A 41,502-nucleotide genomic window follows, 5' to 3' on the forward strand; every position below is an offset into this window, starting at 1 on the left:
GGCTCGTCCCGCGCTGCTGACAACCCCGGAGACGAAGGCGGGTACCCGCGCGGGCGCTGTGGACAGGTCGTCTGTCAGTTCGGGGAACATGAAGAACCGTCGCCCGGTGCCCCGGGTTTCCCAGCCCTTGGGGACGGGGATACGGTCGATCTTCCTTCGCCCGAAGGCACGCTCGAGCTCGCCGCCGTCTCCGAGGGTCGCACTCATGTATACGCGGCGGACAGGGCTGTTGAAGGCCTCGTGCTGCGCCGTGGGCGCGATGAGGGGGCGGATGAGGATCTGTCCGTACGAGACGTAGATCAGGCATCGGTCGAGGCGTCCCTGGAGGAACTTCCAGGCATGGAAGGCGTTCGTACTCAGCTTCGAGCCGTGGGCTGCTGCCGCGACGGCTTCTTCGAGGGGGAGGGACTGCTCGGCAACACCGATGGGGGAGGCGAGGTACACGTACGCCGAGGAGTCTTCTGTCTTCGGAGCGCGCAGCCGGGTGTCGACGAGTGGATCCAGCGCGGGCTTCAGCACGGAGAGAACGTCGAGGTACGCACTCTCCTCGGTCTTGCGGGAGATGGCGAGACTCCACGGACCGGCCACGTACCCCTCGGCCGCGTGAGCGTCGTCCAGGACGAGCATGCCAGCGTTGTCGAGAGCCGGATTCGAGTTGAAGACATGGCTGTAGACGCTGACGGCGACGGCTTCCCCTGCCTCGTACTGCGCCTGGTGGGCTGGATTCCATGTATTCACGCGATTGACGAGCAGTACGTTCGGAATTCCATACTCGTCGAACTTCGCTGCCGTCTGCCGCGCCAATTGCCGCGTGGGACAGAGGTAGGCGACACGTTCGCCGTGTTTGCGGCGCCGGTACTCGCTGATCAGTCCTCCGACAAGAGTTTTACCCGCCCCGGTCGGCAGCTCAATTGCTACGTCTGACGCGTCCGACTTCGTTTCGTGCCAGTCTCGAAGGACATCCTGTTGGTGTCCCCACACGAATTCGGGCCCACGGTTCGTCAGGGCAAGAATCCGATACAGGTCGACCGGGTCTTCTGGCATGGCCGCCTCGGCGGACTTGAGCTTGAAGGCCACTGCACTCCGTTCCCCCCGCTGAGCTGACAAGAGCTCAGCATCCATCCCCGTTGCTCGGCTGCTCAAAGTACTGCAGCATGCCGGGCCGCTGGCAACAACTGGATGCCGAGGTGGTGATGCATGTCCACGCGTCCGAAGGAGAGACCACGACTCGGACCTGTCCGTGGAGGCAGACGAACGATCTCGCCACGGGCTGTCGCATGCACGCTCCCGGGGCGGTGTCCGCCGTTACACGGTCAGGAGCTGGTAGCTATGCGGCAGGCGGGGCATACCTTGGGGCTTCGGGCCCCATAGCGGTGGATCGGGGCAGCACACAGCGTGCAGGGCCTATCTAAAACGCAAGCTCGCCGCCCGGCTCGCGCACCAGGGCATCGAGGCCCTCCGTGATCTGGCCGACGAGATCGCCCGAACTGGCGGGCACGGCTGCGAGTAGGAGACCCTCTACGACGAAGTCCTGCCCACGCTCCCTGGCCTGCTGAAAGCCGGCCACCTGAGCGGCAGTTGCTGACCTCGCGCCAGGCGGACAGGGCGGGGAGGCAGGGCTGTCTTCCACACCTGGTCCTCCCGCCATGGGTGCCAGCCGCGAATGGAGAATCTCGGCTGTGCCGTGTCTGGGAGAGGCGGGTGCGCGCCTGCGGGCAGGCGACGGTTCGCGACCGGCGCCGCAGGCAGCACGACGACGCACGTGGAGCGCGCCGGGTCGGTATCGCCCCGGCGCGCCACAAAAAGCCAGCGACCGAGGGGCGAGGGCCATTACGCTCCCTGAATGTCTGACAAGCGGCCTCCGGGCACGTTGGGTGTTGACCTGCGCAAGCCGGGACTTCGTCCCTGCGGGCTGTGCGGTGAGGTGCGCGGGATGACGAAGGCGCATGTGCCGCCGAAGGTAGCCGGCAACCGAGGCAAGGTGACCAGCGCAACCGTTCGGGTCCACAACAACGTACGCAGCGTGGGTCGACTCGACGCGGGCGGCATGTGGATGCGCGGACTCTGCGGCGACTGCAACAGTCTCGCGGGACTGAACTACGACAGCGCTTATGGCGACTTCGCCAAGGCTTTGGACACCTACCAGCGGGCGCGCTCGCTCCTGCTTCTTCCGCGGGCTGCCCCAGCGCCGCCCGTACGCGTCGCACCAGGCCGGGTCGCCCGGTCGATACTGATCGGGATGTTCGCCACCACTCCACAGCTGCGGGTGATGTTCCCGGGACTCGCCGTCGACCTTCGCGAGCGGCGCTCTCACATTACGCTGCCCGAGGGAGCCTCGCTGCGCGTGGCCCTGTATCCCCTGAGGTGGACACGCCTGGCCAGCATGTTCAGCAACTACCGGGTGCTGGGGCGCAGGCTCTACTACAACGTGTTCTCCGAGGTCTACTTCCGCCCGCTGGCGTGGGCCCTGATACCCAGCGACCGCGGGTACGACGAGCACATGGGCGAGTCCGTCTTCGACAACCTCGGATGGGCAACCGTGGACGACTGGCTCCAGTACGGCGATGACGTCACAGGGGTCGATCTGCGCGACCTCTGCCGCCGCGGCATCCCCCACGTGCGGCACCCGCTGTCCGGGCACGAACAGGACAACTGGGTCCAGCTCTTCAACGACAAGATCACGGCCATCATCGAAGGCGAAATTCCAAGCTGACGTGCTGGGCCACGGGCGGGAACGGGCAGCCCACGGTTGGATAATGGCCCTCACGCTCGATCCACCCGCGTCCCGTCGGCCGCCGGGCGGGGATACCCCAGAGGGCTCCAGCACCCTCGATGGCCGGCAGCCCACACCGCGCATGCCAGGAGAACACGTTGATACAGCAGCAGTTCCCATGGCAGCGGCGCGTGTTCGTGCTGGACGAGCCCCCTGCTCACGGCCGTTACGGATGGCCGCCCAGCCACGCACAGGCTGGTGTGCTACTAGCCCAGGAGCGGGCCACCGCGATCATCGTGTTGCGTGGCGAACGCGGCATGGGCAAGACGTACGCCCTGCGCCAGGAACACGATGCCCTCCTGTCCGCCGGTCTGCATCCCGCCTGGCTCGACCTGAAACGGTGCACCACGACCCGCAGGGCGCAGAGTCACCTGCAAGAAGCACTTACACCCCCCACCGAACCAGGGGAGTGGCACATCCTCCTCGACGGCCTGGACGAGGGCCTCAATGACCTCCCCCAGTTGGACCAGCTCCTGCTGGAGGCGCTCGAGGATGTGGCCGAAGCAGACCGCGAAAGGCTTCGCCTGCGGATCACCTGCCGCAGCGCCCGCTGGCCGGCCCGGTTCGAAGAAGCCCTGCGCGCAGACTGGCAACCCGACCAGATAAAGAGCATGGGCCTGACCCCACTCGGCCCCGACGACGTAGCCGTCGCAGCTGGGATGGTCGGCGTGCCGGACACTACTGCCCTGCTCGAGTCGATCCAGCAGCAGGGACTGGTGGCGCTGGCCACCCACCCGGTCACGCTGCTGCAGCTCCTGGACAGCTACACCCTTCACGACCGCCTGCCGGCAACGGTGCACGACGCCTACCTCCAGGCATGCCTGCGCCTGTGCACCGAGCACCGCCGCCCCACCAACCCGACCCAGCTCCAGGCGCAGGCATCACCCGAACACCTGCTGGCCGTCGCGGCCCGGCTGGCGGCCACGATGCAATTTGGTTCATACACCGCGGTGACCGAGGACGAATCCGGTACGCCGACAGACCTGCGCCTGTCGCGGCTCGACGGCCTTGATGAACCCGGACACCTTGGCGGCAACGTCCCGTGCACCCTGTGGAATCTGCGGCAGGTCACCGAATCAAGCCTGCTGGTCCCGACCGGTGACCTGCGCTGGACCTTCGCCCACGACAGCTATCGCGAATTCCTCGCCGCGCATTTCCTACGCATGCACCATTTGCAGCCGCAGCCCCAGCGCCAACTGCTGTGGATCGGAGACGGCGAAGCCCGCCACATCATCCCCGCCCAGCAGGAAGTCGCCGCCTGGCGCACCACCAGTGACGCCACCCTTTTTGCCGACCTCCTGCACGACGACCCCCTCGTCTTGCTTTTGGCCGACCTGCCCAGCCTGCCCGACACCGACCGAGAGCGCGTAGTTGACGCCCTGTTCACCCTGCTGGAACGGGATGACACGGTAAGTCTCGACCACAGCCTGCTGCACCGCCTTAACCACTGCCGACTGGCCGGCCAGCTGCGTACTCGCCTGCAGGAGCCCGGCGAGCCCCGGTTGACGTATGCGGTAGTCAGCATCGCCCGGGCTTGCCCCCACCCCGAACTCGCCGACGACTTGCTGGACGTGGCCGAAGACGCGCGCTACGACACAGGCGTGCGCACCGCTGCCCTAGCCGGCGTCACCGAGCCCACGCCTGACACCCTCACCCGGATCATGGACCTGACCCAAGATCCTTCGCCCGAGGTGATCGCTGCGGCCCTACGCCACCTCTATCCCGGCCATCTAACGGCGACCGGCTACCTCGACCGCATCCGCGACCCGGACCCGGCGTTCGTGGGCACCGCCTTCATCCTGCGCAATGAGGCACCGGCACAGCTCGACGGCAGCACCATCGCCGAAGCAGCCCAATGGGCCGGACGTGCCCTTCGCGCGGGAGATGCCCAGTCCACCAGCCCCAGCCTGGCCCTGGCCGTGTTGGGCCGTGCGGTTATTCTCAACGAGGAGACCCCCGCCCTCGACCTCGTGCCCTTCATTGGCGAGGGACTGCTCGGCCTTGCCGACGACGAGGACCGCCTGCACAGCTCGCTCCTGCAGACCTCTCTGGAGGACCTGGCTCAATCTCTGGACAGCTGTCCCCAGACCCGGCGCCTACTCGCCCGCCATATCCTTCAGCACTCCGAGGACGATCCCTTCTACACCGTGCTGGCCGGCATCCCCGGCGGTTCCTTCCTGCCCGGTGCCGACCTGCTGTACTGGATGGAACACTGGGACCAACTCATCGCCATCAATCCGGCCCGCGCCCAGCAGGCTGTCCGCTTCGCGCCCCCCGAAGAGCCTCAAACAAAGGCACGTGCGGATGCCGCGCGCCGCGCCCATCCCACGCTCGCCGAGGCCACGGCATTCTGGGAGACTTATCAACGCGATCAGCGAGAACGCTCTGCCCGAGCCGAAGCGCAACGGCGACAACAGCGCTTTGATCCGGCCGCCCTGAGCACGGCCATCGACGAGGTTCGCGCCGCCCGCGGCCCAGACGTCCTGACCGCGTGGAACGCCCTCCTGAACTACCTGCGGCGCACGCCGGACGGATCACCAGCGCGACACACCGGTGGCGTGTCCATGCTGGCCGCCCGGGCACCCTCACGTCCCGCCACCGGCACCGACCCCGCCCGGCGCCTCAGCCAGGCAGCCACTCACCTCCTGAGCGAACTCCCCCCGCTGACCACAGCCAACTTCCGCCCAGCTTCCACCGCCCGCCCGCCGTCCGCAGAACTCACCGCCTTCGCCCTCGTCGACAACCCGGTAGCGCTACACGCCAGCCCCGAGCACTGGGCCGGCTGGGCCGTCGCCCTCGCCCAAAACCCCGCCTACAATGCCGAGGAACGCCAGCTACAGCGCACCTGGATGCCACTGTGCGTTGCGCGTGCCGAAGACCAGCTGCCCCCGCTGCTGCTGGATACCCTCGACCACGTCACCGACCAGACCTTGCGCGACCTGGTAAAAGCCTTGGAAGGGGATCCCTCATACAAGCTCCAAACGCTCCTGTCTGCCTGGGCACGGCACAGCGACCGCAGCCCCGAGCAGTGGTGTGCCGTTCTTGAGGAACTCGCCGCCGCCGAAGACCGCAACGCCCTCGGCCACCTGGTGGACGCCCTCGACACCGATCCGCGCGGACACGAGCCCGGCTCGCCGCCACGGCAACGCTGGCTTTTCGCCGCCCGCGCCCTGCTGCGTCACGACATCCTGCCTGACCACTGGCCCGCTCTGCGCCGCGGCTTGGCCGACGCCACAGTCTTGGCGGAATACGGCAACCTGCTCACCGGCCTGTCGACCGGCCCCGATGGAGGGGCCTTTGACCACCTCGACGACGACGTACTGGTCGATCTCTACACTCTCCTTCTGAAGGACACCGGCATCGCACGCCTGCAACGGCCTCTGCGTGGTGGCTTCATCCAGCAGGAAGACCGCCTCGTCGACCTGCTGCGCCACCTGCCACGCATCCTCGCCTCCCGTGAAACCCACCACGCGGCAGCCGCTCTGTACCGGCTCGCCCAGGCCTACCCGCTCGTATGGCAACTGCGCGTGCTCGCCCGAGCCACCGCCCGCACGGCGGCGGACCGTAGCATCCTGCCTCTCGAGCCCGAACAGATGATCCGGCTTGTCACCGACCACCAGGCACGCCTCGTCCGCGACGCCCGCCAACTCCTCGACCTGGTCCGTGAATCCCTGGCCGCCCTGGAGGAAGACCTTCAGGGCTACAACGGAACGGCCGTCAGCCTCTGGAACCGTAACCAGCACCGCTTCAACTCCAGTACCCAGTGCTGGCCCTGCTGGGAAGACGACCTCAGCGACGCCGTCGCTTCCTTCCTGCGCCGTGACATCGGCGGCCACCGCGTCGTCGTCAACCGGGAAGTCCAGGTACGACGCGACGGCCTGCCCGGCCTGCGCACCGACGTCCAGATCGAAGCCCCCGCTTCTCCCGACACCGGTCAGCACACCCTCAGAGTCATCATCGAGGCCAAGGGATGCTGGAACCCAGAGCTGCCCACCACCGCCCGAACCCAGCTGCGCGCCTACCTCAGCGAACCCGACACCGCGGGACTGCTCCTGGTCGGCTACTTCGACTGCACGCGCTGGAACACCAAGAAGCGCAGCTGCCCCGCGACCAACCACGGCATCGACGACGTCCGCCGCGAGCAACGCGAGCAGGTTCGTCATCTGACCCACGAGGGCACACTGCTGGCCGCAGCGCACGTACTGGACTGCCGGCTGCCGAGTGAGGACAGCGACTGGCGCAAGACGACTGACGAGATGTCGTAGACGCCCGGCCTGCCGCGGCAGTCCTCAACTCGGGCCGCGCGTTCAGCCGTCCGCACGCGGCGAGAATGCCAGGACCGCACCGTTGGGGCGTTGCTGGCCCAGCCATTGCCCGAGAGGGCAGCCGGCTTGCCGGGTGTATTTGTCCGGGGTGAGGTGGCCGTTCTGGGAGACGTAGGCGCGTGCGTGGCCCGGGCCGGGGCTGACGCTGCAGGAGCGTGTGGCCGAGGCGGGCCGTTCGCTCGTGTCGGCGTGGGGTGTGATGCCGAGGGCGGTCAGGAGATCCTGCTGGGCGGGGTGGAGATGCTCCCAGCACTCGCGCTGGACACGGGTCCAGCGGCAAAGGCCTCGGGAGAGGCTCGTGGCCGGGACGCCGTCGGCACCCGTAGCTGCTGTGCGGATGCGGTGGTAGGTCTGCTGCCACTGCAGGGGGCCAGGGCGGATTCCACCACGGATCGATCATGGTCAAAGCCTTCCCCGGATCGGGGAAAGACGCCCCTCGTTGGCGCGTCGTCGTTGCCAGGCCAGCCACTTCCCCAGCGCGGTCCACGTGGACGCGACAGCCGTACGCTTCGACACCCCGATACCCGGCGACCTGCTGCCAGCCTTCACCTGGCACAACGCTCGAGGCAAGACCCGCAACCTGAAGTACATCGTGGACGGCCGCCTGGAGCGCTCCGTCAGCCTCCAGGGCTTCTGCCGACTCACCTCCGAGTCCCCCGATACGCTGGACGGGCTGGTCGACAGCGTCCAGTGAGACCGGCAAGCCGCGCACCCCGATGCCCACCGGCCGAGGAGCGGTATCCCTATCGCGCTACACGCTGCCCGCCCAGACCCCGTCAATGCCGGCGGCGCCCCATCCGGCGACCTCGGGCGGGTTGAGCGTGGCTGTGGCCTGCACGTAGTCGACGTCAGAGCAGCCGCGGACGGCGTGTTGCCGGGTGGACGTGAGCGTCCACGTTCGGCCGGTGCCGTCGGAGATGGTGTCGCCGTCCTTGACCGGCCACCCCTTGGGGTCGAGCCGTACGGTCCATGTGCCGTCGGGCTGTTCGAGGACGGAGCTGGGCCAGGTGGCGCGTGGTGCGGGCCGTCGGCCCGGGGGCGGGGTACGGGTACGCCGTTGGCGTCGCGCGCCCAGGGGGGCGAGGACGTACGCGGTGAGCATGGCGTTCGGGAGCACGACGGCCACGGCGAGCGAATCCCTTCTCAGCGGGCGCGGCGGCTGGAGGAGTAGAGCCGCGGTTGGCGGGCGGGCCGGTTGAGAGCCTGGAAGAGGCGGCGCTTCCAGCGGGAGAAGCTGCTGAGTTCCGGCAGAGCGCCGGCCTGGCCGGTGACGGGTGATGAGTCGCAGGAGATCGACTGCCCCTCCGCGTTGACGGAGGACACCCGGCCCTGGGAGCCGACCCCGCCGGGCCGGTTGTGTTCGGTATCGGCGGCATGGGTGGTGACGTAGCGGACGATCGGGTCGACGGCGGCCCCGTCGAGCCCGACGAGGAAGTCGACATCCTACGTGCCGTCCCCGCGGGGGCGGTAGGCGGCGACCTCGACCAGGTCGTCGATGTCGATCGGCCAGGAGTCGACGTCCTCGAGCTGGTCGCTCCTGCGCAGTGTGAGACCGATCTTCGTGACGAGCTTGGGAACGACGAGCTGCCCCCCCGACAACGTCGGCCTGTGCGCTCCGGATGGCAGGCCGCGGTCAGCGGGAGCGGTACTTCGAGTCCACCGGACGACGGCCTCGGGTGAGGTGAGGAGCCCCAGCCTGAGCAGCAGGTCGAGCCGTATGGACTCGTGGACGGGTTGGGCTCCCTCGCTCGGGGTGAACGTGACGGTGGCCCGGGGGCACGTCCGGCAGCGTGAACCGGCGGGCGGGCTAAAGCGGCGGGGCAAACACAATCTGGCGATGCGGAGCGCCTCGCCTTCTGCAGCTCCCGTACGTCCCGCGGATACCGAACGGCAACCTACCCATGCTTTCGGATACCTGGGCGAATCCATTTGCCGAGAATCGCAGGTTTGGGCATTTACAGGGCAGGAGTGGCACGATCCCTTATTTGGTTTCTTTGAACACTCGCTCGATTACAGCGTCAGGGCAGCCAAGAATTCGCAGTGAGTGCGCTCGGACGATCAACTCAAGAATCCTGACTACTTCGTCGAGTTTGTGTTCTTCGTATCCTCGGTTGCCATGCGCGAGATTATTTCGTACCACGCGCAGGGCACTCGCGGCTGTCGTTGGTGCCGGAGGTTGCGATATGACGTCCGCGACGAGTGCGGTTTTCGCGAGGTGATGCATGGAATTCACAGGCAGGTCGCTAACTGTAGCATTCAATGCTGATTCGAGGCTCGTCGGCGGGTTCTTTAGAAGCGATTTTTTGAGGAACCTCATTGTGTCGCTGTCAACCTTATCCTTCAGGTCGACGATGACACTCTCGCGCTTAGATAGGTGCTCCATTTTGCGCCGATTGTATTTGTCCTTCATTTCGTGACCATGCAGACCTTCCAGCGCTTGGATTAGAAGCAGGAACCGTGACCGTGGGTGCTGGTCGCGCGCATGGAGCATCGATCCGTAGGTTTCCACTAGTGGGTGGTGCGTGGCAGCGTACTGTCGCCATTTGAGGATAAGATCCAGAAGTGAAAGGTCATCATTTTTGGCCCGGACAGCGCTGCTGTTGGATCGGATTTCATTTGACGAGCTCGCGAACGGTTTCTGGTCAATGCCCGTACCGAAAACTTGCAGCACGCCAGAGGAGGCCATCAGCTCGACCGAAACATACGTCAGGTCCTGAACTTTTCCGGTCGCGATACAAATGATCCGGCGCAGCGGCTCTACGAACTCATCCATAACGACGCGAAGCGATGCACCTTCCCTTACCTTGAGCTCCGCCACTGGGCTAAATGCCAACCGGAATTCATAGCCATCCATTGTTCGCATCCGACCCTCGTAGCCAACAGTGAGCGAAAGATCCTCGACTTCCCACTTACCCTTCGCTTCCAGGTCGAGGTTCGCGCTCCATAGATCTTTAGGGTTCTCCGGATGTATTCCAGGGGTTTGCACGCTCTTGATAGGAGAGATGCCAATGACTGCATCGAGAGCCGTCACTTGGAATTTCACGGATGAAATTAGCGGCACATCGCTTGCGTGATCGAATGCTGTTCGCGGACTGTGTCGACCGAAAAATTCACGTCCCTTGCCGAGGAGTGCCGCGCTTCCCGAAATGTGCCCTTGTCCCATCGACCAGTAAGTGATGGAGGCGTCTAGCAGAACTACTGATCCGCCGTTGGCTAGAGTTCCAGCAAGCGCACAGAATTCAACTACCTGCGGAAAGGAATACACGCCGGGGGATTCGCTATTCAGTGGCACCGAACCATATATTGAACCCGTGGGCGGGCGATTGGGAAGCACCTTTAGGTTACCGGGGAGTTCGGCAATGCCGCCCCTTCCGTCGGGGACAGTCCAGGTGCAAAGGTAGTTGTCCGGCTCGTACGGCAGTCTGAGCGGAACAATGCTTTCAGGCAAGGTAAGTACCCATCGACGGAGACTTCAGCCCCAGAGGCCGCGGTCAGTGCTGATGTTGCCACGAGCTCGGATGTCGATGCTGTCGCTTTAATAGCGTCCCTGAGGAGCTCGCGGCCGGTGCTGTGTGGGCAGCGAGCGAACTTTGGGCCTGGAGCGGCGAGCCGCTGACGCAGTTGCCAGTTCTCCATTTGTGCCTGGTGCAGGGCACCAACCAGGGCTTCGACGTCGGACCGTAGTCCCGCGAGTCCTTGGCGTCCGCAGCCCGCAGTTTCATGAGCTCAGTCACCAGGTGGCGCAGTCGCTTCTCGCTGTCCGGCATGGCGCCCCGGGCGCGAACCTTGTCGTAGAGCTCGTTCTTCAGGTCCAGGTGGCGCTGGGTAAGTGCGGTGCGGGAAACTTGGGCTTCCTGGGCAAGGGCCACGATGGTCAAGGCGCCGTTGGAGTACTCAATAGCATCGGCCAGGATCCGTTCCATGGGGGCCCGGATGCGGTCGCGTTCATCAGGCACGGGGCTCATGACAGGTCCTCCTGGACGATGACGCGGTCGCGGTAGTGCTCATTGGCGAGAGCGCGAAGGCGGCTGGCGCGGCGGCGGAACCGGTCAGCCAGCGGGAAAGCGACCAGTTCGGCACCGTGCCTTCGGCGTGGGGCTATTGTCCTGCGCTGTCTCGTGCGGGCTGCTGGGCGCTGTCGTGCTCTGTCTGCGCCGCGCTCCCGCCCTTCGTCCAGAAGCGGTAGCTGAACTGCTGATCGGCATAGCCGTACCTGATGTACGGGCTGGCGTCGTACGGGTCGCCTTGCCGGAATGCGGCGTTGCCCTCGCCCATGAGGTCCGGGGCGGTCTGACGGTCGAGTTGCACAGTCTTGGCTCCCTACTGGCTAGCGAACATGGAGTTTTGGACCCCGCGGTCTCCCGGCGTCTGTGTGGCTTCGCCGGCGGGCTCGGTCGACCCCTCGGGGCCGTGCGTTCTGTCATCTGCGCCCCGTCGACGTCGGTTGCCCACGCCTCGGGGTCGGTGCAGCGCCACACCTGGTCGGTGGCGTCACGGACCCACCCGATCAGTGTGCCGTCGGGTACCCGGTCGAGCCAAACCTGTTCTTCGTCGGCGCCCGTGTAGGCGGAGAACGCGGCGTTCGGATCGGTCTCGTCGCCCTTGTCGTACTGGTCTCCGGCCCAAGGTCGGGAGCCGTCGTGAGGGACCTGTGGGGCGGCTGCCGGGTCCTGGCCGGAGGCGGCGTCGGGGGTCTAGGCGGGTGCGGTGTTCGGTTCTTCGGAGAGTTCGTCTTCGAAGTCGTCGTCGTTGGGCTGCGGGCCGGAGGCAGTGGGGTCGGCCCTGTCGAGGGAGGCCTGTTCGGAGGCTTCCACGGTCTCGTCGTTCTCGTCGTCCTGCTCTCCGAAGGGCTTGCCGCCCTGGGGGAGCGCCTCGATGGCGAATCCGTATCTGGTCACATGTGAAGGATGAGCCCGCATGATGGCGAGCGTTCTCACGGACGCCGGGGGAACCTCGAGCCGAAGCAGCGCGTCCCTGACCGTAGGACTCAGCCTGCAAACTGCGAGGTCGCGTTGCCCGGTTCCCGCTCTCCACGGTTACGCATACGTCAGCTAAGACCACGCCCTCCCGCCCGTCCTCCAGTCGCAGCATCTCCGGGCCCGGCAACGCCGACGCTGCCCACCGCCTCGCGTTCCCGGCCTTTCGTCGACGCGGCACGCAGGTGGTACGGCCGCATGGACTGGGCGAAACACACGGCTGTCTTGGTAGCGCTGATCGCAGCGGCTGGTCTGATGGTTACGGCTTGGGGCACCTTGAAGACTGCCCAAGTCGCTGACGAGCAGCTTGCTCAGGCCAGGGAGCAGCGGGAGAGCAGCAGTCGTGAGCAGACCGAGCGGATCACGTTCTGGTGGCACGCTGACCGATGGGAGACCATTATCGCCAACAGAACTCTCGACGCGGCGCCCATCTGGATCGAAGTTGGAGTGCGCGGCCTAAACACAGTCGAAGATCGTGAGTGGGTGCAACTCGGAATCCTTCCCCCCTGCCAGCGTCTTGAAATTCCGACCGCGAGACTGATGAAGGGGGCCATCCGCCTGCACGTCAGCAAACTGCTGATCCTAGACAGGGACGGCAAGTTCTGGGAACGCACAGCCGATGGAGTCCTGCACGAGAGCTCCATCGTTGAAGCCCAGATTCCTGACATATCGACCCCTTCACCTGACCTGGCTCCCATGAAGCCAGGTGAGGACGAGTGGTTGCGGTACGTCAACATCGAGCAGTGCGGCTCCAAGTAGCCATCCAAGATCGTTCTTGCCCAATTGTGCAAGCGCCGCCCCGAGGCTGAATCACGGGTTGGTGCCCGCGGGCCGGGCCTTCACCTCCTCGATGATGTGGGTGAACTGCCGCAGCACTGAGAGTACGGACGCTCGTTGCCGCAGTCCACGGTGACGGCGGGGCCGGTGGGTGCCAGGGCGAGGGCCTCTCCCTGGCCTCTCCTCGGTGGAGCTCGACGAGGGCCGCGGCACGGTACGACCCGATCATCGGGCGGCCGGCCCGCCTGGTGATCTGCACGGTGTTAGGTCGCACGGTCGCCAAACGTGCCGGTGACGGTGAGCATTGGTGCCACCTATCGCGTGGCCATCAGGCCCAGGAGGAACGCCCGCAGGTCGTCGTCCAGCGCCCTCGGAGCCCATGCCGCGGATGTCGGCCAGGGACGCGGCTACGGTGTTCGGCACGGCAAGTTCGGTCTCGGCGTCCTCGCCGTCCGGGATCGTCCCGCCGGTGCGCGCGGCCAGGCGATCCACCACGCGCGGCTCCCGGCTGGCGACGTGCTTGTCGGCGTTCTGGAGAGCGCTGTGCGGGTCGTCGCCGAAGTCGTCGCCGAGGGCGGAAGGTCACGCGCCGCTGCGACTGCCCGAACCGGCCAAGCTCCGGCAGGATTTCGGCCCAGTGGAAGACCCGGCTGGCCAGGGAGCCCCCTCTGCGTCGGGCAGGTCCACGGCGCGCCGGAGACGCGCCAGGGGGCGGGTCTCCGGTCACACCCGGACACGGCGGGCGGTGCGGCCCAAGAAGGCGCGCAGGCGCCGCAGCCGCTCACGGGCGCTGCTGTACTTCTCTGCGATCTTCCGGGCGGCGGCCTGCACGAGCCCGGCCAGGCGCTCGGCCATGCGGATGAGGAGAGAGACGATCCGGGCGAGGAGACCCGGCTGCCGGCCGGCAGCCGGGTTCGCCGCGGTGACCAGGGCCGCGATCCGGCGGGTGGAGCCTGCCGCGATCCGGCCATCTGCTGGGTGAAGATGCGGCCGATCCGTTCGGCGTCGCCGGAGGACACACGTTTCCGCTCTCACGAACAGCTCGTAGCTGCCGAGCAGCCGCTGTTCCCGTTCTGAGGAGGTCGAGTAGGTCGCCGGAGCCTCCCCATCTACCACAGACCGTTCTCCTTCGTCCGTTCCTGGTAGGCGCCACCTGCGCGCACCGAGACAGCGGCCTCGGCCGCAAGCCACACAGACCTGAACGAGTGCCGCCAGACCTGCATCGGACCGGTGCCGCTCGGGTCCCGAGGCGCCGGCTTGCGTCGCCTCGGCAGTGCGTTGCCGGAGGTCCCAGCTAATCTGCACCACCTTTTGTGGCAGGTGGGGCGGGTGACGTCCTTTGAGGGTCCGTTTCGGTCCCTTCGCTCCTGTCTGATCCCAACACGCCCCCGGTCACGCCTGTTTGCGCCCTGTGGCGTGACGGCGGGCATCGCTACTACAGAAACATGCCTCGTCGACAGCGCCCGTATCCAAGTGACCTGTCCGATGCCCGCTGGGAGCTGGTGGAACCGACTCTGACAGCCTGGCGGGCCAACCGGAGAGGGAAGGGCCTGGACATCGGCCGGCCGCCCGAGCACGACCTGCGTCGGATCATGGACGCCATCCTCTACGTCGACCGCACCGGAATCCCGTGGAGGTATCTGCCGCACGACTTCGCCCCGTGGGAGACCGTCTACGGATACTTCGCCGCATGGCAGAAGGACGGAGTCTTCGAGCAGCTCAACAGTCTCCTCCGCCGGCTCGTGAGGGAAGCTGAGGGCCGGGACGCCGAGCCGAGCGCCTGCGTCCTCGACGCCCAGAGCATCAAGACCTCCGCGAACGTCCCCGTGTCAGGCCAGGGCATCGACGCGGGCAAGAAGATCGCAGGCCGCAAGCGCCACATCGGCGTCGACACACTCGGCCTTCTCCTGACCGTGCTGGTCACCGCCGCCAGCGTCTCCGACAACGTCGGCGGAATCCGCCTGCTCTCGAACATCGCCGCCGATCACCCCCGCATCACCAAGGCATGGGCCGACACCGGCTACCGCACAAAGGTCATCGATCACGGTGTACGCCTCGGCATCGACGTCGAAGTCACCCGCCGCGATCCTGCCCAGAAGGGCTGCAAGGTGATTCCGCGGCGGTGGGTTGTCGAGCGGACCTTCGGCTGGCTCATGCATCACCGCCGCCTCGCCCGCGACTACGAGACCCACCCCCACCGCTCCGAAGCCATGATCAAGGTGGCGATGGTCGACCTCATGAGCCGCAGGATCACCCGAGAGTCGACTCCGAACTGGAAGGACTCATAGCCGCCGGGCCACGCTGACCCGCGCGTCGGCGCCTCTCATCGCCGGCGGCCAGCGGTCGTCGATGACACTCGCCGCTTCCCGACAGGCGCCACAGGCGTCCTCCCGTTCCGGCAGCCACCAGTGGTCGGACGGCGACATGCCAGCTTCCTGAATACCGCACAGCGTCCTGTCGAAGATGCCGAAAGCGTGAGAGGCGCCAGCGGGACGGCCGTTCGCGACGGCCCTCTCCCAGCGCATCTCTATGGGCAGGTATGGCGGTCGCGAGATCTCGAACCACTCGCCGCCTACATGGGTGGCGGCATGGCACCAGGAACAGGACCAGATCTCCTCTTCCCACGCTGTCGGCGGCACCGGCCACCGCCACTTTGCCGCACCACACACATCGCACTCCACAGGCGGATCCTCACACGTCGGTACGGTCCGCCCCAAGCAGCGACAACGCGCTAGATACCAAACGCCCCCGCCAGGATGAAACGCTCTTTCAGAGAATCCTCCCCTCCACCGTAGCGGGGGCGCCTCGCATGGGGACGCCCTGCCGACGGTGACGGAACGGAGCACCCCACGTCGGCGGGGTACCCCGTGCCGTAACGACGTCACCGCCATGTGCGCCGAGTCTCCCCGCCGTCAAGCGGGTGCCCCGCCCGCCGTGACCGCCCTGCGCCGCACCCTCGTGTTCACCCCGCCCACGTGAGGGTGCTCCGACCGGTGAGCCCGGCGCCCGCAGGCACGGGAGTCCTCCCCGCCGATGCGGGGGTGCTCCGCCATGGGAGCAGCAGTCCGAGCACTCCAAGGCGTCCTTCCCGCCGACGCGGGGGTGCTTCGCGTGCCCACGACGGCTCCACGCTCGCCGCGCACGTCCTTCCTGCCGCCGCGGGGGTGCTCTGCTGGCGGCCTTCTCGGCGGCGCCGCCAGCTCGTCCTCCCCGCCGACGTGGGGGTGCTCCGCTGGCCAAGGAGGAGGGCGACTCCGCTGCTCAGCGCTCCTCGCCATCGTGGGAACTGCACTGGTAGATCCCCCGTTGCTCGGCTGCTGGGCGCAGCACCGTGTGGCAAAGGGATAAGTCGAGGTTCGGCCCGGTTCGCTCGTATGACGGTTCAGTGGTGCGGCCCGGCGATACCGTGGTGACATACGCCAGACGATGAGCGAGCAGCCGGCCCTCGTGCCCGACCGCCAGCCCCTTGACGAGCAGGCCGCCGCGTCGGCCCGTGCGTACGGGGCCGACCAGCGCGCGAAGGCCGACGTTCTGGCCTCGGTGCTGGAGGACATCGCCGCCCACGGCTATCCGTTCCCGGAAACGGGCGTGCTGTGGGAAGACGCCCGCGACGCCCACCTGGAGTGCCTGGCCGGCGAGCTGCCCCGTGTCGCCTGATCACGTACCGCGCCGGTCCCAGGTCGTCATGGTGGAACCCGCGCTGAGCCAACTTGCCGAGCGCGGACCTCGATGGGCCCAGAAAATGCAAGCCGCTGACAAGCGCTCCCCAGATCTGCTGAGCGTTGTCCCGTAACTGCTGCTCAGGTGTCGCGACGGATGCCGGTGCTGGCTGCCGTGCGGGGACTCCATAGCCATTGCCTACGGGCCGGCCGCGTTGTCAGTGGCTCGGGATACGGTGCGGTGTGATGGGCCGGACGGAGATCGTGGGGGACTCGCGGCCATGGGGGGTGGGTCGGACAGGCCCCGGCAGCCAGCTCGGGACTGGAGGTATTTTGCCGTGTCCCCACCCCTCAACTCCGCGCGCTGGCTCAGGCCCTGTCGCGAGAAGCACGGTTGACCGGCCCATACATCGGAAGCGGATGCCGCGGGTGCCATGATCTTGCGTGGCTGGTGTGATCACGGCATCGGGATGCCCGCCCCGTCGACGGGAGCTGACCAGCGCTCGCCCAACGTCGATGGATTTGGCTGGGGCATGTCGGTTTCGGTGCCGGTCAGATCAGGCGGCGGAGGCGTTCGCCTGTTGAGTGGACGCTGCTGACCGGCACCCTGTCCACCTCACCCGCATCCGTTGTCCGTGTCTGCCCGGCCTCGCCGAGCAGGTGGACGAGGGTGAGTGTGTGCTGGCCGAGGACCTCTGCGGCTCTGCCGCGTTTGTCGTGGTCCGTGATCGCGGCCATCCGGTCGGCGACCAGCGACGGCAGTCCGGAGACCGCCACTGCCTCCACCCCGTCGACGTCCACGAGCCGGCGCACACGTCACGGCATGAAGCCGCCCTCCCTGCGCCGTATACGGGCGAGGTAAGTCCAGACCACCCGTGATGCGAAGCCGGACGGGTTGGAGGGGCCGCGCGGGCCGATGATGTCTTTGCGGAGGACGGGGCCCGCTTAGCACAGAGCAGTGGCCCTGCGACGATGTGCGGGCCCGACGGTTGGCACGCGGGCAAGCGCGATCGAAGCCGGCCGACGGGCTGACGAGCGAAGCGGGTGTGGCATTTGCAAACGCTGGTGGAGGGGGCTGTCGCGCAGGCACTGCGTGACAGCGGCGGCGCGGTGGTCCGTCTGTACGTCGCGGGCTGCGCGGAACGCATGGCGCCGCTGTTCATCGGCCTGCGGGCGGGGGTGCCTGGGCGCGAAGCCGACCTGGACTTGTGCGTGCGGTCCGTACGCGACCTCTGGCATACCGTCCAGCCGCTGGCCGACGCTGCTGAGCGTGTAAGCGTGCTGGAGCGGTTCCCCGAACTGCAACGGGGCGAAGAGGGGACCACCGACGTCGCTGATACCTACGCCTTCTTCGGCGCCCTCGTCCTGCGGCACGCCCTGCTGGCCAACAGCACCGGGGATGCCCGTGACGCGGTGGCCTGTGGCCACGCGGCACTCACCGCGGTGGGGATGCTGGACCGGAACCTCGCGGGTGCCGGCTTCAGTGCCGAGGAGCAGCGGCTTCAGTCCCGCTCGGCGACCAGCGACGCCGCAGGCCTTTGGGAGGCCAGCGTGACAGCGGGACGGGAGCGGTTCCGTGCAGTGCTGGGGCGTACCTGACGCGGCGGAGGCTCAGCGCCGGAGTTGGCCGCGCGGGCAAAGTAGGCCGCTCAGTCACGCGTCACACATTCCGGCAGACTGTGAGCGGGTGTCGCTGCTCCTCACACCCAGCTTCAGCAGGCCGTCTGGTGACTCGTGCTCGACGGCTGTCGGCGACTGCTGCCCCGTCCGCTGAAGAGCAGCCGGCTCAGGGGCACAGGCTCTCTTCTTGCGGATCGAAGCAGACGAGACCAGGGCCTGACGCGAAGCCTGGGCGCGCCGGGCTTCGATCGACACCCAGCGAGGTTCCGGCAGCGCAAATCCCGTGACCGGCGAGGACGGGTCATGGCACAGTCGCCCGCATGTCCGACGACATCGCCTATCCCGTCCTGCGCACTTCCGACGCCGGCCTGGCTCTCAGCACCGCGCGCCGTCTGGTGGAGTTCGGCCGCCGTGAGGACTCTCGAGTCGCTGCCTATGCCGAGCTCTGCTCTGTTGCCGAGGTGCAGCGGGTGGCACGGGAGCTGCCTCAAGGGCAGTACACGGGGGACTTTGACCACCGAGAGATTGACGCAGTGCCACGGGAGCAGTGGCCCCCGCTGGTGGCCGGTCTTGCAGGACCGGATCTGCCGACCGATCCGGCGGCTTACGAACGTCGTCTGCCGGTGAGGTGCGAGCTCGACGACCTGCCGATCGGAAGCATGGAGGACATCTTCGCAGCGGTGATCGGCCCGAGCAGGGGCTGGATCAACTGGGAGTGGCTGTGCTGGCCGGATGCGCCTGAGCTGGATTTCCTTGGCGAGCGTAAGCATGCCGAGGTGTCGCTCCTGTTCAACACACGTACCCGCGATCTCGACGAGCCCGCCGACGATCACACCGTCCTGCTCCATGTCCGTAGCTGCCGCATTGACGGCCGCCAAGTGAGGGAGCCATACGCCCACTGGCTTGCCGAGCAGGCCGGACTCACGGTCGTAGGCCCCGGAGAGCTGTGGTGAGCCGGAAGCGCTGTGACGGAACGGACCCAGCCAGCCGTAGCGGTCGGTCACGGCTCCCGGACGAACGCGCCGCGCTCGCCGGATCTCGGGCGCTACGTGCCCGGCACGGTGTGATAGCCCGCGTGCAGCGTCCATTCGAACAGGGTGCCCGGGCGCTCCCGCAGCGTGGCAAGAGTGAGGTCTGCGGGCTCGGAAACGCAGGTACGGAAGACGGCCTTGTGTCCGGGACACTGCTCAGCCAGGCGTGTCCTGGGGTTGGCGCCCGGCGCATCCCAGGAGAGGCCCTCGCCGCCAGGGAAGCTTCCGATGGACGGCGGGTACGGATACGGCCCCTCGTAGGCCCGGGAATCGAGATACTGCTGCGCGCTGCGCAGCGATCCCTCACTCCACGCGGTCGGGACCTTCATTGCCCGAAGGTCGTTGAGCACCTCGGGCACAGGACGGTCCACGACGAAGTACAGATGCAGCCGCATAATGCAGAAGAGGACCGGCTGCTTCGGCGCGTTGCGATCGAGGTAGTTCTTGCCCCCACCTTGTGCACACGAGTCCGCAACAGTGATACGTGCGGCCGGACCCCACGGCCCGGACTTCACGATCGTTGCAGCGCGTCGACGTAGTTCCCGCTCGGCACGCTCCCGCTTCTGCTGTACCTCGTCCGAAGTCGCGACCTTCTTGAGCTCTCGCTGGCCGGGGCTCGTACAGGCGCTTGCGCCCGCAAGAAGGAAAAGCACCAGCAGAGATGCGACCTCGCTCGACCGCCGACGTAAGGGACTCACGCTCGATCCCTCTGCGAGAGTGCCACAGCCGAGACCACCATGATCATTCCCTGCGACCTCATCACGCCCGCCTCCCTTGAGTACCTGCCAGGAGACCAGCCTGAGCTGCCGACAGGGTTGCGCGCATGAGTAGACGTACTCATGCGCGCAACCCGCCGGGCAGGCCCTGCCAAAGCCCAGGGACCACTCGCACCCGGTCGACGCCGAGTGCGGCGAGCCGGCGGCGCTGTTCTGCGCTAAGCCCAGCGCATCTGCTGCGGGTGTTGGATACCTGCACGCGACGAGTACGCCCTGTCGGCCGGGACGACGTCCGAGGGTGGTCCTGGGCCGGCCGATCAGTCGCGGCAAGCGCGTCCCGTGGCCGCCAGGGGTCGCTGTGGTGGCCATTGCAGAGGGCTTCCACCGGCCGAACTCGCGCCATCGCCAGGTGGGTTGGGGGCCAGCGGCCTACGATCGTGTCATGACGATCGCCCGCAGGGCCCCTGTCAGGCTGCGGTTCTTGTCGCTGGAGATCACCGGCCGGTGCCAGCTGACCTGTCCCTCGCTGTGCTACGCCGCCTCGGGGCCGACGCGGGGTCACGGCACGATGAGCGACGATGACTGGCTGCGGATTATCGATGAGGCCGTTGCGCTCGGCGCCGAGGAGGTTCAGCTGATCGGGGGTGAGCCGACGCTCCACCCCGGGTTCGTCCCGATCGCCCGGCACGCGGTCGACTCCGGCCTGCGCGTGCGCGTCTACAGCAACCTTCTGCGGATCAGCGAGGAGCACTGGCGGCTGCTGGAGCACCCGGCTGTGCGGCTGGCGACGACCTACCACAGCAGCGTCGCGGCCGAGCACGACGAGGTCACCGGCCGCCCCGGCTCGCACACGGCGACGCGCGCCAACATCGGCGGGGCGATACGGCGCGGCATCCCGTTGAAGGTTGCCGTCCTCGACGCAGGGGACCCCGGACGCGCGGAACGGGCCCGGGGGGAGCTGGAGGCCCTGGGCGTGCGCGACGTGCACGTCGGCAGGGTGCGGTCCGTCGGCAACGCCGCGGGCCTCGCGCTGCCGTCCACGGCCGAGCTGTGCGGGCGGTGCGGGGACCAGCGGGCGGTGGTCCTGCCGGGCGGCGACGTGGCGGTTTGCGAGATCGGGCGCTTCCTGACCGCAGGCAACGTCCAGGGGGCCGGCCTGGAATCCGTTCTGTCCAGCCCGCGGTGGGCCCAGGCGAGCGCGAGCATCCCCCAGCGGACAGAAGCGACGGCCTGCCACCCGGACTGCCAGCCCTCCGACTCCGACTCCTGCGACCCCGGCAAGAACGACCCCTGCGACCCCATGGGCTACGCCCCCCTGGCGCCCGGCTCGCCCGCGGCCGCCGTGTCCGCACTCGTCTGAAAGGCGGGGCCTGTTCATGCAAGGGACATCCGCGGGCTGGGAGGCCCACGCGGTCCGTATGGCCGAAGCGACGGTGCGGCCCGAGTCCCGCTGGCACCGGCCCCTGGCCACAACGCCCCGGCACCTGTTCGTGCCCCGCTGGTGGACGCCGGCCGAGCAGGACGGCACATGGGTCTACAACCTCCGCCACGGCGCCGACGACCTTGCCGCGTGGATGAGCAGCGCCTACGACCACACCCTCAGCGTGATCACCCGCGTCGGCCCCCACCACGCCGACCACGCCACGCCCGCAGCCGTTGTCCCGGAAGCCCGGCCCACCTCCTCGGCCACCCTGCCCGCGCTGGTGGTGAAGCTGTACCAGCACGCCTTCCTCACGGACGACTCCCGCCTCCTGGTCACCTGCGGAAGCGGCTACGGAACAGCCCTGGCCTGCCGACGACTGGGCGATGGCCGGGTCACGAGCGTGGACATCGACCCGTACCTGGTCCACGCGGCACGCGACCGCCTGGCCACAGCCGGGCACCGTCCGCACCTGGAAGTCTGCGATGTGACCGGCGCGCTGCCCGGCGTCTACGACCGCATCGTCTCCACCGTCTCAGTACCCGCCGTCCCCGCCTCCTGGCTCACTGCACTCGCCCCCGGCGGCCGGCTCGTGACGGCCCTGTCCGGCACGGGGCTGCTCATCGTCGCGGACAAGACCGCCGACGGCGGCGCCTCCGGCAAGGTCGCCTCCGAGCCCGCCGAGTTCATGAGCACCCGCCACGACGACGACTACCCGCCCGCTGTCGACAAGGCCGATCTGTGGGCGACCGCACGCAATGCCGACGGCGAGAGCGTCACCACCGGCCGCTACCCGGTGACGCGGGTCAGCCGGACCTGGGACGTGCGCTCCACCCTGGAGCTCACCGTCCCCGGCATCGAACACCGCATGGAGACCGCCGCGGACGGCACCCGCACCGCCTACATGCTGCACCCGGACGGCTCCTGGGCACGCGCCACGGCGCCCGGGGCCCGCCAGGCCCCCACCGTCCACCAGGGCGGCCCGCGCCGGTTGTGGGACGAACTGGACCGCATCCGCACCTGGCTCGTCATCGACGGCGACCTCCCCATCTCCAGGGCAGCGGTACGCATCGACCCGGACGGCACCTGCCACTTCAGCCGCAGCGGCTGGTCGGCCACCCTCGGCGCACCGTAGGCGAGGCGCGGGGGCCCACGGCGCGGTCTGGACCCGCTTCGGCGACCTGCACTCTCTCACCGATGCCTTGGCCCACTTCAGTAACCCTGCCTGTCTGGCCGTGCCCGTCCTGCGGCGGAGCGACCCACCCCCGGCATGCAGCCCGGCCTGGACGACTACCAGCTGGTGCTCCCGCGGCGAGGAAGCCCACCGGGACCTCGCCCACCGGAGAGCACAGACGGGAGTCCTCGCCCGGCTGCGCTCCCGCGCCGATGGCACGCTACGGACCGAAGGGCCTGCTGCCGACTCCTGGGGGCAGCGCCAGCCGACGCCAATACCGCGCGCCCGATTTCGGCAGCTGGGCGACAAGGCTGCCAGTGCGCTTCGCTCGACCGGCACCCAGATGCTGGAATGCGATGAAGAACGACAGGGTGACGCGCTCGGGGGAGAGGCCAGCTCCGCTTGCTTGGGTCGATCAGCCGAGCTGGCAGCACGGCCTTCCAACGCGTGGCCGCGTCTTGCAGATGCAGGCTCGTTTCGTTGCCGACCGTGAGCCGGGTGGAGATGGCTCCTCGCCGCGCGCCTCGGCCGCCTTCCGGATGCCCTGGCACCGTTTGATGCCGATCCGGAGCACCCCCGCGTCTGCGGGGAGAACGCCTGTTCCTGATGCACGTCGGCGTGGGTGGTTGGAGCACCCCCGCGTCGACGGGGAGGACCTCGGCTCTCTGCGTGATGATCACAGGGATGCTAGATGTGCGCAAGGTCACTGTAGCGGGCCCACGTGGACGGGAAGCTTGGCCGGATCCCCGAAGGCGGCGGCCATAGGACCCTGGGCTGCCAGGCTGGCCGGGCCGCTACGGCTGGGAGACCGACGGCAAGCGGGCCTGCGCACTGCTGCGGGCCCTGACCGAGGAGGAGGTGCTGGAGAAAGGATTTCTAACCGAGGCGGACGCGTCGTCTACCAGGTCGTCAGCCGTCGGGACTGGCTGTACTGCCTGGACCCGGAGCGCGACACGATCGAGAACGGCCCCTCCACCCCAGCGCGAGTCGCGAGGCTGGCGCGCGAAGTCTCTGGTCCGTCCGAGTGGTGGCTCGGGAAGCCGCTGAAGCGGATGAGGGACGGCGACAGGCTGTGGATCTACTTCGGTGGGGCCGAAGGAAAGATCGCGGCGATGGCGCATACCCACGACCAGCACAAGTACCCCGAGGATCGATCACACCAGCCTTTTGACCTGCGACTTCAAGTTGGCGGAGGCTCACTGACCAGCACTCCGCGGTGAAGCGGACGAGTGGCCCGGACGCGACGAAGGTGACCGAGATGGTCAGCTTCTCCGACAGCTCGGCCCCCCGCGCCGTCGGCCGTGTACGTGGAGCGCGAACTCCCCTAATAACGCAGGGTCCCGGAGCGCGTCCGCTCCGGAGCCCCTCCTCAAATCAGTCGGCTAATGGTCACTGGAATTGGCGCGTTAGCGGTGCATCGTTGTGGTGACCATCAGGACCACCACAGCAGAGGCAAGAAATACCCCCGCGACCTTCAAAAATACGTCGCCCGCGAGTCCCAGTGCTGCGAGCACTGTAACCCCGCCTCCCCCGAGTGCCGCGAATCCGGCACCGAGTCCAATGATTCCGCAAAACATCAAGCCCAGGGCCAGAATAAGACTGATTCGGACGACCCGGTTATGGTCGGTCGTGGAATTCCTCATAGTAGTTTCTCCTTTGAGTCATCGTCATGGCATACTCCTTTTTGGCGCTTTCATAACTGCACTTAGAGTTGAAGTTGCTCAGGTGGTTTCCCTTTAGCGCGCAGCCAGAGGGGCGCCTTTCCTCTGTCTCCGCAAGTTTTGGCACCTGTTACCGCGTGGCGCGGCTAACTCAAGGCGGGTCTCGCATCATGCGCCCCCTCTCATACCTGAAGTGATCAAGCGGCCCATCAGGCGTCCGTCGACGTAGGGCCGTAGAGCAACGGTAGCCGCCCATCGCTCGTCACGGCAGACGTACTTGACGGTCCGTAAGTTGCCTCGACGGCTCCGCCGTCACTCGATATACGTACATCCTGGAGATGCATATGACTCTGGCGATTACAGAAGACGTAGCGGCCTGAACGGGCCGCCCCATCACTGTCGAGGAGCGACCGCGGATCGCGGCGTTCCCTGAGGGCGCGTCGGCCTTCGTGGAGGACTACGCGCGGTGGGCGAACCTGATCGCGTCGGACGGAACACCTCCGCGTCGGCGGGGAGAACCCAACGCTCGCTCAAGTGGCGATCCGCTCGGCCGGAACACCCCCCGACGGCGCGGAGGACGCCACCGAGGAGCAGGCCGGGGACGGCATGCATGGAACACCCCGCGAACGTGGGGGTGCTCCGTCGAGGCGGTGGGAACTGCACCGGCAGCTCCCCCGTCGTTGCTGGGCTGCTTCGCGCGCAGCGCCGTGTGGCAAGGGACGGGTGGACGTTCGGCCCGGTTCATCTGTATGAGGGTTCAGTTGGGCGGCCCGGCGATACCGTCGTGACACACGCGCCAGACAGAAGTCCAGGAGTTCCGATGAGCGAGCAGCCGGCCCTCATGCCCGACCGCCAGCCCCTCGACGAGCAAGCCGCCGCGTCGGCCCGCGCGTACGCGGCCGACCAGCGTGCGACCCCCGCGACGGCGGGGAGGACAGCTCAGGTGATTCGGCGAACCACTCCGCAGGCGGAACACCCCCGCGTCGGCGGGAAGGACGAGGAGGCGTAGGAGTTGGTGCCGGCGACGAACGGAGCACCCCCGCGTCGGCGGGGAGGCTCGGCTCGCCCGGCTCGGCTCCGGCATGTGGGACGGAACACCCCGCGTCGGCGGGGAGGACTTCTTCGGGGCGGTCATGACGGTCGTGAAGACCGGAACACGGGAGGACCGCAGTGAGTTCTGTGCCGCGCAGCTCGTCCACGGAGCACCCCCGCGTCGACGGGTAGGGCAACGTCAGCGTCTGCCAAGCCTACGTGCTGGTCGGAGCACTTCCGTGTTGGCGGGGAGGGCGTGCTTGTTGTCCGCAGACAACAAACTCTGTGTCGGGGCACCCCCGCGACGGCGGGGAGGACAGCCACTCCCCGGGCTTGGGGTCGGGATGGGCCGGAGCACCCCCGAGACGGCGGGGAGGACGTCTCGCTCGTCGTCGTGCTGCTGGTCGTGTTCGGAACACCCCCGCGTCGGTGGGGAGGACGTCGCCAAGCCAAGCCCTTATGCGCCGGGTGCCGACGGGCAGGCCGGCGGAGCACCCCCGCGACGGTGGGGCGGACCCGTGCACCACCGGGATGTAGAGCACGGTCGAAGCAGCTCGCACTGCCAGCGAAACCAGGTGCTCCGGGTCGGCGGCGGGCAGTCACTGCCCAACCCGGCGCCACCGCGCACAGCTTCCACAGCGCACTGGCGACGATGGCCGGCCACGTACGCAGGGCCACCGGCGTACGTCTACAAGCCGAGCCCGCTGCCGTGTGACCGCCACTCACTCGGCTACGAGTTCCAGGCACTTCGCGGCGTGCAGCTCGTTCAGTGGCACCTTGCGACGCTTGGCCCCCCAGACGTACGCATGGACGGCCACGTCGGCATGGCGCACGACAGAAGCAAGGTTGTCCAGCACACCGACGACCCGCTCCACCCCGAGATGGACCCGTCCCCCGACGCGGGCGTCGTGGAGGAAGTCGGCGGCGTCCTCGGCTTCAGCGTTCCGGAACTTCTCCACGGCTTCGTCGTCGCGCAGCTCACCGTTCTGGTGGGTCAGGAGATGCCGCAGGTCCCTGGCCCACTCGACGTCTGGTGTTGCGACGGCGCTTCCGAGAACGGTGTGCGCGGTGACCAGGGTCTTCCAGCCCGGGGAGGTGAACCCCTTCGGAGTCTTCAGGCGCAACAGATGAGGGCCCGGCTTGCCGTCGACGGTGACGCTCCAGCCCTTGATGACCTCTTGGGCTGCCTTTTCGAGGTAGACCTCGAATGCCGTCACGCCGTTCTTCAACACCGAGGCCTCCACCATCCACTGGTGGGAGAACGGCCAGAGGCCGCCCACGGAGTCGTCGAACATGTCCACGTGCTCGTCGCCGTAATGAACTTCCGGATCGAACACCTCGCTCAGGGCGTCCTCGGCCTGCTTCCACTGACGCTCGTAGGCCTCCGCTGACCACTGGGCCGTCAGCTTCAGAAACGCTCGGTTCTCAGCATCGGTCGTGCGCCAGTCGTTAAAGGCCCGACTCACCGCTCCATGAGCTTCGTCCCAGGTCATGGAACGAGCGTAGGAGCAACGGGCCGACCGGCGTACCGAGTTTCGAAACCGATGCCCACGGAGCCCGGCCTGCCCGCACAGGTACGTGGTATCACCCGAGGGGGATGACTCCGCCTTGGACCAGGGGTGAGCACTCAGAGCATTCTTCAGGGTGGCCAGCAGCGCGGCACAGCGAGTCGGTGCGGGCGTTCTCGACGCCCTCCGTGCTCCACGACAGAACCTGCGCGATCTGTTCGACGTCCACGGGGCTGTAGCCGTAAGGGAGCGCGGCCGCGATCGAGTCGGACAGCGCAGCATGCGCGTTCTGCCACGCCTGGAGGGACTGCAGCATCGTGGCGCGGTCCGTACGGATCCGCTGCATGGCGGTTGCGGTAATCACGCGACCAGCCTGCCAGCCCGGAGTGGGAGGCCCGTGGAACGGCGAGCACGAAAATGGGCCTCGCAGTGGTGATCACCGGTATGTGCTGCGGCACAGCTGCGTGATCGCCGGGTTCGTGACTCTCTGGGAGGCCCGGCACAGGTCTGCCATATGGACCCGGCCCGTAGCCGGGGCAGGCACAGGCCGCTAGCGCGGCGGGGCCGGTGGGCGGGCGGTGTGGACCCGGCGGGTCTTCGGCTTCGACTTCGCGGGTGCCCACCGCTTCTCCTGCGTCCGCTCCCCGACGGATCGTCGGTTCTCCACCTCCGGCGCCGTGCGCCGCTCATCCCGCGGGCGAGACGCCGGCTGCACCTGGTCCGGCACAGAACCCCTCGGGGGCGCGGCCGGTGAGGTGGTCGGGGGGTCGGCAGCGCGGTCAGCGGCAAGGGGCCAGCAGGGGCAGGGTCCGACGGTGCATACGACCACTCTGGCGCAGACGGCATCCGACCCCTCGCAGGCACGTCCGGTTCCCCGCTCCGGCAGGCGGGGAATCGGGCGATCCTGCTGTGCGCAGGGACGCAGACCGCGAGAATCAGCCACATGCTTGACTGGATCCCAGCGTGGGGGAGCACCGCGCTCATCGCGATGGCGACGACCATCGTCACCGGCCGCTACATCTCGCCGCTCCTGGAAGTCCGCAACCGGCGCTTCCAGACGAAGATGCAGGCTCAGGAGAAGATCACCGCAGCCGCGCTCTCCGTGCTGTCGGCCACGCAGAAGCTCCAGACCGTGCAGATACCCGACGGCGTCACCGACACCCTGCGGACCGCGCTCACCGAAGAGCGGGCCCGCTGGACGAAGCAGCTCGACGAAGCCACCTGCCACCTGGCCGACCACGCGCAGGAGTTCGTCTTCACCTTCCGCGGCCCCAACTCGATCCGCGGCATGCGCTACTGCGGGACGGTCCGGATGGTGTGGATCTCCGACCGAACCGACGAGGCCAAGCTGCGGCACCTGCTGGAACTCACCGCGCACTTCCACACGCTCTTCCTCGGGAGTCGATGGCGGGTGTGGGCGCTGAGCCGCGCGATGCGGGGGCTGGACCGGAGGTTCGAAGAGCTGGAGGAAGAAGGCCGCCCGCCGCTGCCGGAGAGCCGCCCCGTCCCGGCCGGAGAGGCCTGACGAAGACCGGGGACGGGCGAAGGGGTGCGGGCACCACCGACCACGGTGGTGCCCGCACCCCTTCTACCGCCCCCAGTCAGTGGTGGCTTCTGCCGGCGTGGTGGGTCGTTCCGCTGTGCTCGCCGGTGGCCGGGTCCGGCGCGGTGACGGTCATCGTCACCTTGTACTCGAAGGTGCCCTCGCGGGGCCCGTCGGCGCGGGCCCAGGCGAGGGCGTGGATCTCCAGGCCGGGTGCCCGCCGTGCCACAGCGGCGGCGGCCTGAAGGGCGTCGGCGGGGCTGTCGCCGGTGCAGACGATGGCGCCGAAGGCGGACACCTCGACATCGCTGGAGTCGGCACCATCGGGGAAGGCGAGTCCGCCGACCACCGTGGAGGCCTGGTGCGGTCCTCACGAGGTCCTGCCCGAAGGACGGCCCGACGAGGACCTGCGGCTGGAGGGTCGTCTCGGACGGGGTACGTGTGGGTGCTGGAAGAGGGGTGTGCTGGGTGTCGTTCATGCCGTACCTCCAGGTGGGATGGGGCTGGGATGGGCTTCTTGGTCCGGGCGGCCGACGGGCAGCCGCCAGCCGGCGGGCACGCGATGCCGGACGCCGTCGGTGAAGTGCAGGGTGATGTAAGGGCTCGCGGGGGGACCGAAGAGGGCGACGGTGCGCGCGACCACGTGGACCTGGTCGTCGACGGTGACGATGTCGCCCGCGACGAGGGTGCAGGCAGCTCTTGAAGCCGCAGCGCCCCATGGCGGTGCCGGCACGAAGTCAGGGGTGTCACCGGCGCTGTACGGGCTGCTCATCACGATGCCGCCCTCCGGGCGGGGGGACTCGGCTCCAAGGCGCCACAGCACCTCGGCCAGTTCGTCGGCCCGGACGAGGGGAGGCGGGTCTTCACGGGGCGGACTGACCCAGTGCGCGGCCGGACTCCCGTGCGGCCCCCAGGGGACAACGACTTCGACACCCGTGGAGAGCAGCCGTACACCCGGCACGCCGGCCGCGAGGTGTCCAGTGCCGGGCGGGACCATCACGTACAGGACGCCGCTGACGTGGTCGGCGAGGACCGGGTAGCCGCGCCGCGGGCTGAGCCGCAGGACGGCGAGCGCGTTCAGCCCGAGGGCCAGGGGGCTGATCGCGACCGCGTCCCAGTCCCGGCCGCACGGCACCCATCCGGTACCGCACGGGGCCGTACGCCACTGCGCCACGCGCTGATCGTTCACGGCCGCTTGCGTGTGCCAGGTAGGGCTGGAGCGTTTCGCCACTTTTCGCCTCCGGGTCCGTCCCTGCGCCTGCACCTTCACGACAGCAGTGCACGGATACCGCCCGCGAGACGCGAGCGATGAAAGAGCGATGCAACTTGCCTGCCGGACGGTGAAGAAACGGCAAGCGGCGGGCATGAACGGCGTGGGAGCGGTACGGTCGCAGCCCTCCCGCCCCGCCCCCGCGGACACCCTGCTTTCGGAGCCTGGCATGGCCGACCGTCACCCCAACCGGGACTTACGCGCGCTGCGCGAGGCCGAGCTCCACATGTCCCGGCCCGAACTGGCCAAGGCCCTCAACGAGCAGGCGAAGCGGATGGGCGAGAACATCGGCTGCACTGCCCGCCTGATCGCCGCCTGGGAAGACGGCGACGTCGCCTGCCCCCGCGCCGTCTACCGCCGGGTCCTGACCGCCTACACCGGGCGGACCCTGCACCAGCTCGGTTTCGCCCTTCCCGAATCGCGACCAGCCGGGCAGGGGAAGCCGACCGACGCCGACGACGGGGATGAGGGGAGTGGATCGGTGAACCGCAGGTCTTTCCTCCGCGACGGCGTCGGCGTCGCCCTGGCGCTTCCCGCCGCCGGCCGCGGCACCGGCCGCATCGGCGTCACCGAGGTCCGCGCCGTCACCGCCGCGGTCACCACCCTTTACGGGCACGACCACGACCACGGGTCCGGCCCCCTGCGGCGGGCCGCCAACGAGGCCCTGCACACCGCCTACTCCTGGCTCCAGGCCGGTACCTACACCGACCGCACCGGCACCCGGCTCCGCACCGCCACCGGGAACCTCTCCATCGCTGCGGGATGGCTCTCCTACGACTCCGGCCGCCCCGCCGACGCCCACTCCCTCTACGGCGAAGCCCTCGCCGCCGCCCGCATCGCCGCCGACCGCGCCCTCGAAGCCCACGCGTTCGGCTGCCTGTCCCTCCTGGCCAAAGCCCAGGGCCGCCCCCGCGAGGCCGTCGCGAATGCCCAGGGCGCCCAGGCCGTCGCCCGCCACCTCGGCTCACCCCGCCTGCTCGCCCTCTTCCACGCCCGCGAGGCGGGTGGCTGGGCCCTCATGGGCGACCGGCAGGCCACCGACGCGGCGATCGTCCGCGCCCACCACCACTACGCCGCCGGGCCCGCAGAAACGGATCCGGGGTGGCTGGAGTTCTTCACGCCCGCCGAACTCGCCGGCCTCGAAGCCCTCGCCCGCGCCGACCTGGGCCAGCACGAACGCGCCGCCGCCGGCGCCGAGCAGGCCGTACTCCTCCACGGCAGCGCCTTCGCCCGAAACCGGGCCTTGTACACCGCCGACATCGCGATCCAACATGCAAGTGGACACCGGCCCGAGCCCGAAGCAGCCGCCGAAGCCGCCGGCCGCGTCATCGCGTTCCTGCCCGATGTCCGATCCGACCGCCTGCTCCAGTCCCTCCACGGGGTCGCCGGAGCACTCCAGCGCCACGCACGCGTCCCGGCCGTCGCGGACTGGATCGAGCAGTACCGCACCATCACCGCACCCCAGGGAGGACGGGCGTGACCACCCCCACCGACGACGAAGTCGCCATCCGCACCTACGGCCCCGGCGACATCCCCGCCCTCCTTGACACCCTCGCCGACATCTGGGCAGACGCCCACCCCGAACTCGTCGACACCCCTGGCGGCAGCACCGACGGCCTCTCCACCACCGCCCTGCGCCGTCAGATCACCGGCCACGCCCGCCGCGAAGGCTTCGTCCTCGTCGCCGCCTACGCCCACGGCAGCCCCGTGGGCTTCGCCTACGCCTTCCCCGCCACCCCTGAGTACTGGTACGGCCCCGAACTCCTCCCCGACATCCCCGAACACATCCGGGCCGGCCGCCTCATGGGCCTGTGCGAACTCGCCGTGACCCCGCCATGGCAGGGCCGCGGCATCGGCAGCCGCCTCCACCACCAGCTCGTCACCGCCATCGCACCCCAGTGGTCCTCCCTCCTCGTCCACCCCGACAACCCCCGCGGACGCGCCCTCTACGACCGCCTCGGCTACACCTACGCCGGCCCGTACCGCAACGAACCCCAAGGGCCCGTCTACGACCTGCTCGTCCTCCACGTCGGCACGGAGCAGCACCCGGCCGCCTGAGCGGTCTCACCCGGGGCCGGGATACCCGCCTTCCTGCGGCCCCCGGGCCACGTCCGCGTACACACGCACCTCCACGTCGCGCTCACCAGGAGTCCGCTTCAGCCGACAGGGCCGCTCGACAGGAACAGCTCCGCGATGCGCTGCGCCGCTTCGACCGCAGCCTTCTCGCTGCCGCGGATCTCGATCGTGATGAGGCCGTCGTCGTCACTCATGTCTGCGGAACCGCCGCGTCCACCTGGCGGTTCCGCTACAAGGCCAGGTCCCACACTCCAACGAGTTCAGCCCTTCGGCCAGGGCCCGCCGAGGGCAGGTAGCTCGAAGCGAGCAATGCCCCTTCCTGCTGCGCCTGAGATGGCTACGCTGCCGGGATGGCCTCCCATGTCGTTCCGCCCAGGTACAGCGATGCCGAGAGCGATCACCCTGCAATTGACCGATGGTGTTCCACGGTCCTGTCGGGATCCGCAGCGCGGCTGCTCCTGATGGGTCCCTCGTGGTCCGGTAAGTCCCACGCGGCCTACGCAGCCATCCGTCGCTTGGTCAACGCCGGCTACGGCGCCGAGCACATCGCTGGGACGAATGCCTTCGAGGTGGCCAGGGCGTATGACGTGCCGATCCAAGCTGAGGTCGTCATGGTCGACGACGTCACGATCTCCGTGGACCTGCGGCGCGAGGCGAAGGGGCCGCGGCCGCTCGACCCGGCCGAGGCGCAAGCCGCACTTGCCCTGCAAGCGGCTGGTGTGCGCGAGACGGTCACACAGCTCGTACGTTGCCCGAACCAGTCGTGGATTCTGATCGGTACCACCGAAGAACGACTCGCGGAGACGCTTGGGGAGGGGGTAGCCGCGAATATTCTCGCGGTCGCCGACGTAGCGGACCTGCCGGCCAGGCCCAAGCCGGGCTGGGACTAGGTTCCGTCCGCAAGAAGATCATGGCTGTCGCAGCCAGAAGGTAGGGGTCCGGGGAACTGTGTCAAAGAAACGCAACGGCGCGCAGCGGATCGGGGCTATCGGAGAGGACCGATTCCGGCTCTCCTGTCAGGAGAACTTCATCATCCCCAACAAGGTCGAACACGATTTCGGGTTCGACTTCCTGTGTCAGCCGGACCTGGCCGCAGGCTTCGGCAAGATCGGACCGGTGGCCGGAGTCTTCGTCGGCTTCAGCGTCCGGGCCACGGATCGGGACGATGGGCGGATCAGGCTCAATCGGGCGGATGCTGAGTGCTTGCTGGCAGCCCACTTCCCGACCGGTCTCGCCCTGGTGAAGCTGAACGGGCCGAAGTCCGCCAGCATCTACTTCCGGATGATGGACACCGCCTTCATCGTAGAGCTGTCCGATTTTCTGGCGTCCGCCAGGAATTCCAAGCACTTCTACCCCAAGGACATGCGGCCCGTGACGGAGATCCGGGCCGCGATCGGTGAGGTCATCGCTACCGGCTACCTGGAGCAGGTACGTGCCGACGCCGCCCGGAAGATCGCCGAACCGATCACCGGACCCGTCCAGATTCAGATCCACCGTGACGCTGACACCCAGGCAACCCTCATCACATCTCTGGACATGTACGCATGGTTCGAGCAAGGAACAGCCGCCGAGAAGGAGGCGCTCTACCTAGCCACTTTCGGTGAACCGGGGCGACGTGACCAGAGAATGCGTGACCTCGCGCTGAGTGGCAAGCTCATGGGGGGACTCACGCATCTGCCCCAGCCGTACGTACTGGCCGGCTTCGTCATGGACCACCCCACCCAGGTGTACGTCCAGACCGCGTCTGCGTCCGCAGAACTACCCGTGCTGCGTACCGCCAACGAGCATCACTTCGGCTACGTCTACCCTGCGGGCTTCGCCCTGACCGTCTCCGTCCGAGTCGAGCAGGACGGACAGTACGTGCACCTGATGCGGGCGCTCGCCGACCCGGACAGCGACGTCCTGCTCGCCAACCATCCGATCCTGGTTGATTTCCTTGCCACCTGCGACCCCGAGTCGACCTTCCGTTTCGACGACCGCGACGGACTGACTCTCGACGTGACGCACTTCGAAGACTTGTCCGGTCTGGTCCGGTGCGCGGCCGCCTACCGCGATGCACGGGGCCTGGACGGCTGGGATGCGGTGCCTGTCATGGTCAGAGACCTGGCTAGCGCAGAGTCCCAGAACTCCCTGATCTTTCTCGGTGCGGCAGCCGACCTTCAGGTCCAACCGGTCCCCCGTGGACTCCTCCTGACGGCGCCGGAGGTGGAGGAGCAGGACTGTGACGCGGCACCCGGGACCGTCAGCGTCCCGGTCGTCTGCAACCTGGCTGACTCCAGCCTGGTCGTCTGGTTCTCCGGCCACGGATCCTTGCTGTTCCATGACGGCGATGTGTGCGGATTCAAGGTGCCTACCTTCCGCGTGGAGACCATCGAGGTGCGTCCCCGGGTGTCGAGCCGATCCCTGTTCCCACGAGTCCACCTCGGGCCGAAGACGTTGACCTGGGACGCAGGGCAGTGGCAGGAGAGCGATGCCGAGACAGAGTCTTGGGCAGACAGCCTCAGCACTCGTTTTCAGTTGGACTAGATCCGATGATGATCTTGTAGTTGGCGCACGGTGAGCCAGGGGATGTGACGCGGGTCGGAAAGCGACGTCTTGCAGGTCAATTCTCCTCTGGCTCTTCGTAGGGGCCCAATTCCTCATCGGTGAACGGTTTCCCAAGGTCCGGCATTGCGAAGAGACCACCCGCCCTTGAAGTTTCGATGAAGCGGACGACCCGATCCACTGGACTATGGAGCTCCTGCTTCTCGACCGAGCGGTGACAGGCGCGACAGAGCCATGGCCGGCGGAGGGTGATGCACTGTGCTCGTGCGCATGCGGGGCATGTCACGAAGTAGGCGGACGGGCCCCAAAGGGCCTCCCACATGGCGTATCCGTACCGCGGGCGGTGGCCGCTCTCGTTCCATCGAGATGGTGCAGCCGACCGGCCCAGAAGGACGAATTCGCCGCCGGGCCACCGGCAGGAGCACGCAGCTTCGCATCCGCATGCGCGGCTCCGGGCCAGTTCGGCAGTCTTCTCCACCCTGGGTATGCCGGGGCCCTTCACCTCGATCCAGGTCCCGAGCTCGGGCAACCAGAAGTCGGGAACGTAGACAGCACCGGAAGGCAACGTGATGGTCTCCGGTTCGTACAGCCATTGGATTCCGGCACCGTCGAGCGTTGCCGCCCAGTCGGCTTCGAGGCGCGAACGGAACATGGTGTCGCCGTACAGGGTGGGGACGGCGTCGATGGCCGGCGCAGGGTCTTGGCTGCTGCTCACGATGTACTCCCATTCGAACCGCACATGAAATGAGTCGTAGGGCCCGGGAAGGATTCCGCTGCGTGTCCGTCCTCTCCGCCGAGGAAGAACACCTGGGGCCAGTGGTCGATGCCAACGCCATCCAGCAGGTCAGGGCAGGGCCGGACCACCCCGTACAGACCGATTGGGCTGCCGCGGTAGACCGGCACTCCGTAGGCGAACTGCGGATCGGACTTCGGCGGATAGGCGATGCTGATCGTGATCCCCTCTGCTCGCGCCCGTTCTACGACGGCCGCGAAGAGGCCTTCGACCTGTTCACGGGGAAGGCGATCCCACCACGCGGAGCCGACGCGCTCACGTTCTTCGAGCCGCTTGGCCGCAGCGAGGGAGCGGCCTCCTGCTGTGCCCAGCGCTCGGACCGTTCCTTACGTTCGCGGACGAGCCGTGCCGCCAGCTCGGCACGCTGCTGCTCCCGGTACTCGTCCTCCTCGCGCTGGTACCGCAGCGCGGGGTTGGCCTTCTCTGCCTCGTCTCGGGCGCGTAGCCGCTCCTCCTCCATCTCCTCCCGCCGTCGGCGAGCCTCCGCCTCGGCTTCCTTTCGTCGTTGCTCTTCAGCAGCGAATTGGGCACGTTCTTGCTCGGCTCGCGCGGCCTCCCAGGCATCTCGCGCACGAATGGACTTCCGGGAGGTCCACCACAGCAGCGGGGCTCGCCTCCCGAGTGAGACCAGTTCGACCGTGCCCCCGAGCACCCAGCGGACGAACTGACCCAACCGCTCCTCGCGGACCACCCAGCGGCCCTTCTGCGGGTCGAAGCCGACAAGTCCTTCGCGAACAGCCATCGGGCGGACGCGTTCCACAGGGTGCACGCATATCGAAGGGACGCTGCCTATCCAGTCTGGAGACGTCTGGTTCGGCGAGACCCAGCACACCGAGATGCCTTCCGCCGTGTACCGCTCCGTTCGCGACCGGATGTCGTCCACGGTGATGCGAGACAGCTGCGCTTCCCAGGCCATCCGCTGCGTACCGTCCGGCGAGGTAGCCATCACGTCGGCACGCCACGACCGGTCGTCCGCTGCGACTTCGAGTTGTGCGTACCAGCCCGCGTCACGGATCGCGCCCGCCATCTCCAGCTTGAGCATGTGATGGTCCATCGACTCATGCCTGAGCGTGCACGTATCGGGGCGTCCAGGGTCGTGGCAGAAGAACCGGACCCGCGGCGGCGATAGCTTCGCATGCACGCCCCACGCGCACTCCGGACACACGATTGAGGGCCTTGAACCGGCCTGGCGGTGGAAGTCGGCCCAGCGCAGGTTGCACCCCAGATCAGGAAGCGTGGCGTCCAGGAGCCCGAAGTCGGGATGCACCGCGGTAAACGGCACCGCGAGGTCTCCTTCCCTGACAATCGACCGGTTCGGATTCAGAACTGTGCAGACCGATGGAGTTACCGGAGGCCGTGCGCGGCGGCGATGTGCGGCTTTTGGGCCAGCAGGGTTTCGAGCCGGCTGTCGGGCCACAGGTCGATGTAGGGAACCGCACCTTCAGCGTTGTGCCGCTCCGCCCAGCTCACCGCGTCAGCGGTGAACCGGCCGCTGGTGGCGACCACGATTCCCCGCACAAGAGGTGGGCTCCACAGCTTCCCCGCGGTGGCGGTCTCACTCACCGCAGCGGCGTTCACCGACCGGCTGCGCCAGTGCTTGGCTTGCACGATGACGCGTTCGGTTCGTACACCACCGGAGCCGTCGCGGAGGACCCGGTCCAGAGAGAGGTCACGACCCCGGTCGGGCGCCCGGGTCTGCATCAGCCACTGGACGTTCTCGTGCTCCGGGATGCTGCGCAGGAGGTCGTAGAGGAGACGCTCGAAGCCGTCGTCGTCCAGCCGCTCCCAGGGCAGTGCCAGGGTGGCAGGCCCCGTGAGGTGGCCGGAGGCTGCCTGCCCCAGGTCCATGTCCGGAACGGGCAGCGGATCGCTGTCGCCCAAGGCATGGGAGAGGATGTCGGCGCGCACGGTGGGCCAGTCGAGGACGACGATGTCGCGCCAGTCGTGCCCCTGGCTGAACCGCAGGTGTCGATGAAGGTCCCACCACCGTCCGATGGTGTCCGCGGCGTCGCCCAGGAGTCTGGCGATCTCTCCTACGGCCGTCTCGACCTGCTCCGTGTGCGCATTCACAAGGTGATCGAGCGAGTCCTCAGCAACTCCCTTCACCGCGAGGGGCAGCGCGGTGTCGACGGTGGCGACAAGCTGCTCCAGGCGGCCCCGGGCGGCCCGCCGGCGGGCACGGTCGAGACGGTACCGGTAGGCGGCCAGGTCAGCTTCCGGCTTCTCGCCTGCCGCCTGAACCGCGTGGGGCTGCTCACTGACTTCGAAGTAGTCGAGGTAGGCCTGCCCCATGGCGGCGATGTCCGGCAACTGCTCGGTGATGGTCCAACCGTCGACCGGCGGGAGCCCGGGAAGCAGATCCGTCCATGCCCTCGCGAGATCGTCGTAGGCCGGATGTGAACCATGCTGCGGGCCGGTCGGGATGTACGGCTTCGCGCGCTCCCACACGCCTTCCAGCTTGCTCAAGTTGGCCGCTGTTCGGTCCATCGCGCGGAGGAGCTCTTCAAGGTCCATGCGCACAGACTTCCACCCCACGGGGGCAGCTGTGGAGGGGTTTGCGGCATCCCGAAGACAGGAGAAGGGCGAGGTTCAACCACGGGGTGGTCGTCGCTTCGTGTGGTGGGGGTGTGGGGGCTGGTCGGTGGGGTCGTGGGTGGGGTGTGGCGGTTCGGCGCGGGCGTGGGCGCGGCTGTGGGCGTGGATGTGGGTGGGGTGGGTTCGGCGTGGGGTGTTTTCGGGGGTCGCTGGTTGGGGTGATTGTGGGCCGCGGCAGCCGGTTTCGGAAGGGCTCGTGCAGCAGGCTGGGAGGATTTCCCCAATATTAAAGAATGGCAGCCAGTTAGTGCGGAATGGAACATTACGCCCTAACTGATCTTGATAAGGCCCCGGGCCCTGGGGCTGTTCTCGGTGTCCGGGCGTGGTCGAAAGGGGTGGCAGGGGCGATGGCTGGTGAGGGTGGCCGCCGACGTGAGCGCGAGAGCGGGGCCCGGCGTTCGGAGCGGGTGGGCGTCGCGTTCAGCCCGGCCGAGTTGGAGGTCGTCCGCGCGGCCGCGGTCCGTGAGGGGATGTCGGCGGCGGGGTGGGTGGGGCAGCAGGCGATGGCAGTCGCGCAGGACGTCCTGGTGCCGGTCTCAGCGGACCGCGCGGACGTCCTTCGCGAGCTGGTGAAGGCGCGGGCCGGCCTGCGGGAGGTCGCGGTCCGCCTGGACGCTCTCGGCCCCGCCGCCACGACCGGGGCGGGGCTGGCCGACGCTGTGGCCGATGCCCGCGCTGCGGTGGTGCGGGTGGACGCGGCGACGCTGGCGGTGATGCGCGAACGCCGGGCCCGTACGTGATGCCGAAGAAGCCGGAGATGGGCGACGACACCTACAAGCTGGTGGAGTACCTCTTCGGTACGGGCAAGCGCGACGAGCACACCGACCCCCACCTCGTGGCGGCCTGGGATCCCGATCTGCCGTGCCCGGCCCGGCGGCCGGACCGCATCGGGCTGGGCGAACTGGCGGACCTGCTAGACGCTCCGGTGGAAGCGCTGCGCGGTGACCGTCCGGACAAGCACGTGTGGCACGTCTCGGTCCGCAACGCCCCCGCCGACCGCACCTTGTCGGACGTCGAGTGGGCGGAGGTCGCCGCCGCGATGGTCGACGCGGCGGGCATCGCCCCGGCCGGTGACGAACAGGCCTGCCGCTGGGTCGCCGTACGGCACGCGGACGACCACATCCACCTCGTCGCGACCCTCGCCCGCGTCGACGGACGGCAGCCCCGGCTGCGCGGCGACATCCTCGCGATGCACGCCGTCGCTCGCGCCTTCGAGGCCCGGTGGGGGCTGACGGCGATGTCGCCGCAGGACCGTACGGCGGTGCGCCGCCCGTCGACGGGGGAGCTGGCGAAGGCCGACCGTCGCGGCCTGCTGGAGACCGCCCGGGAGTCCCTCCATCGCACCGTTCGGATCGTGGCCGCGCGCGCCCACGACGACGCCGACTTCCTCGACCGGCTCCGCGACGCCGGTCTCCGCGTCGAGCGCCACGGCGATGACGGCACCCTCGCCGGGTACGCGGTCGCGCTCCCTGGCGACCGCGCCGATGCCGGGTCCCGGCCGGTCTGGTTCTCCGGCAGCTCCCTGGCCTACGACCTGTCGCTGCTCCGCGTACGGGAACGCTTCACCCCCGCTGTGGGCCCGGCGCACTGGACGGAGGCGGAGCGCCTGGTGCGCGAGGCCGCGGCCGCGCTCGCCCGTTCCGGCCGGGCCGAGGGCGCCGGCGGGGTGGCCGCGCTCGGCGACCTCCTGGTGGCCGCCGCCGCGCACGCCCCCGCGACGGTCCGCGACCGGATCACGGCGGCGGCCGACGCCTTTGAGCAAGCCGGCCGGGCCCCGGGCGAACGCTCCCTGGAGGGGCGGGCGCGTGCCGGATGGCGGGCATCGGCACGCGCGTTGGAGCGCGCACCGCGCACCGCCCGGGGTGGCGGCGCGGTGGTGGTCCTCACCCTGCTGGTGGCGCTCGTGGAGGCGGTGGAAGCGGCCCGCCTGTGGCACGAGGCGCAGGCCCACCGCGCGCAGGCGAAGGCCGCTGCCGAAGCCGGGCGGCTGCTGCGCGAGGCCGCCGCCGCGGCTGGCGCACCCGTCTCCCGTACGGGCCCGGCCCGTACGGCGAGGACGTCGCGGGCGGCGGGCCGTGGCCCGACCGGGCCCGGTGCCGTTACCGGTGTGCCGCCCCGTGCTCCCGGACCGCCCAAGACCGGCCCGGCCAAGTCCCGCTGACCCGTGCGCAAGGAGCCCCGATCGTGTCCACCCCCGCACCCGCCCCCGCCGCCGTCGACCCGTTCGCCGAGTCGGTCGCCGAAGCAGCCCAGACCGCCGCGGCGGCCTTCCGGCTGATGATGACGATCTCCGACGCCGTCCGCCGCGCCGCCCAGAAAGCCCGCAAGGGCGAGGAGGAGGAACTCGCTGAGGGGGAGGAGAAGCTCGCCCCGGGCTGGGCCGCCGACGCGCTGCGCCCGCTCCTCGACGACCAGGTGCTGGCCGACTTGATGGCGGGGAAGGACTGGCCCGCGATGGCGGGGCAGATGGTCCTGCTGCAGCGCGCCGGCGTCGACCTGAACCTCTTCCTCCCGCAGCTCGGCCAGGCCGCCAAGATCGTCTACCAGGCGGTGGCAGCCAACCAGGCCCGCATCAGCGCGGCGGGCACCGACCGGTGGGCCGACCTCCTCACGAAGACGATGCCCGAGGGCCTGGTGCGCGACGCGATCCTGTCCTCCCCGGCCTGGCCGGACATGGCCGCCAAGATGGCCCACCTCGACCAGCAGGGTGTCGACGTCGCCGCCTTCCTGACCGCCGCGCACGGCCAGGGCGTCGGCGTCGACCAGGCCGTCGCCGCCCTCCTGGCCCAGCCCGGCGCCGCCGCCGCACCGGCCGCTGTACCGGCGGCCGTGGTGCCAGCCGCCCGCCCCGCCCCCGCCCCCAACCCGTACGCCGCGCCCGCGGGGCCCGAGGCCGCCCCGCCCCCGCTGCTCCCGATCCGGCCCCGGCCCCGGCTGCGGATCCGGTGGCGGATCCGGTGGCGGTGAGCGCGGACGCCCGCACGATGTGGGGGCCGCTGACCCGAGGCCTCACCGTCTCCAACGACCTGGACCTGTCCGACCGGCCCGCAGCCCTGGAACAGCTCGGCGTCTCGACCACGGCGAACAGCCGGCTGGTGTCCCTCACACAGGAGTACGTCACCTCCGAGCGGGACACGGCCCTGCTGGTCAGCACCCGGGCCTGGCCCCTGCTCGCGGCCCGCATGGCCGACATCGCCCGCGGCCCGGAAGGAGAACAAGGGCTCCGGGACCGCCTGAAAGTCGGACTCAGGGACAACAGCGCCTGGCGGCAGGGCTCGTCCTCGAACCTCACGGGCCGCCTGGTCACCGCCACCCTCACCTCCCTGACCACCCCGCCCGGCGCCCCGGTCCCCGACGGCCCCCGCGCCTCCGCCACCGCCGCCCGCTCCCGCTCCACCACCACCCCGACCGCCGCCGCGCCCGGTCAGGCCGCGCCCGCGGAACCCGCCGTGCCCGCGCACCGGCAGCAGGCCGCCCCGGCCAAGACCTCGGGCCGGGGCCGGTGACCGTCCGCCCCTGGCTTAGGCGAACAAGCCCTCCCCGACCGGCTGGAGGCCGGGCCGATCAGGGGCGCCGCGCCCTCGCCTTTCCAGGGGCGACCTGGCGGGCTCGACAGTGCCGCGGCGGGGCCCCGCCCGGCTTCTGACCATCCCGCGCCGCCGGTAACCGCGCACTGCTGGTGCATCACCTCGATGTGACAGCGCCAGACGTGCGAGATCCCGGGGCCATCACGGACCCGGGGTCTCGCGCACTCCACAGCGGCGAACCGGATTACACCCAGTCGATGCCGAGAGCGGCGAGTCGGCTGCGCTGTTCCTCGCTGAGCCCGGCGCGTCTGCTGCGGGTGTTCGATACCCACACACCCAGCTTCACCGGCCCGCCCGGGGTCTGTTCGACCCACGAGCGGGGGACCACGGTGCGGTCTTCGCGTTCGATGTACTGGGCGAGTGCGGTGATCCCGCGTTCGAATGCCGCGCTCGCTCCGGCCCCCGCCTGCTTCCCGCGCGCT

At 68.7% G+C, this 41,502-nt stretch carries 39 protein-coding genes (1 of these 39 running past the window's edge); 20 read left to right on the forward strand and 19 right to left on the reverse strand.

Going from position 1 to position 41,502, the window contains the following annotated elements; all coding sequences use genetic code 11:
* On the reverse strand, window positions 1–1,077 hold the 5' portion of the coding sequence (locus JE024_RS40255; RefSeq protein WP_205378897.1) for a DEAD/DEAH box helicase. 1,527 nt of this gene lie to the left of the window's left edge; only the first 1,077 of its 2,604 coding nucleotides appear in the window; it begins with the start codon at window positions 1,075–1,077; the stop codon falls past the left edge of the window.
* 766 nt (window positions 1,078–1,843) lie between these two features.
* Between JE024_RS40255 and JE024_RS40260 the strand changes: the two genes are divergently transcribed.
* The 3 genes from JE024_RS40260 (at window position 1,844) to JE024_RS40270 (ending at window position 7,792) form a co-directional block, all read left to right on the forward strand.
* A complete protein-coding gene (locus JE024_RS40260) occupies window positions 1,844–2,713 on the forward strand; it encodes a hypothetical protein (RefSeq protein ID WP_205378898.1) in 870 nt (289 codons plus the stop codon).
* Between the two features lie 158 nt (window positions 2,714–2,871).
* A complete protein-coding gene (locus JE024_RS40265) occupies window positions 2,872–7,038 on the forward strand; it encodes an NACHT domain-containing protein (protein ID WP_205378899.1) in 4,167 nt (1,388 codons plus the stop codon).
* A 547-nt stretch (window positions 7,039–7,585) separates the two neighbouring features.
* Window positions 7,586–7,792: a hypothetical protein gene (locus JE024_RS40270; protein WP_244883769.1), complete on the forward strand. Its 207-nt coding sequence runs from the start codon at window positions 7,586–7,588 to the stop codon at window positions 7,790–7,792.
* A 57-nt stretch (window positions 7,793–7,849) separates the two neighbouring features.
* Here JE024_RS40270 and JE024_RS40275 read toward each other — a convergent pair whose 3' ends face one another.
* The 7 genes from JE024_RS40275 to JE024_RS40305 form a co-directional block, all read right to left on the reverse strand.
* Window positions 7,850–8,224, reverse strand: coding sequence for a hypothetical protein (locus JE024_RS40275; protein WP_244883771.1), 375 nt, complete (start codon window positions 8,222–8,224; stop codon window positions 7,850–7,852).
* Between the two features lie 17 nt (window positions 8,225–8,241).
* Complete coding sequence (locus tag JE024_RS40280; protein ID WP_205378900.1) at window positions 8,242–8,421, reverse strand: hypothetical protein; 180 nt, start codon at window positions 8,419–8,421, stop codon at window positions 8,242–8,244.
* Between the two features lie 120 nt (window positions 8,422–8,541).
* Window positions 8,542–8,697: a hypothetical protein gene (locus JE024_RS40285; RefSeq protein WP_205378901.1), complete on the reverse strand. Its 156-nt coding sequence runs from the start codon at window positions 8,695–8,697 to the stop codon at window positions 8,542–8,544.
* Between the two features lie 382 nt (window positions 8,698–9,079).
* Window positions 9,080–10,546: an ApeA N-terminal domain 1-containing protein gene (locus JE024_RS40290; RefSeq protein WP_205378902.1), complete on the reverse strand. Its 1,467-nt coding sequence runs from the start codon at window positions 10,544–10,546 to the stop codon at window positions 9,080–9,082.
* A gap of 43 nt (window positions 10,547–10,589) precedes the next feature.
* On the reverse strand, window positions 10,590–11,063 hold the full coding sequence (locus JE024_RS40295; protein ID WP_205378903.1) for a hypothetical protein: 474 nt from the start codon (window positions 11,061–11,063) through the stop codon (window positions 10,590–10,592).
* A 133-nt stretch (window positions 11,064–11,196) separates the two neighbouring features.
* The gene (locus tag JE024_RS40300) at window positions 11,197–11,406 is read right to left on the reverse strand and encodes a hypothetical protein (protein ID WP_205378904.1); all 210 of its coding nucleotides are present in this window, start codon (window positions 11,404–11,406) and stop codon (window positions 11,197–11,199) included.
* A gap of 386 nt (window positions 11,407–11,792) precedes the next feature.
* Window positions 11,793–11,996 (reverse strand): hypothetical protein, encoded by a 204-nt coding sequence (locus tag JE024_RS40305; RefSeq protein ID WP_205378905.1) that lies wholly within the window; start codon window positions 11,994–11,996, stop codon window positions 11,793–11,795.
* 276 nt (window positions 11,997–12,272) lie between these two features.
* Between JE024_RS40305 and JE024_RS40310 the strand changes: the two genes are divergently transcribed.
* Complete coding sequence (locus JE024_RS40310) at window positions 12,273–12,833, forward strand: hypothetical protein (RefSeq protein WP_205378906.1); 561 nt, start codon at window positions 12,273–12,275, stop codon at window positions 12,831–12,833.
* Window positions 12,834–13,574: 741 nt separating this feature from the next.
* Here JE024_RS40310 and JE024_RS42070 read toward each other — a convergent pair.
* On the reverse strand, window positions 13,575–13,706 hold the full coding sequence (locus JE024_RS42070; protein ID WP_280521601.1) for a hypothetical protein: 132 nt from the start codon (window positions 13,704–13,706) through the stop codon (window positions 13,575–13,577).
* A 590-nt stretch (window positions 13,707–14,296) separates the two neighbouring features.
* Here JE024_RS42070 and JE024_RS40315 point away from each other — a divergent pair.
* Window positions 14,297–15,139 carry an IS5 family transposase gene (locus tag JE024_RS40315; protein ID WP_205378907.1) on the forward strand — a complete coding sequence of 281 codons (843 nt, stop codon included), beginning with the start codon at window positions 14,297–14,299 and terminating at the stop codon, window positions 15,137–15,139.
* Between the two features lie 1,138 nt (window positions 15,140–16,277).
* On the forward strand, window positions 16,278–16,508 hold the full coding sequence (locus JE024_RS40320; RefSeq protein ID WP_205378908.1) for a hypothetical protein: 231 nt from the start codon (window positions 16,278–16,280) through the stop codon (window positions 16,506–16,508).
* 554 nt (window positions 16,509–17,062) lie between these two features.
* Here the strand turns inward: JE024_RS40320 and JE024_RS40325 are convergent.
* Window positions 17,063–17,323 (reverse strand): hypothetical protein, encoded by a 261-nt coding sequence (locus JE024_RS40325; RefSeq protein ID WP_205378909.1) that lies wholly within the window; start codon window positions 17,321–17,323, stop codon window positions 17,063–17,065.
* A 240-nt stretch (window positions 17,324–17,563) separates the two neighbouring features.
* On the opposite strand from JE024_RS40325, the gene JE024_RS40330 reads away from it, so the two are divergent.
* Both JE024_RS40330 and JE024_RS40335 read left to right on the forward strand, forming a co-directional pair.
* Window positions 17,564–18,109 carry a hypothetical protein gene (locus tag JE024_RS40330; RefSeq protein ID WP_244883773.1) on the forward strand — a complete coding sequence of 182 codons (546 nt, stop codon included), beginning with the start codon at window positions 17,564–17,566 and terminating at the stop codon, window positions 18,107–18,109.
* Between the two features lie 341 nt (window positions 18,110–18,450).
* Window positions 18,451–19,083, forward strand: coding sequence for a hypothetical protein (locus JE024_RS40335; protein WP_205378910.1), 633 nt, complete (start codon window positions 18,451–18,453; stop codon window positions 19,081–19,083).
* Between the two features lie 92 nt (window positions 19,084–19,175).
* Here the strand turns inward: JE024_RS40335 and JE024_RS40340 are convergent, their stop codons facing one another.
* Window positions 19,176–19,814 (reverse strand): hypothetical protein, encoded by a 639-nt coding sequence (locus tag JE024_RS40340; protein ID WP_205378911.1) that lies wholly within the window; start codon window positions 19,812–19,814, stop codon window positions 19,176–19,178.
* Between the two features lie 505 nt (window positions 19,815–20,319).
* Here JE024_RS40340 and JE024_RS40345 point away from each other — a divergent pair.
* From JE024_RS40345 to JE024_RS40355, 3 genes are all read left to right on the forward strand, one after another.
* Window positions 20,320–21,237 (forward strand): radical SAM protein, encoded by a 918-nt coding sequence (locus JE024_RS40345; protein ID WP_205378912.1) that lies wholly within the window; start codon window positions 20,320–20,322, stop codon window positions 21,235–21,237.
* Between the two features lie 16 nt (window positions 21,238–21,253).
* On the forward strand, window positions 21,254–22,432 hold the full coding sequence (locus tag JE024_RS40350; protein ID WP_205378913.1) for a methyltransferase domain-containing protein: 1,179 nt from the start codon (window positions 21,254–21,256) through the stop codon (window positions 22,430–22,432).
* A 2,520-nt stretch (window positions 22,433–24,952) separates the two neighbouring features.
* Window positions 24,953–25,141 carry a hypothetical protein gene (locus tag JE024_RS40355; protein WP_205378914.1) on the forward strand — a complete coding sequence of 63 codons (189 nt, stop codon included), beginning with the start codon at window positions 24,953–24,955 and terminating at the stop codon, window positions 25,139–25,141.
* 745 nt (window positions 25,142–25,886) lie between these two features.
* Here JE024_RS40355 and JE024_RS40360 read toward each other — a convergent pair.
* Window positions 25,887–26,657, reverse strand: coding sequence for a hypothetical protein (locus tag JE024_RS40360; RefSeq protein WP_205378915.1), 771 nt, complete (start codon window positions 26,655–26,657; stop codon window positions 25,887–25,889).
* Window positions 26,658–26,748: 91 nt separating this feature from the next.
* The gene (locus JE024_RS40365; protein ID WP_205378916.1) at window positions 26,749–27,036 is read right to left on the reverse strand and encodes a hypothetical protein; all 288 of its coding nucleotides are present in this window, start codon (window positions 27,034–27,036) and stop codon (window positions 26,749–26,751) included.
* Window positions 27,037–27,615: 579 nt separating this feature from the next.
* Between JE024_RS40365 and JE024_RS40370 the strand changes: the two genes are divergently transcribed.
* Window positions 27,616–28,197, forward strand: coding sequence for a hypothetical protein (locus JE024_RS40370; RefSeq protein ID WP_205378917.1), 582 nt, complete (start codon window positions 27,616–27,618; stop codon window positions 28,195–28,197).
* Window positions 28,198–28,273: 76 nt separating this feature from the next.
* Here the strand turns inward: JE024_RS40370 and JE024_RS40375 are convergent, their stop codons facing one another.
* Window positions 28,274–28,564, reverse strand: coding sequence for a hypothetical protein (locus JE024_RS40375; RefSeq protein ID WP_205378918.1), 291 nt, complete (start codon window positions 28,562–28,564; stop codon window positions 28,274–28,276).
* 126 nt (window positions 28,565–28,690) lie between these two features.
* Window positions 28,691–29,404: a hypothetical protein gene (locus tag JE024_RS40380; protein WP_205378919.1), complete on the reverse strand. Its 714-nt coding sequence runs from the start codon at window positions 29,402–29,404 to the stop codon at window positions 28,691–28,693.
* Window positions 29,405–29,654: 250 nt separating this feature from the next.
* Here JE024_RS40380 and JE024_RS40385 point away from each other — a divergent pair, with 250 nt between their 5' ends.
* The 4 genes from JE024_RS40385 (at window position 29,655) to JE024_RS40400 (ending at window position 34,087) form a co-directional block, all read left to right on the forward strand.
* Entirely contained in the window at window positions 29,655–30,965 is a 1,311-nt protein-coding gene (locus tag JE024_RS40385; protein WP_205378920.1) for an NsdA family TPR-like regulatory protein, read from the forward strand.
* Window positions 30,962–31,543, forward strand: coding sequence for a GNAT family N-acetyltransferase (locus tag JE024_RS40390; protein ID WP_205378921.1), 582 nt, complete (start codon window positions 30,962–30,964; stop codon window positions 31,541–31,543). Before JE024_RS40385 ends, JE024_RS40390 begins: the two co-directional genes overlap by 4 nt.
* Before the next feature lie 368 nt (window positions 31,544–31,911).
* Complete coding sequence (locus JE024_RS40395; RefSeq protein ID WP_205378922.1) at window positions 31,912–32,451, forward strand: hypothetical protein; 540 nt, start codon at window positions 31,912–31,914, stop codon at window positions 32,449–32,451.
* A 58-nt stretch (window positions 32,452–32,509) separates the two neighbouring features.
* Window positions 32,510–34,087: a hypothetical protein gene (locus JE024_RS40400; RefSeq protein ID WP_205378923.1), complete on the forward strand. Its 1,578-nt coding sequence runs from the start codon at window positions 32,510–32,512 to the stop codon at window positions 34,085–34,087.
* A gap of 76 nt (window positions 34,088–34,163) precedes the next feature.
* Here JE024_RS40400 and JE024_RS40405 read toward each other — a convergent pair whose 3' ends face one another.
* The 3 genes from JE024_RS40405 to JE024_RS40415 form a co-directional block, all read right to left on the reverse strand.
* Entirely contained in the window at window positions 34,164–34,820 is a 657-nt protein-coding gene (locus JE024_RS40405; RefSeq protein WP_205378924.1) for a PDDEXK family nuclease, read from the reverse strand.
* A 262-nt stretch (window positions 34,821–35,082) separates the two neighbouring features.
* Window positions 35,083–36,180, reverse strand: a complete 1,098-nt coding sequence (locus tag JE024_RS40410; RefSeq protein WP_205378925.1) for a competence protein CoiA family protein — start codon at window positions 36,178–36,180, stop codon at window positions 35,083–35,085.
* A gap of 62 nt (window positions 36,181–36,242) precedes the next feature.
* Window positions 36,243–37,412 carry a restriction endonuclease gene (locus tag JE024_RS40415; protein WP_205378926.1) on the reverse strand — a complete coding sequence of 390 codons (1,170 nt, stop codon included), beginning with the start codon at window positions 37,410–37,412 and terminating at the stop codon, window positions 36,243–36,245.
* Between the two features lie 428 nt (window positions 37,413–37,840).
* Between JE024_RS40415 and JE024_RS40420 the strand changes: the two genes are divergently transcribed.
* The 4 genes from JE024_RS40420 to JE024_RS40435 are packed head-to-tail and all read left to right on the forward strand — an operon-like array spanning window position 37,841 to window position 40,999.
* The gene (locus JE024_RS40420) at window positions 37,841–38,233 is read left to right on the forward strand and encodes a hypothetical protein (protein WP_205378927.1); all 393 of its coding nucleotides are present in this window, start codon (window positions 37,841–37,843) and stop codon (window positions 38,231–38,233) included.
* Window positions 38,234–38,250: 17 nt separating this feature from the next.
* Window positions 38,251–39,654: a mobilization protein gene (locus tag JE024_RS40425; RefSeq protein ID WP_205378928.1), complete on the forward strand. Its 1,404-nt coding sequence runs from the start codon at window positions 38,251–38,253 to the stop codon at window positions 39,652–39,654.
* A 23-nt stretch (window positions 39,655–39,677) separates the two neighbouring features.
* Complete coding sequence (locus JE024_RS40430; RefSeq protein WP_205378929.1) at window positions 39,678–40,460, forward strand: hypothetical protein; 783 nt, start codon at window positions 39,678–39,680, stop codon at window positions 40,458–40,460.
* Window positions 40,457–40,999: a hypothetical protein gene (locus JE024_RS40435; protein WP_205378930.1), complete on the forward strand. Its 543-nt coding sequence runs from the start codon at window positions 40,457–40,459 to the stop codon at window positions 40,997–40,999. Before JE024_RS40430 ends, JE024_RS40435 begins: the two co-directional genes overlap by 4 nt.
* Before the next feature lie 265 nt (window positions 41,000–41,264).
* Here the strand turns inward: JE024_RS40435 and JE024_RS40440 are convergent.
* On the reverse strand, window positions 41,265–41,502 hold a 238-nt coding region (locus JE024_RS40440), incomplete at its 5' end, for a helicase associated domain-containing protein (RefSeq protein ID WP_205378931.1).

The sequence above is a fragment of the Streptomyces zhihengii genome, assembly GCF_016919245.1.
GTDB classification, from domain to species: domain Bacteria; phylum Actinomycetota; class Actinomycetes; order Streptomycetales; family Streptomycetaceae; genus Streptomyces; species Streptomyces zhihengii.

What these genes read in the sequence shown, in the direction of transcription:
- JE024_RS40260 (WP_205378898.1), top strand. Translation starts at nt 1,844, where the DNA reads ATGTCTGACAAGCGGCCTCCGGGCACGTTGGGTGTTGACCTGCGCAAG.
- JE024_RS40295 (WP_205378903.1), bottom strand. Translation starts at nt 11,063, where the DNA reads ATGAGCCCCGTGCCTGATGAACGCGACCGCATCCGGGCCCCCATGGAA.
- JE024_RS40310 (WP_205378906.1), top strand. Translation starts at nt 12,273, where the DNA reads ATGGACTGGGCGAAACACACGGCTGTCTTGGTAGCGCTGATCGCAGCG.
- JE024_RS42070 (WP_280521601.1), bottom strand. Translation starts at nt 13,706, where the DNA reads ATGGCCGAGCGCCTGGCCGGGCTCGTGCAGGCCGCCGCCCGGAAGATC.
- JE024_RS40315 (WP_205378907.1), top strand. Translation starts at nt 14,297, where the DNA reads ATGCCTCGTCGACAGCGCCCGTATCCAAGTGACCTGTCCGATGCCCGC.
- JE024_RS40320 (WP_205378908.1), top strand. Translation starts at nt 16,278, where the DNA reads ATGAGCGAGCAGCCGGCCCTCGTGCCCGACCGCCAGCCCCTTGACGAG.
- JE024_RS40335 (WP_205378910.1), top strand. Translation starts at nt 18,451, where the DNA reads ATGTCCGACGACATCGCCTATCCCGTCCTGCGCACTTCCGACGCCGGC.
- JE024_RS40345 (WP_205378912.1), top strand. Translation starts at nt 20,320, where the DNA reads ATGACGATCGCCCGCAGGGCCCCTGTCAGGCTGCGGTTCTTGTCGCTG.
- JE024_RS40350 (WP_205378913.1), top strand. Translation starts at nt 21,254, where the DNA reads ATGCAAGGGACATCCGCGGGCTGGGAGGCCCACGCGGTCCGTATGGCC.
- JE024_RS40355 (WP_205378914.1), top strand. Translation starts at nt 24,953, where the DNA reads ATGAGCGAGCAGCCGGCCCTCATGCCCGACCGCCAGCCCCTCGACGAG.
- JE024_RS40360 (WP_205378915.1), bottom strand. Translation starts at nt 26,657, where the DNA reads ATGACCTGGGACGAAGCTCATGGAGCGGTGAGTCGGGCCTTTAACGAC.
- JE024_RS40370 (WP_205378917.1), top strand. Translation starts at nt 27,616, where the DNA reads ATGCTTGACTGGATCCCAGCGTGGGGGAGCACCGCGCTCATCGCGATG.
- JE024_RS40385 (WP_205378920.1), top strand. Translation starts at nt 29,655, where the DNA reads ATGGCCGACCGTCACCCCAACCGGGACTTACGCGCGCTGCGCGAGGCC.
- JE024_RS40395 (WP_205378922.1), top strand. Translation starts at nt 31,912, where the DNA reads ATGGCCTCCCATGTCGTTCCGCCCAGGTACAGCGATGCCGAGAGCGAT.
- JE024_RS40415 (WP_205378926.1), bottom strand. Translation starts at nt 37,412, where the DNA reads ATGGACCTTGAAGAGCTCCTCCGCGCGATGGACCGAACAGCGGCCAAC.
- JE024_RS40420 (WP_205378927.1), top strand. Translation starts at nt 37,841, where the DNA reads ATGGCTGGTGAGGGTGGCCGCCGACGTGAGCGCGAGAGCGGGGCCCGG.
- JE024_RS40425 (WP_205378928.1), top strand. Translation starts at nt 38,251, where the DNA reads ATGGGCGACGACACCTACAAGCTGGTGGAGTACCTCTTCGGTACGGGC.